Annotated in this window: 52 protein-coding genes (2 of these 52 running past the window's edge); 12 read left to right on the forward strand and 40 right to left on the reverse strand. The window is 55.3% G+C overall.

From position 1 onward, the window contains the following. The 4 genes from H8K27_RS03855 to H8K27_RS03870 form a co-directional block, all read left to right on the forward strand. Positions 1-1,141: the 3' portion of a TolC family outer membrane protein gene (locus H8K27_RS03855; protein WP_186861856.1), read on the forward strand. It extends 182 nt beyond the left edge of the window; only the last 1,141 of its 1,323 coding nucleotides appear in the window; the start codon falls outside the window, past its left edge; the stop codon is at positions 1,139-1,141. Between the two features lie 248 nt (positions 1,142-1,389). Beyond that, positions 1,390-2,625, forward strand: coding sequence for an efflux RND transporter periplasmic adaptor subunit (locus H8K27_RS03860; protein ID WP_186861857.1), 1,236 nt, complete (start codon positions 1,390-1,392; stop codon positions 2,623-2,625). Then, positions 2,622-3,854, forward strand: a complete 1,233-nt coding sequence (locus H8K27_RS03865; protein ID WP_186861858.1) for an ABC transporter permease — start codon at positions 2,622-2,624, stop codon at positions 3,852-3,854. The genes H8K27_RS03860 and H8K27_RS03865 overlap by 4 nt, the downstream gene beginning before the upstream one ends. Beyond that, the gene (locus H8K27_RS03870) at positions 3,847-4,533 is read left to right on the forward strand and encodes an ABC transporter ATP-binding protein (RefSeq protein WP_186861859.1); all 687 of its coding nucleotides are present in this window, start codon (positions 3,847-3,849) and stop codon (positions 4,531-4,533) included. Before H8K27_RS03865 ends, H8K27_RS03870 begins: the two co-directional genes overlap by 8 nt. A 16-nt stretch (positions 4,534-4,549) precedes the next feature. On the opposite strand, the gene H8K27_RS03875 is transcribed toward H8K27_RS03870, so the two are convergent. The 6 genes from H8K27_RS03875 to H8K27_RS03900 form a co-directional block, all read right to left on the reverse strand. Then, positions 4,550-5,368: a metal-dependent hydrolase gene (locus H8K27_RS03875; protein ID WP_186861860.1), complete on the reverse strand. Its 819-nt coding sequence runs from the start codon at positions 5,366-5,368 to the stop codon at positions 4,550-4,552. 163 nt (positions 5,369-5,531) lie between these two features. Beyond that, positions 5,532-6,374 (reverse strand): AraC family transcriptional regulator, encoded by an 843-nt coding sequence (locus tag H8K27_RS03880; RefSeq protein WP_186861861.1) that lies wholly within the window; start codon positions 6,372-6,374, stop codon positions 5,532-5,534. Positions 6,375-6,422: 48 nt separating this feature from the next. Beyond that, positions 6,423-6,734 (reverse strand): hypothetical protein, encoded by a 312-nt coding sequence (locus H8K27_RS03885; protein ID WP_186861862.1) that lies wholly within the window; start codon positions 6,732-6,734, stop codon positions 6,423-6,425. A gap of 69 nt (positions 6,735-6,803) precedes the next feature. Continuing rightward, positions 6,804-7,400 carry a phosphorylase family protein gene (locus H8K27_RS03890; protein ID WP_186861863.1) on the reverse strand — a complete coding sequence of 199 codons (597 nt, stop codon included), beginning with the start codon at positions 7,398-7,400 and terminating at the stop codon, positions 6,804-6,806. A gap of 126 nt (positions 7,401-7,526) precedes the next feature. Then, the gene (locus H8K27_RS03895) at positions 7,527-8,768 is read right to left on the reverse strand and encodes a DUF1501 domain-containing protein (RefSeq protein ID WP_186861864.1); all 1,242 of its coding nucleotides are present in this window, start codon (positions 8,766-8,768) and stop codon (positions 7,527-7,529) included. Positions 8,769-8,787: 19 nt separating this feature from the next. Next, the gene (locus tag H8K27_RS03900; protein ID WP_186861865.1) at positions 8,788-10,392 is read right to left on the reverse strand and encodes a DUF1800 domain-containing protein; all 1,605 of its coding nucleotides are present in this window, start codon (positions 10,390-10,392) and stop codon (positions 8,788-8,790) included. Positions 10,393-10,630: 238 nt separating this feature from the next. Between H8K27_RS03900 and H8K27_RS03905 the strand changes: the two genes are divergently transcribed. Further along, a complete protein-coding gene (locus tag H8K27_RS03905; protein ID WP_186861866.1) occupies positions 10,631-11,098 on the forward strand; it encodes a hypothetical protein in 468 nt (155 codons plus the stop codon). A gap of 230 nt (positions 11,099-11,328) precedes the next feature. Here the strand turns inward: H8K27_RS03905 and H8K27_RS03910 are convergent, their stop codons facing one another. From H8K27_RS03910 to rfbB, 17 genes are all read right to left on the reverse strand, one after another. Next, the gene (locus tag H8K27_RS03910; protein WP_230418857.1) at positions 11,329-11,985 is read right to left on the reverse strand and encodes a c-type cytochrome; all 657 of its coding nucleotides are present in this window, start codon (positions 11,983-11,985) and stop codon (positions 11,329-11,331) included. 1 nt (position 11,986) lies between these two features. Beyond that, positions 11,987-13,309 (reverse strand): cytochrome C, encoded by a 1,323-nt coding sequence (locus H8K27_RS03915; protein ID WP_230418858.1) that lies wholly within the window; start codon positions 13,307-13,309, stop codon positions 11,987-11,989. Positions 13,310-13,724: 415 nt separating this feature from the next. Next, entirely contained in the window at positions 13,725-16,217 is a 2,493-nt protein-coding gene (locus H8K27_RS03920; RefSeq protein ID WP_186861867.1) for an adenosylcobalamin-dependent ribonucleoside-diphosphate reductase, read from the reverse strand. Between the two features lie 67 nt (positions 16,218-16,284). After that, complete coding sequence (locus H8K27_RS03925; RefSeq protein WP_186861868.1) at positions 16,285-16,434, reverse strand: hypothetical protein; 150 nt, start codon at positions 16,432-16,434, stop codon at positions 16,285-16,287. Positions 16,435-16,494: 60 nt separating this feature from the next. After that, positions 16,495-17,787 (reverse strand): lipid IV(A) 3-deoxy-D-manno-octulosonic acid transferase, encoded by a 1,293-nt coding sequence (gene waaA / locus H8K27_RS03930; RefSeq protein ID WP_186861869.1) that lies wholly within the window; start codon positions 17,785-17,787, stop codon positions 16,495-16,497. Between the two features lie 3 nt (positions 17,788-17,790). Beyond that, complete coding sequence (locus tag H8K27_RS03935; protein WP_186861870.1) at positions 17,791-18,696, reverse strand: DMT family transporter; 906 nt, start codon at positions 18,694-18,696, stop codon at positions 17,791-17,793. A gap of 109 nt (positions 18,697-18,805) precedes the next feature. Continuing rightward, the gene (locus tag H8K27_RS03940; protein ID WP_186861871.1) at positions 18,806-19,792 is read right to left on the reverse strand and encodes a glycosyltransferase family 2 protein; all 987 of its coding nucleotides are present in this window, start codon (positions 19,790-19,792) and stop codon (positions 18,806-18,808) included. 91 nt (positions 19,793-19,883) lie between these two features. Continuing rightward, on the reverse strand, positions 19,884-20,930 hold the full coding sequence (gene waaC, locus H8K27_RS03945) for a lipopolysaccharide heptosyltransferase I (protein WP_186861872.1): 1,047 nt from the start codon (positions 20,928-20,930) through the stop codon (positions 19,884-19,886). After that, positions 20,911-22,287, reverse strand: a complete 1,377-nt coding sequence (locus tag H8K27_RS03950; protein WP_186861873.1) for a phosphomannomutase/phosphoglucomutase — start codon at positions 22,285-22,287, stop codon at positions 20,911-20,913. The genes waaC and H8K27_RS03950 overlap by 20 nt, the downstream gene beginning before the upstream one ends. Before the next feature lie 27 nt (positions 22,288-22,314). After that, entirely contained in the window at positions 22,315-24,243 is a 1,929-nt protein-coding gene (locus H8K27_RS03955) for a polysaccharide biosynthesis protein (RefSeq protein WP_329604334.1), read from the reverse strand. Positions 24,244-24,255: 12 nt separating this feature from the next. Continuing rightward, positions 24,256-24,816 carry a sugar transferase gene (locus tag H8K27_RS03960; RefSeq protein WP_186862023.1) on the reverse strand — a complete coding sequence of 187 codons (561 nt, stop codon included), beginning with the start codon at positions 24,814-24,816 and terminating at the stop codon, positions 24,256-24,258. Further along, a complete protein-coding gene (locus H8K27_RS03965; RefSeq protein WP_186861874.1) occupies positions 24,813-25,772 on the reverse strand; it encodes a UDP-glucose 4-epimerase family protein in 960 nt (319 codons plus the stop codon). The genes H8K27_RS03960 and H8K27_RS03965 overlap by 4 nt, the downstream gene beginning before the upstream one ends. A 19-nt stretch (positions 25,773-25,791) precedes the next feature. After that, positions 25,792-26,577, reverse strand: coding sequence for a glycosyltransferase family protein (locus tag H8K27_RS03970; protein ID WP_186861875.1), 786 nt, complete (start codon positions 26,575-26,577; stop codon positions 25,792-25,794). Between the two features lie 207 nt (positions 26,578-26,784). Beyond that, a complete protein-coding gene (rfbD, locus tag H8K27_RS03975) occupies positions 26,785-27,690 on the reverse strand; it encodes a dTDP-4-dehydrorhamnose reductase (RefSeq protein WP_186861876.1) in 906 nt (301 codons plus the stop codon). Further along, a complete protein-coding gene (rfbC, locus tag H8K27_RS03980) occupies positions 27,687-28,232 on the reverse strand; it encodes a dTDP-4-dehydrorhamnose 3,5-epimerase (protein WP_186861877.1) in 546 nt (181 codons plus the stop codon). The genes rfbD and rfbC overlap by 4 nt, the downstream gene beginning before the upstream one ends. Before the next feature lie 2 nt (positions 28,233-28,234). After that, complete coding sequence (rfbA, locus tag H8K27_RS03985) at positions 28,235-29,131, reverse strand: glucose-1-phosphate thymidylyltransferase RfbA (RefSeq protein WP_186861878.1); 897 nt, start codon at positions 29,129-29,131, stop codon at positions 28,235-28,237. Further along, the gene (gene rfbB / locus H8K27_RS03990) at positions 29,128-30,195 is read right to left on the reverse strand and encodes a dTDP-glucose 4,6-dehydratase (protein WP_186861879.1); all 1,068 of its coding nucleotides are present in this window, start codon (positions 30,193-30,195) and stop codon (positions 29,128-29,130) included. Before rfbB ends, rfbA begins: the two co-directional genes overlap by 4 nt. A 603-nt stretch (positions 30,196-30,798) precedes the next feature. On the opposite strand from rfbB, the gene grpE reads away from it, so the two are divergent. The 5 genes from grpE to can all read left to right on the forward strand — a co-directional run bounded on the left by grpE (position 30,799) and on the right by can (position 36,361). Continuing rightward, on the forward strand, positions 30,799-31,389 hold the full coding sequence (gene grpE / locus H8K27_RS03995; protein ID WP_186861880.1) for a nucleotide exchange factor GrpE: 591 nt from the start codon (positions 30,799-30,801) through the stop codon (positions 31,387-31,389). Positions 31,390-31,556: 167 nt separating this feature from the next. Then, the gene (gene dnaK, locus H8K27_RS04000) at positions 31,557-33,491 is read left to right on the forward strand and encodes a molecular chaperone DnaK (RefSeq protein WP_176804032.1); all 1,935 of its coding nucleotides are present in this window, start codon (positions 31,557-31,559) and stop codon (positions 33,489-33,491) included. A 121-nt stretch (positions 33,492-33,612) separates the two neighbouring features. Continuing rightward, positions 33,613-34,731, forward strand: a complete 1,119-nt coding sequence (dnaJ, locus tag H8K27_RS04005; RefSeq protein WP_176804031.1) for a molecular chaperone DnaJ — start codon at positions 33,613-33,615, stop codon at positions 34,729-34,731. 228 nt (positions 34,732-34,959) lie between these two features. Then, on the forward strand, positions 34,960-35,568 hold the full coding sequence (locus H8K27_RS04010; RefSeq protein WP_186861881.1) for a chalcone isomerase family protein: 609 nt from the start codon (positions 34,960-34,962) through the stop codon (positions 35,566-35,568). A gap of 124 nt (positions 35,569-35,692) precedes the next feature. Next, a complete protein-coding gene (gene can, locus H8K27_RS04015; protein ID WP_186862024.1) occupies positions 35,693-36,361 on the forward strand; it encodes a carbonate dehydratase in 669 nt (222 codons plus the stop codon). A gap of 9 nt (positions 36,362-36,370) precedes the next feature. Here the strand turns inward: can and H8K27_RS04020 are convergent, their stop codons facing one another. The 17 genes from H8K27_RS04020 to H8K27_RS04100 all read right to left on the reverse strand — a co-directional run bounded on the left by H8K27_RS04020 (position 36,371) and on the right by H8K27_RS04100 (position 55,009). Then, positions 36,371-38,521 (reverse strand): NHL repeat-containing protein, encoded by a 2,151-nt coding sequence (locus tag H8K27_RS04020; RefSeq protein ID WP_186861882.1) that lies wholly within the window; start codon positions 38,519-38,521, stop codon positions 36,371-36,373. Positions 38,522-38,624: 103 nt separating this feature from the next. Next, on the reverse strand, positions 38,625-39,320 hold the full coding sequence (gene kdpE / locus H8K27_RS04025; protein ID WP_186861883.1) for a two-component system response regulator KdpE: 696 nt from the start codon (positions 39,318-39,320) through the stop codon (positions 38,625-38,627). After that, the gene (locus H8K27_RS04030; RefSeq protein ID WP_186861884.1) at positions 39,317-42,031 is read right to left on the reverse strand and encodes a DUF4118 domain-containing protein; all 2,715 of its coding nucleotides are present in this window, start codon (positions 42,029-42,031) and stop codon (positions 39,317-39,319) included. Before H8K27_RS04030 ends, kdpE begins: the two co-directional genes overlap by 4 nt. Positions 42,032-42,034: 3 nt before the next feature. Continuing rightward, positions 42,035-42,607, reverse strand: a complete 573-nt coding sequence (gene kdpC, locus H8K27_RS04035) for a potassium-transporting ATPase subunit KdpC (protein WP_186861885.1) — start codon at positions 42,605-42,607, stop codon at positions 42,035-42,037. A gap of 13 nt (positions 42,608-42,620) precedes the next feature. After that, positions 42,621-44,702, reverse strand: a complete 2,082-nt coding sequence (gene kdpB, locus H8K27_RS04040) for a potassium-transporting ATPase subunit KdpB (protein ID WP_186861886.1) — start codon at positions 44,700-44,702, stop codon at positions 42,621-42,623. A gap of 11 nt (positions 44,703-44,713) precedes the next feature. Next, positions 44,714-46,531 (reverse strand): potassium-transporting ATPase subunit KdpA, encoded by a 1,818-nt coding sequence (gene kdpA / locus H8K27_RS04045; protein ID WP_186861887.1) that lies wholly within the window; start codon positions 46,529-46,531, stop codon positions 44,714-44,716. Position 46,532: 1 nt separating this feature from the next. Continuing rightward, on the reverse strand, positions 46,533-46,622 hold the full coding sequence (gene kdpF / locus H8K27_RS04050) for a K(+)-transporting ATPase subunit F (protein WP_186861888.1): 90 nt from the start codon (positions 46,620-46,622) through the stop codon (positions 46,533-46,535). 353 nt (positions 46,623-46,975) lie between these two features. Next, positions 46,976-47,764 (reverse strand): TorF family putative porin, encoded by a 789-nt coding sequence (locus tag H8K27_RS04055; RefSeq protein WP_186861889.1) that lies wholly within the window; start codon positions 47,762-47,764, stop codon positions 46,976-46,978. Positions 47,765-47,956: 192 nt separating this feature from the next. Then, positions 47,957-48,619, reverse strand: a complete 663-nt coding sequence (locus H8K27_RS04060) for an ABC transporter ATP-binding protein (protein WP_186861890.1) — start codon at positions 48,617-48,619, stop codon at positions 47,957-47,959. Further along, positions 48,616-49,323, reverse strand: a complete 708-nt coding sequence (locus tag H8K27_RS04065; RefSeq protein ID WP_186861891.1) for an ABC transporter permease — start codon at positions 49,321-49,323, stop codon at positions 48,616-48,618. The genes H8K27_RS04060 and H8K27_RS04065 overlap by 4 nt, the downstream gene beginning before the upstream one ends. Positions 49,324-49,339: 16 nt before the next feature. Then, positions 49,340-50,152 (reverse strand): 3-methyl-2-oxobutanoate hydroxymethyltransferase, encoded by an 813-nt coding sequence (panB, locus tag H8K27_RS04070; RefSeq protein ID WP_186861892.1) that lies wholly within the window; start codon positions 50,150-50,152, stop codon positions 49,340-49,342. Between the two features lie 130 nt (positions 50,153-50,282). Then, positions 50,283-50,630 carry a DMT family protein gene (locus H8K27_RS04075; RefSeq protein WP_186861893.1) on the reverse strand — a complete coding sequence of 116 codons (348 nt, stop codon included), beginning with the start codon at positions 50,628-50,630 and terminating at the stop codon, positions 50,283-50,285. An 82-nt stretch (positions 50,631-50,712) separates the two neighbouring features. Next, complete coding sequence (folK, locus tag H8K27_RS04080; RefSeq protein WP_186861894.1) at positions 50,713-51,198, reverse strand: 2-amino-4-hydroxy-6-hydroxymethyldihydropteridine diphosphokinase; 486 nt, start codon at positions 51,196-51,198, stop codon at positions 50,713-50,715. Continuing rightward, a complete protein-coding gene (gene pcnB, locus H8K27_RS04085) occupies positions 51,195-52,562 on the reverse strand; it encodes a polynucleotide adenylyltransferase PcnB (protein ID WP_186861895.1) in 1,368 nt (455 codons plus the stop codon). The genes folK and pcnB overlap by 4 nt, the downstream gene beginning before the upstream one ends. Continuing rightward, the gene (locus H8K27_RS04090) at positions 52,559-53,236 is read right to left on the reverse strand and encodes a histidinol-phosphatase (protein WP_186861896.1); all 678 of its coding nucleotides are present in this window, start codon (positions 53,234-53,236) and stop codon (positions 52,559-52,561) included. Before H8K27_RS04090 ends, pcnB begins: the two co-directional genes overlap by 4 nt. A gap of 16 nt (positions 53,237-53,252) precedes the next feature. Continuing rightward, positions 53,253-53,927: a DnaA regulatory inactivator Hda gene (gene hda, locus H8K27_RS04095; protein WP_186861897.1), complete on the reverse strand. Its 675-nt coding sequence runs from the start codon at positions 53,925-53,927 to the stop codon at positions 53,253-53,255. Further along, positions 53,924-55,009, reverse strand: coding sequence for an AI-2E family transporter (locus H8K27_RS04100; RefSeq protein WP_186861898.1), 1,086 nt, complete (start codon positions 55,007-55,009; stop codon positions 53,924-53,926). The genes hda and H8K27_RS04100 overlap by 4 nt, the downstream gene beginning before the upstream one ends. Positions 55,010-55,198: 189 nt before the next feature. On the opposite strand from H8K27_RS04100, the gene purM reads away from it, so the two are divergent. Further along, entirely contained in the window at positions 55,199-56,242 is a 1,044-nt protein-coding gene (gene purM / locus H8K27_RS04105) for a phosphoribosylformylglycinamidine cyclo-ligase (RefSeq protein ID WP_186861899.1), read from the forward strand. 302 nt (positions 56,243-56,544) lie between these two features. Then, positions 56,545-57,671, forward strand: partial view of a S41 family peptidase gene (locus tag H8K27_RS04110; protein WP_186861900.1) — the 5' portion only. The gene runs 322 nt beyond the window's last position; 1,127 of the gene's 1,449 nt are visible here — the first part of the coding sequence; the start codon lies at positions 56,545-56,547; the stop codon falls past the right edge of the window.

Here is a 57,671-nt window from a genome sequence, read left to right on the forward strand (position 1 = left end):
GACCATCGGTCTCAGCGGCAGCGATACCCGCACCCGGACTGATTCGCAACCGGATATGCCATTTGCTGACCGCAGCTATACCGGCACCAATAACACCTGGACGCTGGCGCTGTCCCAGCCTTTATTCCGCTGGGCTAACTGGCAGCAGTATGAGCAGGGAAAATTATCAGTCATGGCCAGCGAAGCGCAATTCGCACAGGCACGGCAGGATCTGATCGTGCGGGTCGGCCAGGCCTATTTTGATGTGCTCGCCGCACAGGACACGCTGACTACCCTGCAAGCGCAAAAAGTGGCGATTTCTGAGCAGCTGGCGTCCGCCAAACGGAATTTTGAAGTCGGCACCTCGACCATCACAGATACGCATGAAGCCCAGTCGCGCTACGATCTGGCGATTGCGCAGGAGTTTGCGGCCCAGAGCGATTTGCAGGTCAAGCGCTCGGCATTGCAGCAGATTATCGGTAAGGAGGCCGGTGATCTGGCCACATTGAAGTCCGGTGTGAAACTGAGTTCGCCGCAGCCGGCATCGGTGAACGAATGGGTTGCTTCCGCTGAAAAACAGAATTTCAATGTCGTGGCTTCGGATGTGGCTGCTGAGATCGCCAAGCGCGATATCGAGCGAAACCGTGCAGGTCATTATCCGACTGTGGATCTGGTGGCTTCGACAGGACGCACTTCTCTGGGCGGTGCTTCCGCTACCGGAACCGGTGTGGTGAAACCGACGACGATCGGCGTGCAGTGGAGCATCCCGCTGTTTGCCGGTTTTGCTGTCGACAGCAAAGTGAAAGAAGCCGTTGCCCTGCACGAAAAGGCGCGCAATGATCTGGAGGCCAACCGTCGCAGCGCGGCACTCGGCGCACGTCAGGCATATACCGGCGTGACCAGCGGTCTGGCACAGGTGAAGGCTTATGAGGCGGCTGAAATTTCCAGTCAGTCTGCACTCGATTCCAACAAACTGGGTTATCAGGTCGGCGTACGTATCAATATCGACGTGCTCAATGCGCAGCAGCAGCTGTACACCACACGTCAGAATCTGGCAAAAGCGCGGTACGACACGATCATGAATGGTTTGCGTCTGAAGTCTGCCGCCGGCACGCTGAAAGACAGCGATCTGACAGAAGTCAATGAACTGTTGCAGCATTAATTTGCGCTCATTCTGCATCCTGCAATGCGTTACAAAAGCCCGTTTTACAGCGGGCTTTTTCTTTGCCCGGTTTGTCTTACATCAATTCAGTGAATGGCAGGCAGGAGATCATGCACGGTAGTGTTTCCATGAGGCCGTCTTTCAGAATTCATGATCTGCAGGTATGATTTCTGCTGACTATTTCCACTGATTCTGGTCAACAGCGGATGGACGCCGATTCATATGAATAAACATCTCCGGGAGTCGATATGGTCTTGAGCAGGATCCTGCATGAACGATGGTTGAAAATCGTGCTGGCATTGCTGATTGTCGCTGCCGGTGCGGCATATCTGGTGGCTCCTGCGTTATTAGGGAGCAGCGCCCGTGCATTTCAGGTCGGACGCAGTGACTTGTTGCAGACCGTGGTGGCGAGCGGCCGTGTTGAAACACCTGCACGGGTTGATATCGGTGTACAAGTCACGGGACGGGTGCTGGCGGTGCCGGTGAAAGAGGGGCAAAACGTGAAAGCGGGCGACCTGCTGTTTGAGCTGGAGTCTTCCGATGAACGGGCTGCGGTGGCGCTGGCAGAGGCTGCGGTGCAGCAGGCCGAAGTGAAGCTGAAACAGATGCGTGAATTGTCTGCGCCGCTGGCAGAACAAAATCTGGTGCAGGCGCAGGCCAATCTGGCCAACGTGGAAAAACAATACGCGCGCACCAGGGATCTGGTGGCTCAGGGTTTCGTTGGCAAGGCGCAGCTGGATGACGCGCAACGCAACCTTGATGTGGCGCACAGCCAGTTAAAAACGGCACAGTTTCAGCTAAAGTCGGCACGGCCGGCAGGCAGTGATTTTCAGGTTGCCCAGACTGCCTTGCAGCAGGCGCAGGCCAATCTGGCACAGGCGCAGGCAAAGCTGGGTCACACCAGAGTCTATGCAGTGGCTGACGGCACATTGATTTCGCGCGATATCGAACGTGGTGATACCGTGCAGCCGGGGAAAATACTGATGGTGCTCTCCCCGGTGGGAGTGATACAGCTGGTGGTACAGATCGACGAAAAAAATTTACGTTTCATCCACCTGGGACAAGCTGCACAGGCAGTGACGGATGCTTATCCGGGTCAGAAATTTCCGGCGCAGGTTGCGTATATCAATCCGGGAATCGATGCCCAGCGCGGCTCGGTGAATGTGAAACTGAATGTGTTGAAAGTGCCGCCGTTTTTATCGCAGGATATGACCGTTTCGGTGGAAATCGAAGTCGGGCGCAGTAAAAATGCCTTATCGCTTAACGTGGAAGCAGTGCATGACCTGACCACCTTGCAGCCCTGGGTCATGGTGATCGCTGACGGCAAGGCGCGCAAACGGCCTGTCGGCATCGGTATTCGTGGTGATCAGAGCGTGGAGATTACGTCCGGTTTGCAGGCAGGAGACTGGGTGTTGTCCGCAACCGGGCTGACAGTCAGCGAGGGGCAGCGGGTGCGTCCGCAGCTGTCCCGGACGCCGTCATGAAAAACAGCTGGCTGCCCTTCGAGTGGATAGTCGCAACGCGCTTTTTGCGCGAAGGGCGCATGCAGTCGCTGTTCATTATTCTCGGCGTGGCGATTGGTGTCGGTGTGATCGTGTTCATGTCGGCCTTGCTGGTCGGCATGCAGGGCAACCTGTTCCGGCGTGTGCTCAGTTCGCAGCCACACATTACGCTGGAACGTCCTAAACAGCAGGCCACACCGGTGCTGAAAGCAGGGCCGGGCGAACAAATGGCATCGACCATACAAAAGCCCTCGCAGCGGATGAATATGATTGATCAGTGGCAAAAGGTGCGCGATCAGGTGCAGCGCAGACCAGATATCGTTGCCGTGTCACCGACAGCCACCGGACCGGCGCTGGTGATCCGTGGCAGTGCGAATCAGGCAGTGTCGCTGATCGGTATTGTGCCTGAGCAGTACAATAAAATTATTCCCCTGTCCGAGAAAATTGTCGGCGGTGCTTTTCGTGCTACGAATACCGACATGATGATCGGCACCCAGCTGGCGGAAGACATGGGCGTCGGGCTGGGTGACAAGCTGCGCATCACCACCGCGTCCGGTGCCAGCGTGACGCTGAATATTGCCGGTATTTTTGATCTGGGCAGCCGTGGTGCGAATCAGCGCAATGTATATGTCCTGCTCTCCACTGCACAGAATGTGCTGGGCATGGTGGGAGGTGTTTCCAGTATTGACCTGACGGTGCAGGACCCGTATGTGGCGGAAGACATTGCCCAGTCGATCAGCAACAGCACTGGTCTGAACGCCTTAAGCTGGATCGTGACCAACAGCCAGTTTTTTCTGGCGATGCGGGCGCAGACGTATTCGAGTCTCCTGATTCGCCTGTTTGTCGGTCTGTCGGTGGCTGCCGGTATCGCCAGCGTACTGGTAGTGTCGGTAGTGCAGCGGCAGAAGGAAATCGGTATTTTGCGCGCCATGGGCGGCAGCCGTGGTCAGGTCATGCGGGTATTCCTGATACAGGGTGCACTGGTGGGACTGCTGGGTTCGGTGATCGGTTCTTTGCTGGCAATGGGTCTGTTGTCGGCCTGGAAGCTGGTGGCGAAAAATCCGGATGGCACGCCGATGTTTGTGATTGATATGGACATGGGGTTTTTTTTCTGGAGCGCCGTGCTGGCAATGTTGGCGGGTCTGCTGGCGGCTGCGACGCCGGCAATCCGCGCTTCCCGGCTTGATCCTGTGGTGGCGATCCGTGGCTGAATCCGTCCTTTTATTAAATCAGGTCTGCAAATCCTATGCTGCCGGCACGCCTGCCGAGACGCAGGTGCTGTTTGACATTGACCTGACGGTCGCACAGGGCGAATTTGCAGCACTGATCGGCCCTTCCGGTTCCGGCAAGAGCACGCTCCTGAATATCATTGGTCTGCTCGACCGGCCGTCGTCCGGCAGGCTGTTCATGACCGGAAAAGAAACCAGTCAGCTCGATGAAGACAGTCTGACTCAGTTGCGCGGGCACGCGATCGGCTTTGTGTTTCAGTCGCATTATTTGCTGACGGCGTTCACGGCGACTGAAAATGTCATGATGCCGATGCTGATGCAGGCCGGTCGTCCGGATGATGCCATGCGCGAACGGGCGCAGAGTCTGCTCGCGCAGGTGGGGCTGACGAACTGGCAGGATAATCTGGTCGGCAATATGTCCGGCGGTCAGCAGCAGCGGGTGGCGATCGCGCGTGCGCTGGCGCTGAATCCGCCATTGATTCTGGCGGATGAGCCGACCGGAAATCTGGATACCAAATCGACCGATGCGATTTTCGAGCTGATGCGCGAAGTAAACCGGCGGCAGAAAACCACTTTCCTGATGGTCACGCATAACATGGATCTGGCGCGCCGCTGCGACCGCACCATTGAGCTGGTGGATGGCCGCATCGTGACACGCTGATGCCGCTGAACGGGAACTATTCCGGTGTGCCCATCTCGCGGAATACCGCATGTTGCTGATTCAGCCATTGTTGCGTCTGTGCCAGATTGTCCCTGTCCCAGGGATGAAAGCCGGGACGGAAATAGGCCAGATAATGCGGCAGGCTGAAACGGAATAAACCATTTCTTCCAAAACAGTACTTCATGCCTTGCCACCAGGTGCGCGGCTGCCACAGACTGCCATCCCGGTACAGGTTATGCATGGTTTGCAACAGCGTATCGCCGGAAAATAACAAGGTCACATACAAGAACCAGGCGATGCGGCCCGCATAGCCGCCACCGATGGCGTGATACGTGTCGAAGGCAACGGACTTATGTTCTGTTTCCTCTGCAGAATGCCACAGCCACACGGTGCGCAGCGGCTCGGCGGCATCGGCAAGCCATTGCGGTTCCCCCAGGACGGCATCTGAAAAAATAGCTGTGAAATGTTCGTAAGCCATGGTGACTGCCAGATTGCTGCGCACACTCAGCCGGCGTGCGACCCGGATGCGCCACGCTACGAACGGACCTATCCAGTAGCTGAGACCCTGCTTATCCAGCTCGGCATTGTATTGCGCATGCATCTGACGGTGCGTTGCTTCCTGACCGATAAAACCTTTGATCTGGGCGCGCAGATCGTCGTTACGAATCAGCGGCAGGGCAGAGCGCACGCTGTCGATGAAATATTGCTCTCCGAGCGGGAAGCTCATCGACTGGGCATTGAACAGCTGGGTGCGGAAAGCATCTCCGCCCAGCCAGTGACGCGGGAAGCCCTGGCTCAGATCGATGTTGAGGTGACGTATTTTTAAAGTGTTCATACCAGACTCGCTGTGAAGTGATGACAATCTGCCTGCGCAAGGCATCCCCGGCTGGGTTCAGGTGTTTTCTGTGGATAGCCCGCAAGATGCCGTTTGATGCAAGCTTAGCGGCCGGCGAATATCAGGAATGGTATGTTTCTGACAAATTGGTATGGAGCCGACATCAGACCGGTAAAAAAAGATTTTTAAACTCGCTCCGGTTCAGGCGATAGAGCCAGTAGGCAGGGTCGTTACCGGCGATTTTCTGCAATAACAATGCCGGCGAGATACCTGCGAGTTCGGTGAATTCCTTGTACATATGCGCCTGATCGTAATAACCTGAATCCAGCGCGATGCTGGTCAGGTCGCCCCAGCTGGCACGGTGCCCGATAAGGCGCGGCAGGCATTGACCAAAGCGCGCCAGCCGCCGCACATCGCGCAGCGGGACGCCGAAAGCATCCCTGACGCGGCGTTCCAGCTGACGCTGACCGATGCCAAAGTCGAGCGACAATTGCAGCAGCGGGAAAAACATTTTCTGATGCGCAGCCAGAAAACTGGCGCCGATGCTGGTCTTTTTCCGGTGGTCCAGAATCTGCAGCAGCAATTCCTGCAGTCTGGCGACATATCCTTCGGTACTGTCTTCCTGCTCGATATCCTGCAAAAAATGATGGATCTGGCCGGGGTTAAAAATCTGTGCCATATCCACCACTTGTTCCAGCAGACCAGCGGCAGACAGCCCGGTTGCCTGATGCAGCATCCCGGCGCGGAAACAGAACGACAGCGACAGCGTGCCTGGCGCATAACAGACATTGACCGGCGACATAAACGGACCGCGCAGGAAAAAGCGCAGGCTTTCGGTCATCGTGTTATTCGGTTCCCTGACCAGCGCGCGGCCTTTGATCAGCAGCATGACGGACGGGTTCAGACCAGCCGGCAGATGCAGCTCGCAATCATCCAGTTCGATGACCAGAATATGCAACAGCAGATGGGCAAGTTCAGGGCGTGGCGGGAATATCTGATAGCGCATGAATACGGAATGAAAAATAGTCAGCCGCCGGCTGCGTTGACTGCAATGTCAGCTCAGCCATGTTCTGACAGCCAGGCCGATAAAATGACCGATGACCACGATCATGGTAAACGGCACGCATGCCGTGGCCGCCAGGATCAGCAGGCGCCAGCCGACCCACATTCCGGCAGAGAGCAGGGGATAGACCATCCATACGCTGCCTGCATACGTCAGCAGCAGCGACAGGATGAACAGCACTAACAGAAAATCACCCGGCTGATAAGGCGCTGCCAGCATGATCAGGACGCACCAGCAGGACCAGGCGGCTCCTGTCACGAGGATCAGTCGCTGTCCGGAGAGATAAGCGGCGATAGGGGACATGGCAGTCACTCCTGAAAATAAGGGCGGCAGTTTCAGAAAAAACCTGCTGAAAAGAAAAAGGTTTTCAGATTATCCCTGTTTCAATAAATGATCAATCAGGGCATGCAGGCCTTGTGTCATTGCTTCCACGGAGCCCTGCATATCCCATTCGTCATTTCCGGGCTGGACGATATTGGAAACTGAACGCAATTCCAGAAAGGGCTGTTTTTCCTGCAGACAGACATGGAAAAATGCAGCGCCTTCCATATTTTCGATCTCGGCTTCCGCCGTCCGGATAAACGGCGCCATCGCCGCATTGACGGAAATGCTGGCGGCGACCGGAAACAGGCCCGTTGGCAAATCAGGGCAATGCAGTGTGTGACGCCGTTCAAACACCATGTCAAGCGGCAGATGTGCCAGGTGCACAAAGCCGTCGGTATGAAAAAAACCGAGATCGGCTTCGAGTTCGCTGCCGACCAGCACCACGTCGCCGATACGCAGTGCGGCATGCGGATAGACGCCGGCAATTCCTGCCAGAATCAGCATATCGGGGCGATGTGTATGAATCACGCGGGTGGTGGCATAACTGGTCGCCGTCAGGCCGACACCGGAGACGATGCTCATGACATCATCCCGCTGAAACAGGCTGGCTTCGGTTTGCGTTGGGAATAAGACGATTATTTTCATGGGAAGCAGGAGCCGGAAACAAAGAAGATGGCTGCTATTGTAAAAGTTTCCGGCGCTGTTCCGACAATAAAAACACTGTACGCCGCCCGGCAGGCTGCATGCAGTGACGGACTGCTGAAAACCGGTTCAGGTGTTCCGGTATAAATTGAAACGGGAGTGCAGCGACGGTAATTGCGGGAAGACCTGCTGCAGTTGCCGGTCATCCAGCGCCAGATGCTGCTCGCAGACCTGCATCAGCACGCTGCGGAAATCGGTGCTGACGGCCAGATCGCGACCTTCATACAGCTGATCCCTCGCCAGTCCGCGCCAGTCACCGTATACCTTGCCGCCAGCGATGTTGCCGCCCAGCAGCCACATCACATTACCATGTCCATGATCGGTGCCGCCGTTACCATTCTGGCGCACGGTGCGGCCAAATTCGGACATCACGATGATCGTGGTGTCGTCAAACAGCGGGCCGAGCCGCTTGCTCAGATTCGCCAGCCCCAGCCCCAGCGGAGCCAGCCGGTTTGCCAGCTGGCCGGTGCCGGCACCCTGATTGGCATGGGTATCCCAGCCGCCGAGCGCCATGAATACCAGCTGGATATTCGGATCATTGCGCATCAGTGTGGCAACCCGGGTGCTGTCATCCGGAAAGCCGTTCGGCAGCGGTGCCCCGCCATCGGCAATCTGCTGTTCATTTTGCATGGCGGCAGACATCATTTCCTGATGCGCGCTGCGGGCTTCCTGATAAGCCTGGGCATAGCGGGAATTATTCTGGTAAAGCTGGCTGAAAGCGGAGCCGACTTTGGGCTGGTCGAGTACATTGGCGCGGGTTCCGGCTGCGCCGCTGGCGATGTTGGTGGCGATCGCCTGACCGCTCAGAATGCGCGGCATGGTGGCGCCGATGCTGATGGCGCGGGTCGGTGTTGAGTTGCCGGGCAGGCTGGCGAGCAGGCGGTTGAGCCAGCCATCGGGTGTATTTTTCTTGCCGGGCGTGGCCGATTCCATGTAATCCTGCGCATCGAAATGCGAGCGGGTGAAATCCGGTGAACCGCTGGCATGCACAAAGGTCAGTTTTTTCTCATCCCACAAACTGCGCAGATCTGCCAGTGCAGGATGCAGTCCGAAATAACCGTCCAGATCGAGCACGCCGTTCTCCTGTCCCGGTGCCTTGAGCGCAATACCGGGGCGTGCCTGCTGATAATCGCGGTCGGCATACGGTGCCACGACATTCAGGCCATCGACCGCACCGCGCAGCATGATAACGATGACTTTTTTGCCGGATGGAAGGGCAGCGTTGCTGCTGGCGGCCCAGATCGTCGGACTGACTGGCAGCAGCAGGCCGGAGCCCATCATCAGCGTGTGCAGGAAATTTCTTCTTTTCATGTCGTGCTCCTGGCAGAGATCAGTGCTGCATAAAATCCGGGCTGCCGAGCATCAGCGCAGCGCGCAAGGCAGCCGGTTGTTGATGGATGACGTTGAGTGTGACAGGTGTCAGCAGAGGCCCCAGCGCGGTTTGCAGCTGCACCGGGTCAGGGGGCGGCATCAGCTGGCGTGGCGGTGTTTTTTCCATGCTGATTTTCTCCATCTGTTTCTCCGTATTTTTTTCTATGCGTTTCATTCCGGCAGCCTGGCCGTTTTCCAGCGATTGCAACAGCGGCAGATAACCGCCGCCGAGCGCAGTGGCAAAATTGATGCGGCGGCTTAAGGCGTCGGGATTGAGCCAGGCAGTTTCGGTATTTTTATAGCCATCCGGCGTCTGGCTGCCATATAAAGGCATACCCAGCTGCGCCAGCGTGCCAAGCACAGGGCGGATATTCTGCACCGGTGTGCCGGTGGCGCGCAGTGCCGACAGGGTGAACTGATACGGTGTTTTGTACTTGCTGCCGTAGTTCGCGGGTGAGCGGAATTCCGGGCTGTGGAACAAGGTGTCCAGAACGGCGCGGATATCGCCCTGCGTGTCCAGATAACGCTGCGCCAGCCGTTCCACCAGCGCGGTGGGCGGCTGGTCGGCGACAAAGTACTGCGCCAGCTGGAAGCTCAGGTGATGGGCCGTGGCAGGGTGCATGGCCAGCACATCCAGCGCGTGCTCTCCCTCATTGCGGCCGTCGGCGCGGATGGTCTGTCCCAGCCATTGCTTGCTGCCGTCATCATGACGCGCCATGTCGAAGATAAAATTCTGATTCCGCGACACCATGCTGCGCGGATCGAAAGTCCAGCCGGTCAGCATCCTCGCCAGTTCAGTCACATCGTTCTGGGTATAGCCGCCATCGACGCCCAGCGTGTGCAATTCCATCAGTTCCCGCGCATAGTTTTCGTTCAGGCCGGCAGATTTTCCTTTTTGCCCCTGTGCACCGCGCTGCCGTGGATTGGCATGAAAATCGGCAGCGGTGGACAGCCAGTTATCGAGATAAAACAACATTGCGGGATGCCTGGCTGTCGCGCCCAGCAGGTCGCGGAAATGGCCGAATACGTAAGGACGGATGGCATCGCGTTCGTAGCTGGCGATCAGTGCGCGGTCGAACCCCTTGGCTTCGTAGACGTTGAAGTGATTGAACCAGAAATCGACCATGACTTCTTCAAGCTGACGCGGGCTTTCCAGTGCGCGCCAGAGCCGGGCAGCGGCAGTCTGTTCCATGATCGAGCCGACCAGTTCGCGGCGGTGTTTTTTCGACTCCTCGCTGTCATCGCGCGCATCTTTCAGCGCTTTCTGGTATTGGTACAGCACGGTGCCGGGGCTGGCGCTGAGTATCGATAACTGCGCCAGTTTTTGCTGCAGCGTGTCCGGTAATGGAATATTTTCAGGATGCAGCTGCTGCGCAATATAGGCATCTGCCCCCATTTGCTGCAGGCTGGCAATATCGCCGGGACGCGGGCCGAAAGCGAGGCGGTTGAGCAGGTGCGCTGCTTCCTGATCGGTGACTGGCGCAGCGGAGGCCGCCTGCGCCGGGCCGCACAGGGCCAGCCAGACAGGGAATACGAGGAGCACTGCCGAAACAGATGATTTCATATCGGATAACCCAATAATGGAGTGAACAAGGGCGGATGCCGGTCAGGGCATAACGGCGATGGTGCGTAAAAAGCTGACGTCAGACAAGTAACGATAAGTAAATCTGTGTATGTGTTTTGAGCAGACTGCTTAGAATGCAGGTCATCAACAGCAGCTGACCGGAAACAGCGAAGATGGCTGTCTTCTTTTTCGGGCAGTCGCGCGTTCTTATCAGAACCTGTCAGTAATGGAGAGACTCATGAAAAAATTATTACTCATCGCTGCCCTCGCTTCGCCTCTGTGGCTCGGACCACAGGCGCAGGCGCAGGATGTGAACTTATCGCTGCAATTTGGTCAGCCGGGATTCTATGGACAAGTTGATATCGGAAATTTTCCCCGTCCGCAGCTGATGTACGATGAGCCACTGATCATCGAACGGGTCGGCGTGATGCCGCCACCGCTGTATCTGATTGTTCCGCCCGGTCATATCAAGCACTGGGAAAAACACTGCTATCGCTATAATGCCTGTGGTCGTCCGGTCTATTTTGTGAATGAAAACTGGTACAACACGCAGGTGGTGCCGCGTTACCGTGATGATCGTTACCGTGATGAGCGCTATCGCGGCAATGGCGACCATGACGATGACCATGATCATGATCATGGTCGTGGACGTGACAAAGATCAGGATCATGACCGGGGTCATGGCCGGGGTCGTCACGACGACTGAGGTATCTGGCGTTTTGAATATACTGGGGGGAGTATTGTTTACTCCCCCTTTTTTTTATCAGGGCATCAACCTCTTTTTAAGACATACTCCCCGGTTTGAATATCAATGATGACCGGGGCAACAAAGACAATCCAGGATTTCGTACCAGCCGGGAGCGGCCAGCCAGTATCCCGCTCCGTTTGACACAGACGGCATGATGCCGACTGCGTCAGCGGTGTGCAAAGCAGCCTTTATTTTTGTAAAGGCATGGCTTGCAGATAGGCAGCGATATTCTCCATATTTTCCTTGCTGAGGCCGTGGGCAATGTTTTTCATGATGCTGCCTTCGGGACGTTCATCAGTCCGTTGAAATACCATGAGCTGTTTGACCACGTAATCGGCATGCTGTCCCGCGAGGCTGGGAAACTGCCCCATGCCTTCGCCTTTCGCGCCGTGACACGTGGCGCAGGCCGGGGTGCTGCTGGAAACGATGCCGCTTTCAAAAATCTTTTTCCCTTCCTGAAAGGCCACAGTGTCAGCCTGTTTGCCAGCAGCAGGTTTCTGCGCGGAAAAGTAATCGGCCAGGCCGGAAATCTGTTCATCGCTTAAGCGTGCGCTCAGGCCCCACATGTATTCAAATCCTGCCGGATCAGAGCGCCCGTGCGTCTTAAAGGATTTGAGTTGCGCCGTCAGATAGGCCGGAGTTTGTCCTGCCAGATGAGGAAAATTCGGCGATGTCGAGACTCCGGTCACGCCGTGGCAGTTAGCGCAGACCTGCATGGCAATGACGGGGGCTTTGACGTTGCTGTCGTCCAGTGCGCGCGAGCGCTCGGTGGAGCTGCAGGCGCTCAGCGCCACGACAGCCAGCGATGCCAGGGAGAAGTTCAGGCGGGTCAGTGTCGGCATCATGTTAGTAAGCTCCCCATACATACAGGAAAAATGTATTGTTGTCTTTCGGATTCCGGCCAGCACCATCGTAGTTGGACGAAGCACCCTGATAGCGGTTGAATGAGAAATACTGTGCACCGACTCTCACATATTGAACCGGCATCCAGAACACTTCAGGCACCCAGCCGCGGGCATCGGGATTACCGGTATTGGTCGGGTACAGCGTGGCATCGGTTGTGCCGGTGGTGCTGAAGTAACTCAGGCTGGCTCCATATTTGGCGCGGTACACATAGCTGGCCTTGGCACGGAACTGATTCAGCGTGTTACTGCTGTTATTGGCTATGCCGGTCACGTCGCCATTACTGATATTTTCCCGGATATAGCTGATCTGCGCGGTGATGGTATGCGGATCCAGCAAATACTGGTATTGCGCATCGAAACCACGATCGCGGTAATGCGTGACCGGACCGGAAGGATTCAGGTTGTCCGGATAAATGTCGCCATTGAAGGCAAACATGCCGATCATCGCGCTGTGCGGACCCCAGTCGTGATTCAGTGCAACCCGGACATAAGGGTTCACGCCTTTGAGCTGCACCTGATCAACCGACTTGGTACCCTGACTCAGGAAAGACCAGGCGCCATCGGCGCTCTTGTAGCCGGCGACTTCGGCATACAGCAGATTATTCCAGAACGCATACGCTCCGACACCTGCCACCTTGGCGCCGAGTTGCGACACCATCGGCGTGACGTCCGGACCGGTCACGCCAAAGGCGGTGGGCACGTATTGCAACCAGGCGGGTGCTGTATTCCAGGGATCACTGACTGACGGATTATTGCTGAGGGTGAGTCCGACGATAAGATCCTTGTCAGGTGCGATGAAGCGGTCGGCATAACGCAGATCAAAATTGTCCGATGCCCATTTGCCGTCCCATTGGCCGGTGTCGGGATTCTGACTGTTGTAATTGTTGTAGGTTGCCTGCGCAAAAATACCGACGTTGTTGGTGATTTTTCCGGCTAAAAAGACGCTGCCGGTCTGGAACAGCGCCGTGGCGTCTTTGGCAAATGCGGCATCGCTGGTCGGATTGGATGTTTTGGTCGCGCTCAGCACACCCATGGCAGACAAGGGAACCGTGCGCGAACCGATCGTGTAGCCAGTTAGTTTGAACAGGCGACCATAAGTGGTCAGCTCAGGAAATTGTCCGCCGGCATGGCAGGCGACGCAGTTTTGTCCGGTCTGCCGTGCAAAGGCAGGTAAGGCATTCGCCAGTTGCGGCAACACGGCTGTGAGAATCAGAGCGGCGAAAACAATCAGACGCCGGATCCGTTGCTGAAAAAAGTGCACCATACATGACTCCAGTCTGGACAAAAATTGTTCCGGAAAACACAAGTTGCGACAGATCAGGAGCTGCAGTGATAAGAAGGAATGTGCACGTCTGCTGATGATCTTCTTGCTGCATAGTAGGTGCTGATACTCTGTGACGGTTGATGCAGATCAACATAATATGGCTTGTATCACCGTTACCGGATTTTGATGTTGCTTAACAACAGTACAGGCTCTTACAGCGGCTGTACGGTGTGACATGGCTGGATTACAGACAGAAACATCTTGTAACTAACCCGTTCCTGAATGAGACAGACGTTCTCTGGAGTTCTCTGGAAAATGCCAGAAAACACCATAAAAACGCTATAAAAAAGCCACCGTGCCCGGTGGCTGGAATAATCCGGCAGCCTTGGCGCTGCCGGATAGATAAGGCGGCAGATCAGCCGCACGCACCCACATAGCCGCACGAAACGCAGCGGCTGCAACCATCAATTTTTTGCAGGGCATGTGCGCCGCACTCAGGGCATTTTTTGCCGGTCGGCACATAGCTGATCGGTGCGGTTTCTGCTTCATAGGTCAGGTTATCCAGACCGTATTGCTGCATGCGTGACTTGAATTTTTCTGCCAGCACGGTAACCGGAATCTGGTTGCCGGATGCGTCCAGATAACCGCGCTTCATCAGGATGCGTTGCAGGGAATAGCCGATCGCGGCGACTTCCGATTCGTGGAACAGCGGAGCCTGCGAGCCATCGTCTTTGGTGATGGTGCCGCAACGCACAGTACCCTTGTCCCAGACCACTTCACGCATGTCTGCCAGCGCTTTGGCAATCGAGCCGCCGGAGCGCGCCGCCATCGATAACAGGCGCATGCTGGCGGAAATCCATTGCTGGCCATCGTTTTTCTGCCCGGCCGGCATGAAGAATTCAAACGGGCGTTCAATGGTCACGCGTTCCCCGCCGACCAGACCCTGCACATGAATGAAGCTCACCGTCAGATACACGGTTTTCTTGCCTTCATAGGTCATGTATTGCACTTTGGAGGTCACGGATTCCAGGTCGCCGAACGGGCGGCCATCGAATTGCTTGCGCAGCAGATCTTCGTCCGGCAAGGTTTTCGTTTCCGGTGCGGTCTCGGTGGCGGTATTGACCGACAGGACGCTGCCGAGAATATTGTTCGGACGATAGGTCGCCAGCCCCTTGAGGCCGGCACGCCAGGCGTCCATATACAGGTTCTGGAAATCGGCGTAAGGATAATCGGCGGGAACATTGACCGTTTTGGAAATCGACGAATCGATGTAAGGCTGAACTACCTGCAGCATTTTCATGTGGTCGCTGGCCGACATATTCAGCGCCGTCACAAACTGATGCGGCAGTTTACTGTCGTCTGAGACATCGTTACCCATGGCGCGATACAGCCGCCACGCATGATCGGCAACCTCATAGATGCGGGCATCACCGGCAGCCATACGTTTTTTCCGGTTATAGACCCAGGAAAAAGCCGGTTCAATACCATTCGATGCATTGTCGGCAAACGCCAGCGTGATGGTGCCGGTTGGCGCAATCGACAACAGGTGCGAATTGCGCAGGCCGTGTTTGGCAATCGCTTTGCGGATATCTTTCGGCAGCCGCTGTGCAAATACGCCTGCCAGATAACGGGTGCTGTCGAACAGAGGGAAGGCACCTTTTTCTTTCGCCAGTTCGGTCGAGGCAAGGTAGGCGGCATCGCGCATTGCTTCAGAAACCTGGCGCGCAAATTCACGGCCTTCTTCGGAGTCGTAGCGTATGCCCAGCATCACCAGACTGCTGCCCAGACCGAGGAAGCCGAGGCCGACCCGTCGTTTCGACATGGCTTCTGCTTCCTGCTGCGGCAAAGGCCAGGCAGTGGCATTCAGGACGTTATCGAGCATCCGGGTGGCGACCGTGACGACTTCCTGAAAGGCTTCGGTGTCAAAGCTGGCGGCTACCGTGAACGGGTTGCGCACAAAGCGCGTCAGGTTCACTGAGCCGAGGCAGCAGCAGCCGTAATCGGGCAAAGGCTGTTCGGCGCATGGATTGGTGGCTTCAATCTTTTCACAGTAGTACAGATTGTTTTCAGCGTTCATGCGCGACAGGAACAGGATGCCAGGCTCCGCATGATCATAGGTGGATTGCATGACGAGATCCCACAGCTCACGGGCACGCAGGGTCTGATACACCCACATGCCGTCTTCACGCTGATAGGCCCCGGCTGCCTTGCTTTCCTCACTTGGTTCGGCCTTGTGCACCAGACAGAAATCGGTGTCATTGGCAACGGCTTCCATGAATTCATCGGTGACGCCGATGGAGATATTAAAATTGGTCAGCCCGCCCTGGTCTTTGGAGCGGATGAATTCCAGAATATCGGGATGGTCGCCGCGCAGCACGCCCATCTGCGCACCACGCCGGGCACCGGCGGATTCGACCGTTGAGCACGATGCATTGAATACCTGCATGAAGGAAACCGGTCCTGACGCCCGCGAGCGGGTACCGCGCACCAGCGCATCTTTCGGGCGGATGCTGGAGAAATCGTAGCCCACACCGCCACCACGCCGCATCGTTTCTGCGGCATCGGCCAGCGCTGCGTAAATACCTGGCTTGCCATCGGTCGGGTTGGAAACCGAGTCGCCGACTGGCTGTACGAAACAGTTGATCAGGGTGGCGCGCAAATCCATACCTGCTGCAGAGTTAATCCGTCCGGCCGGTACGAAGCCGTTTTTCTGCGCCCATAAGAATTTTTCTTCGTAGTAAGCCTGTACATCAGCCTGCTCAACACTGGCCAACGCCCGGGCGACACGGGTTTGTACATCATTGATGGTGACTTCATCACCTTTGGCATATTTTTCCAGTAATACGTCGAGAGAAATTTCCTGGGGCGCCATGTCGGTTATTCCTAGCATTTTGTCATTTGCATTCATGTTGAGCTTGTCTGTCTGATGGAGTTGCATTGTGTGATGAAGCCGTGATGCCGGAACCGTGATGTCATCAGTGAATCAACATGGCAAGTCTGGGTGCACCGGCGGCTTCAGTATAGTAGGCAATACCGGTTTTGCCTTGATAGTCGTCAAGCAGGGCAATTTCGTTGCCAATACCCTGCAAAGCGTTCCGTTTTGTTGCGATGTGACTTGACTTCATGTGAAAAACGGCAAACCGGCATTTCTGCCGGATGACGCAATGGCGACACAGGTTGTGCTGTCAGCGGGGATTCTGTTTTAAAAAGCCGTCCAGTATTTGCATGGTTCTGGCTGTTGCACCCTGATGCTGCAGGAAAAATCCGTGTGCCTGCCGCCCCATGTGCTGTCTTTGCGGCGCATCGGCCAGCAAGGCGAGCGCCTCCTGCAGCATACTCCTTGCGCCATCTACCCGCAACGCAGCTTCAGCCGCGATTGCCTGATCGGTAATTTCAGAAAAATTGAAGGTATGCAAACCTGTCAGTACTGGCTTACCCATGGCGCAGGCTTCGATCAGATTATGACCACCTAACGGCACCAGGCTTCCGCCGACAAAAGCCACATCGGATGCGGCATAGTACATATACATTTCCCCCATGCTGTCTCCGAGCAAAATCTGCACTTCATTACCGAGTTGCATCGTTGCATCCTGTTCCATGGCGGAGCGGCGTACATACCGGAGATTGCGGCTGCCAAGCAAGGCGGCGATCTGGTCAAAGCGCTGCGGATGACGTGGCGTGATGATCAGCAAGGGTTTTTCTGATAGCAGCGGTAATTGTTCCTGAAATGCATCCAGAATCAGCTCTTCTTCACCATCGCGGGTGCTGGCGCACAGGATGACCTGGCGATTGCCAAAACGCTGGCGCAGCGCAATGCCTTTTTCTTCCATCAGCGGCGGCGGTGTGACATCGAATTTCATGTTGCCGGTGACGACAGCATGGGAAATGCCCAGCTGTTGCAGACGTTGCGCATCCGGATTCGATTGCGCTGCCACGGCGCGGATCGCATGGGCTGCCGGCAGAATCAGCGACGACAGCCGCAACGCTTTGCGTAAAGACTTTTCTGACAGGCGGGCATTGACCAGTGTCACCGGCACCTGATGCACTTCACATTGTGCGATCAGATTCGGCCAGACTTCCGTTTCAATCAATATGCACAACTCCGGATGGAAATGCCGGATGAAGCGACGTATCATCCAGTTGATGTCATAGGGCAGGTATGCCTGGCTCAGGCGGATGCCGACATCGGCAAACAGTTTGCCACCGGTTTCCCGACCGGTTGCGGTCATGTGGGTCAGCAATAACCGGTGTTGCGGGCGGGTTGCCAACAGTGCGCGGATCAGCGGCTCGGCCGCGCGGGTTTCACCGGCAGAGACGGCATGCACCCAGATTGTGGGTATGCTGCCGCTGGCAGGGTAGAAGCCCAGACGTTCAGCGATATGCTGGCGGTAGCCAGGCTCCCGGCGGCCGCGCCACCAGAGTCTGAACAATGCGAAGGGCAGGGAAAGACCCCAGATCAGGGAATAAAGTGCACGCATGAATTAATTGTGTTTGAAATTCACCAGAACGATACCACCGAGTACCAGCAGGGCGCCAACGGCAAAGCGCAGGCTGACCGGATCCTGCATCAGGATGACACCGGCAGCCACGCCAAACAGTGGCGTCAGGAATGAAAAAACCGCCAGCCGCGACGCCAGATAACGGCGCATCAGCCAGAACCATGCGAGATAGCTGGCAAACGCCACAACCACGCTCTGAAAGATCATGCTGCTCCAGGCAATCGTAGTCCAGGCTGCCGGCAGCGACTCACCCTGCAGCGCAACCACTGCCAGCAGGATGACGGCGGCACCGGCCAGCTGATAAAACAGTGTTGTGGTCGGCTCCGCTTCCGACAGGCTGGATTTACGTATTGTGACCGTCGTGGCTGCCCATAATATGGCCGCCAGAATACCGAGACTGTCGCCGATCAGCATGTGCCGGGTATCAGGTTCCGGACCGGTATGACTGAATGCCCCCGAAAAGGCGACAGCAACACCGGCAAACGAGGCAAGAATGCCGCCCCACTGGCTTGCCTGCAACCGTTCTGCCGGAATCAGGAAATGCAGTCCCAGTACCGTGAAAATTGGCGCAGTGTACAGAAAGACCGAGATATGCGAGGCAGACGTGAAATTCAGTCCATAAGAAATCGCCAGAAATTCCCCGGCAAATAATAATCCGGCAACTAAGCCAGGCACGACATGCTGGTCACGCAAAGAGAACGGGATGTTGCGGATGCGGATGAGCAGCAGCACCAGCAGCGCTGCAATCGCGGAACGCAGCCCAAGTTGCAGTGTTGAACCGATGATCGGCGCGGCGAGTTTGACCGCGACTTGTTGCAAGCCCCAGCAGAAGCAAAGCAGGATCATCAGACCGATGGCATTTCCATCGAGACTTTGGCGTGTGGACATGTGATCAATAGGAAATCAGTAGCAGAAATTAAAAGCAGGAGCCGGAAAAAGCAGGAACAAGACCACGCTTAACCACGCAGAAGCAGGACTATACCTCAACTGCGGTGGCTCACGTCTGATGCCGGCTCAGATTCTTGTTCAGCAGGCGCCAGATATGACCGACGCTGGCGGCACGCTGAGACTGGATGCTGCGGCGTTTGCGCCAGGTGTCCGGCAGGCCGAGAATCGCGTCGCGTTTGGCACGCAGGATGACTTTGCCCTGTCCTTCCTTGATGAAATACAGCACACTGGCCAGATTCAGCGCCAGATGCAGCGGCAACAGCAGCCAGAACAGGACTCCCGGCATGTTCTTCACAAATGTCCAGACCAGGTTCCGGTGCCCGTGATAGACCGAGAAATCGCTGCGTTTGCCGGTAATGGCCGAACCGACATGGTGCGCTACCGAATCAGGCACGTACAGGCAGCGGTATCCCAGCAACTGGTAGCGGAATCCCAGATCAATATCTTCGACATAGCAGAAATAGTCTTCATCAAAACCGCCGATATGATCGAACACATCACGCCGGTAAAGACCTGCAGCCGCGCAGGTGGAAAAAATCTCTTTGCTTTCCAGGTAGCAGTCCTGCATGGCTTTACCATGCGCCTCGCGCCAGACCAGGCCGCTGAGATGATACGCGTCGCCGATGCCATCGAGCAGTTTCCCGGTATTCGCATCCATCAGCCGGCTGCCAAAAATCGCGAATTCGGGATGCAGACGGGCAGCATTCATCAATGTTTCCAGCCAGCGCGGCTCGGGAAAAGCGTCCGGATTCAGCAAGGCAATCCAGTCGCTGTCAGGGGAACAGTGTTGTACGGCAAGATTATTGCCCGCGGCAAAACCGAGGTTGCTGCCGGCATGAAGGACCTTCACCTGCGGGAAAAGGCGCTCCACCGCCTGGCCGGAGCCATCTGAGCTGGCATTGTCGACTACGATGATCTCGTCCGGCACCCGCGTTTGCGCGCACAGATCGGCCACGCAGCGGCGCAGCAGGTCACCACCGTTCCAATTGACGATGATAACGCTGACTTTCGGCGCGGAGGGCAGAGCTGCTTGCATCTTAAAATTTTTCTCTTGATGTCTGAAATATCACGGGTCGCCGGTACCGCCAATGCAGTATGTCGGAGCAGGTGTTCATGGCTGACACTTATTATGCAGCAGGCGCAGTGCCGGCAGACAATAAGAATTGTATAGCCTGTCTGACTTCCGCAGGTGTTGCCGGGCTGCTATTATCGCCGAGGTTGATGATTTGAGGGGACCAGTTTCCTTCAGTTTTCCAACGGGGTGATGCGCAGTAAATTTCAATGGTCGGCGTTTCATACGCAGCTGCAATATGGGTCAGACCAGTGTCGACGCCAATAGCCAGCCGGGCCGATTGTGCGAGCAGTGTTGCTGCACGCATGGACAATGCGGGTAGTACCGTGGCATTCGGCATCACAGCCGCCATCGCCTCTGCCTCAGCTTTTTCTTCAGGATTACCCCATGGTAACAAGACCGGTAAACGGTATTCCTGCAGGTAGGCTGCAATCTCTGCCCAGCATGCGCGCGGCCATTTTTTTGCAGCACCCGCGGTGCCGTGAAAAAAGACGGCGTAAGGGCCTGCCGGTTTCCAGAGCCTGTCTTCCGGTAATGTTGCCGGTGGCTGCAATCCGAAATTCGCCGGCGTGTCTACGGTATATCCGGCAGCAGCGGCTGCTACCAGTCTGCCGCGCAGCACGGCATGGGTACGGTTGTCTACGGGAACGCTCTGGTCGTGAAATATCCTGGAAATGCCTTCATAACCTGAGCCTTCGGTGCCGTTGGCGAGCCCTGCCTTTTTACCGCCCGGACTGGATTTGGCCAGACCCATGAGAATGCCTGTTTTGAGCAAGCCCTGAGTGTCGAGGATCAGATCGTAGGTTTCCTGGCGCAATGCGCGGCAGAAATCCGCGATTTCGCGACGTGTTCCGGCACTGGTCAGACTTTTTCGCCAGCGTCGCAAGGCAAACGGGATGATGCGGCGCACACCCGGATGCAACCGCACCAGATTCACATAAGCTTCTTCCGTCACCCAGTCAATTCTGGCGTCCGGGTAATGACGCAGCAGATCATGCACAACCGGCATGTTGTGCAGCACATCCCCCAGAGAGGAAACGCGGATCAGCAGGATATTCACAGCAGATACCCGGATGCGGTCATCAGTAAGGCAATTCTGCATCCGGTTTGACTGCCAGCACCGCCTGTTTCAGCGCTGCCTGAATTCTGGACAGTGCAGCCGGCGTCTCTGCTTCAAAACGCATCACAATCACCGGTGTGGTATTCGATGAACGCGCCAGTCCGAAACCGTCAGGATATTCCACGCGCAGTCCGTCAATGGTAATGACTTCATCGGCTCCGGGGAATTGTGCCGTGGCCTGCATGGCCGCGATGATGCTGAAATTTTCTCCTTCGGTCAGTTTCAGCTGCAGTTCCGGCGTGGAAGCAGATTGTGGCAGGTTGTTGAGTGTCGCTGTCATGTCGCTTGCCCGGCTGAGGATTTCCAGCAGGCGGGCTCCGGCATACAGACCGTCGTCAAAACCGTACCAGCGATCTTTAAAGAAAATATGACCGCTCATCTCTCCGCCCAGCGGGGAACCGGTTTCCTTGAGTTTGGCTTTGACCAGTGAATGGCCGGTTTTCCACATCAGCGGTACTCCGCCGCGCGCTTTGACCCACGGCGCGATATGGCGGGTACATTTCACGTCGTACAGAATCTGCGCGCCGGGATTGCGGGTCAGCACATCTTCAGCAAACAGCATCAGCTGGCGATCAGGGTAAATGATCTGTCCGTCTTTGGTGACCACGCCCAGCCGGTCGCCGTCGCCGTCAAATGCGAGGCCGATTTCCGCATCGGTTGTACGCAGGCATTGAATCAGGTCCTGCAGATTTTCCGGATGTGCCGGGTCCGGGTGGTGATTGGGGAAAGTGCCATCGACTTCGCAGAATAATTCAATCACTTCGCAGCCCATGCCGCGGTATAAATCCGCTGCATATGCACCCGCCACGCCATTGCCGCAATCGACAGCGATCTTTAACGGCCGGGCCAGTCTGACATCGCCGGTAATGCGCTCCAGATAAGCCGTTTTAATGTCATGGGTACGGTAGTTGCCTTTTCCGGTGGCGAACTCTTTTTTCAGGATGGTCTGGTAAAGCGCCTGAATGGCGTCGCCATAGATCGCTGCGCCGGCCAGCACCATTTTGAAACCGTTGTAGTCAGGCGGATTGTGGCTGCCGGTGACCATGATGCCGGAGCTGGCGCCGAGCACATGCGTGCCGAAATACACCATCGGGGTTACGACAACGCCCAGATCAATCACATCCACCCCGGTTGATTGCAAGCCTTTGGCCAGCGCGGCGCATAATTCCGGGCCTGACAGGCGGCCATCGCGGCCAATCACGACGGCTGTTTCTCCCTTTGCTGCCGCGGCGCTGCCGAAGGCTTGTCCGATCTGGTAAGCGACATCGGCGTCCAGGGTTTTGCCGATAATGCCGCGGATATCATAAGCTTTGAAAATGCTGGGTGAGAGTAAAGACATGATGACCTTATGAGAGTGTCGATGAGATTAGTGCAGTAACGGAGCAGCTGGGGTGGAGGGGGCAGCACTGGCTTGCCACAGTAGATCCTCGATGCCGCATTGCGGTTGGTATTCTGCCACTGTTTTCTGTAATAAGGCGCGAATTTGCGCATAATCAAAAGCCCGGCAAGCCTGTTCCAGTTCCTGCAGATTGACCTGCAATTGCTGCCAGGAAATTTCATTTTCCTGTGCCCGCATGATCAGCGGATGGGTCGTGCCTTCCACGTTATCGCCAATCAGTAATTCCTCATACAGTTTTTCGCCGGGACGCAGGCCGACATGCTGGATTTCGATGGTGCCATCCGGTGTCTGTTCGCACTTCACTTCCAGCCCGCTCAGGTGCACCATGCGCCGTGCCAGATCGATAATGCGCACTGGTTCTCCCATGTCGAGCACAAAGACATCACCGCCTTCGCCCATCGCACCGGCTTGCAGCACCAGTTGCGCCGCTTCCGGGATCGTCATGAAATAGCGCGTGATTTCAGGATGAGTCAGCGTGATCGGGCCGCCTGCCATGATCTGTTTGCGAAACAGCGGGACGACAGAACCCGACGAGCCGAGGACATTTCCAAAGCGCACCATGCAGAAGCGGGTTGTGCGCTGCGTGCGCGAAAACGCCTGCAGGATCAGTTCTGCCATTCGTTTGGTGGTACCCATCACATTGGTCGGACGCACGGCTTTGTCGGTGGAGATCAGAACGAAATTGGCAACCTGGTTACGCACGGCGGCTTGTGCAACTGACAGCGTGCCAAAGACATTGTTGCGGATACCTTCGATCGGATTGTGCTCTACCAGAGGGACATGCTTATACGCTGCAGCGTGATACAGCGTTTCGACAGCGCAGGTGCTGAAAATTTTATCGAGCCGGGTTTCATCCAGCACGGAGCCGAGAAACGGCAGAATCTCGATATCGAGTTTCAGCTGGGCGCGCAGACTTTGCAGTTCCTGTTCCATGGCGTACAGCGCGTATTCCGACATTTCCAGCAAGATCAGTTTTGCCGGTTTCTGGCGCAGAATCTGGCGGCATAATTCTGAACCGATCGAACCGCCAGCACCGGTCACCATCACGTTTTTTCCGGTAATGCAGATACTCAGAAGCCGGGCATCCGGTGTGACCGGGTCGCGTCCCAGCAAGTCTTCAATTTCCACATCGCGCACATCCTGAACGCGCAGCTCGCCATTCACCAGACTTTGAATGGAAGGGGTCACTTTGATTTTGAGTTTCAGATGCTCCAGCTGATTCAGTATCTGCTTCTGCCGGGTCTTGCTGGCAGACGGCAGGGCGAGCAGAATCTGGTTGATCCCCAGCCGCGGCACCAGTGCATCAATCTCGGCCGGATCATAGACTTTGACGCCGGCAATGGTCGAGCCGTGGCGGTTTTTATTGTCGTCCAGAAAGGCAACACAGTGATGTTCACCACCGGCACGCAATGCCGAAGCCAGCTGCGCACCGGCTTTTCCGGCGCCATAGATACAGACCTGATGAACCGCACTGCCGGTCATATCTGCCCGCAGCAGCCAGCTGCGGGCCAGAAAGCGGCTGGCACTCAGATACAGAATGGAGCCCGTCCAGAAAAATCCGAAGATGGCCCGGGAGATCGGCATGATATGCAGCATCACACTGATAAATGCCAGCAGAAAAACGGCAATACTGGCACCGAACATAATCACACTGATAATTTTCTGGTCGATGAAACGCACCACCGCACGGTACAGACCGATGCGTGTGAATACCGGAATCGAAATCAGCGGGATGGCAAAAATCAGCCAGAAATAATGACGGAATAATTCCATCGTGAAATCATCGTAGCGCAGCCAGATGGCGAGAATAAAGATCAGCGGCAGGCATAGTGCATCCAGACTGGCGGCCAGAATCTGTTTTTGCAGGCGGGGAATATGTATCAGAGATTGGATCACGATATGCTTGCCTCAGTGAGTAATACCGTCGCGGCGGACTACTTTAAAAAAGGTCATCCAGAGTATGCGGAAATCCATCAGCAGTGACTGATGCGCCAGGTAATAGGCATCCATCTCCACTTTGACCGGGATGGGTAATTCATCGCGGCCATTCACCTGTGCCCATCCGGTCAGTCCGGGTGGAATGGTATGGACCTGTTTTTCCGTTCGTAGTGCAATCAGGTCATGCTGATTAAACAGCGCCGGACGCGGCCCGACGAAACTCATATCGCCTTTCAGGATGCTCCAGAGCTGTGGCAATTCATCCAGGCTGGATTTTCGCAGAAAAGAGCCGACTGGCGTCAGGTATTGTTCCGGTTTATCCAGCAAATGCGTCGCCACAGCAGGGGTGTCAATACGCATGCTGCGGAACTTTGGCATACGGAAAATTGCATTGTTTTTGCCGACACGGTCGGACCAGTATACGGCGGGGCCGCGCGAAGTCAGTTTGACCAGCAGTGCTGTGATCAGGATTGGCAGCAGCAGGATGGCGGTTGCGATCAGGGAGAGCAATAAATCGATCAGACGTTTCAGCATAATTCAGGAAAGGAAGCGACGGTAGCGGCCAGACCCTGTTCGACTGAATAGGGGGGCGTCCAGTTAAGCAGGCGATTTGCTTTGCCGATATCAACTTGTAATGACAGGCACAGGCGCTCCGCCATCGCAGTTTTTCCGGCAAATTTCGCGCCAGCCATCAGCCAGGAGGCAGGAACCGGCAGCAGGTGCGCCGGTCTGCGCATGGCATGTGCACAGATTTGCAGTAATTCTGTGGTGGATAAATCCCTGCCATCAGATACCAGAAAAATCTGCTGGCGGGCTGCGGGGTGCCGAAGACATACGGTAATCAGGTCGACCAGATTACCGATATACACAAAGCTGCGGCGGTTATTGATGCGGCCAAACGGCAGCGGAATTCCTTTCCTGACCCAGCGCAGCATGTTCAGGAAATTGGCTTTGACACCCGGTCCATAAACCAGCGGCGGCCGGATAATGGTGATGCTCATGCCGGTATCCTGCCCAAGTTGCAGTAATGCCTGTTCTGCTTCCTGTTTTGAGATACCGTAAGGATCATCTGCCTGCGGCGGATCTGTTTCGTTGAACGGATGCCCTGCCGTCGTCAGTTCACCGTTCACTTTGACTGAGCTGATGAAAATAAATTGCCTGACGCCTACCCGGGCTGCCTGTCGCGCCAGTGCCAGAGTGGCTGACACATTCACGGCACGAAACAGTGACATTGGATCAGTCGCTGTTTCGTGCATCACGTGCACTCTGGCCGCGCAGTGAATCACGGCATCGGCCTGATGCAGCCAGGATGACCAGTCGGTATTTTCTGTCATGCCATCAATTTGCGGATTGCTCAGCAACGGATGTGTCCATGTCAACGGCCGGCGCGAGGGACAGACGACGGTTTTTCCCTGCTGTATCAAATAATGGGCAACGGCCTGACCCACGAAACCACTGGCGCCGGTGATCAGAAGATGTTTTTCCATAGACGGATTCATGGGCTGATCAATAGGAGCCTGGCACTGGACGCGAATAAACAAAATATTTACGCGACAGGAATTTCAGGAAGCTGCGGATAAACCAGTTGGCATGCGGTGACAGGACGCTGCGGTTTTTATGCGCTGCAAAATGTACCGCTTTCAGATGCGGGTAATAGCGTACTCCTTTTCCCAGCTTCAGATAGGAGCGGTAGCAGATGTCGACATCTTCAAAATACATGAAATAACGGTCATCAAAACCCTGCAGCTGTTCGTAATGTGCAGCATCGAACGCCAGAAATGCGCCGGAGGCCCAGTCGACATGGGTGGTTGCCGGTAAGCGGCTTTTGTCGTATGGCTGGGTCAGTGATTTGACAATCGCCATCCGGAGCGGCGACAGCCAGTCCGGAAACAGCCGCACGTTGGCATCCGGTGTGGTGAATTCATGATCTTTGTACAGATTCAGTGTTGCCAGCGGAAAGGCATCCTGTTGCATGTCGTGAACCAGTTGCCGCAGCACGGCAGGTTCAATGGCGATATCCGGATTCATGACGACAAACACATCTTTCACCTTTAAGCCGACACTGTTCTGAATTTGCCGGAACAGGAAATTGTTATTGGCGCCAAAACCGAGTCCCGGTGAGGCATTGGTATAGGAAATGCCATGCTGCAGGCAATAAGCTTTCAGTCTGGCAGAGGGCTGATTATCCTTGATCCATAGATGCAGGTCGTCCTGCGCGTCCAGCAGCCCGCCCAATTGACTGGAGATCAGCAGATCTTCATGGCCGTGGCTGATGATAGCGACATGAATCATGAGACAAAATCCTGTGTGGTTTTATGATGAAATTATTTTGCCTGAGCATAGGGTGCGGTATGCATACCGCTGACTTGCTGTGAGGCACCGGATCAGGTTATCGCATTGTAAGCGCGGAGAGCTGCATTGTGTGCGTTATCGTCATTCAAACTCTGGTGAACTTCTGCGATCATCTTCGCACCGCCTCAGCGCAGTGCGCTGACGATCTCAGCTCAGGCAGGTCGCCAGTGCCTGTTGCCAGCTTGGTAACGTAATGCCAAACCGCTGACGGATGCTCGTTGTATCCAGGCAGGAATTCACTGGCCGGATTGCCGGTGTCGGATATTCTGTTGCCGGTATACCGTGCAAAGCAGGAGCTGTTTTGCTGAGCAAACCGTGTAGTGCAGCCCGGTGCAGGATTTCACCGGTAAAACCATGCCAACTGGTATGGCCGGTGGTCGTCAGGTTATAAATACCCTGATGCTGTTGCCACCATACCTGCGGGTTACTTGCCTGTGCCAGCTGACCTACGATGGCTGCCGTTGCATCGCTGATGGTTTGGGAAGAGGTCGGTGCGCCCCACTGGTCGTTGACGACACGCAGTTCGTCCCTTTCATTGGCCAGTCTCAGCATGGTCAGCAGGAAATTTTTACCAAAACGGGAATACACCCAGCTGGTGCGGAAGATCAGGTATTGGCAGCCGCTGGTAATGATGGCCTGTTCACCGGCCAGCTTGGTCTTGCCGTACACATTCAGCGGGTTGGTCGTATGGTTTTCCTGATATGCCTGCAAGCCGCCTTCTGCATTACGCAGGCTGCCGTCGAATACATAATCGGTGGAGTAGTGGATCAGGCCAATCCCGAGTTCTCTGGCGGCCGCTGCCAATGCAGACGGTGCCAGGGCATTGACCGCATGAGCGATTTCAGGTTCGCTTTCGGCCTTGTCGACCGCTGTATAGGCAGCGGGATTGATGATCAGATCAGGACGTGTGGCGAATACATAATCACGGATCTGATCGAGACGGCTCAGGTCGAGATCGGCCCGGCCCGGAGTCGTCAGCTGATGCGAGTGACCCAGTTGCTGCTGCAAGGCATGGCCGACCTGTCCGCTGACACCGGTAATCAGAATTTTCATGCAAATACCTCGGCATCAGCCAGCAATTTTCCCTGCTGGTCTTTGGCGGATAAGATGGGAGCGTCCTGAATCGGCCACTGAATGCCGATTGCCGGATCATTCCACTGCAGGCTGCGTTCATATTCTGGTGCCCAGTAATCAGTGGTTTTGTACAGAAACTCTGCCTTGTCGCTGGTCACCACAAAGCCGTGGGCAAAACCGGGAGGTATCCACAGTTGACGCTGGTTTTCCGCTGACAGCACAACACCGGTCCATTGTCCAAAACGCGGTGAACTCTTGCGCAGGTCCACCGCCACATCAAATACCTCGCCAGCCACGACCCGCACCAGTTTGCCCTGTGCCTGCTGAATCTGATAATGCAGGCCGCGTAAAATATTTTTGGCCGACATCGAGTGATTGTCCTGTACGAATGGCAGGTCTACACCGGTCAGCTCGGTAAACTTCCGTGCGTTGAAGCTTTCAAAGAAAAAACCACGCTCATCACCGAATACTTTGGGTTCGATGATCAGGACTTCAGGCAGGCTGGTAGGAATGACTTTCATGCTTAAAACGATTTTTTCTGTAAAAGTTGTAACAAATAACGCCCATATTCATTTTTCTTCAGCGGCTGAGCCAGCTTCTCGAGCTGCTCCGCACTGATGTACTGCCGGCGGAACGCAATTTCTTCCGGACAGGCAATCTTCAGTCCCTGGCGTTTTTCAATCGTCGCCACAAACTGTCCTGCTTCCAGCAGAGACTCATGCGTGCCGGTATCGAGCCAGGCCATACCACGTCCCATCAGCTCCACATTCAGTTGGCCTTGTTTCAGATACACGTTGTTCACATCGGTAATTTCCAGCTCGCCCCGCGCTGATGGCTGAATCTGTGCCGCGATATCACAGACTTGCTGGTCGTAAAAATACAGACCGGTCACCGCATAGTTGGATTTCGGCTGCACCGGCTTCTCTTCAATGCTGATCGCCTGCCGGTTACCATCAAACGCGACTACTCCGTAGCGCTCCGGATCATGCACATGATAAGCAAAGACCGTGGCACCCTGGTCTTGGGTATCGGCATGACGCAACTGCGGCTCAAAATCATGGCCGTAATAAATGTTGTCGCCCAGAATCAGCGCTGAGGGCGCGTTGCCGATGAATTCCCTGCCGATAATAAATGCCTGGGCCAGTCCATCCGGAGATGGCTGGACGGCGTATTGCAGATTGATCCCCCATTGGGAACCGTCGCCCAGCAACTCCGCAAAGCGGGGCGTATCCTGAGGCGTGGAGATGATCAGAATGTCACGCATTCCCGCCAGCATCAGCGAGGTCAGCGGGTAGTAAATCATCGGTTTGTCGTACACCGGCAGCAATTGCTTGGAAATGGCCTGTGTCACCGGATACAGACGGGTGCCGGAGCCGCCCGCCAGAATAATGCCTTTACGGCTGCTCAAAGAAAAACTCATGCCGAATCCTTTGTACGATATTGCAGATCAACCCACTTCATGTAATCCCCGGACTGCACCTGGCCAACCCATGCATCATTGGCCAGATACCATTGCACGGTCTGGCGCAATCCAGTGGCAAACGTTTCTGCAGGCTTCCAGCCCAGCTCCCGCTCAATCTTGCGGGCATCGATCGCATAACGGCGGTCATGGCCCGGGCGGTCCGTGATATGACGGATCTGGTCCCGGTAGCTGCCGCTTGCCTTGGGGGCGAGTTCGTCGAGCAGATCGCAGATTGCATGTACCACACTCAGATTGGTCTGCTCATTCCAGCCGCCGACGTTATAGGTTTCCCCGGTACGCCCGGCTTCCAGCACCCGGCGGATCGCCGCGCAATGATCGGTGACAAACAGCCAGTCGCGCACCTGCTGTCCATCGCCATAGACCGGTAAATCCTTGCCGGCACGGGCATTGGTGATGATCAGCGGAATCAGTTTCTCCGGGAAATGATAGGGGCCATAGTTATTCGAACAATTGGTCGTCAGCACCGGCAGGCCATAGGTGTGGTGATACGCGCGCACCAGATGATCCGATGCCGCCTTGGAGGCGGAGTAGGGGCTGTTCGGCGCATACGGTGTCGTCTCGCTGAATGGCGCATCGTCCGGCCCCAAAGTGCCATATACCTCATCGGTGGACACATGCAGGAAACGGAATCCGGTTCTGGCTTCCCCTTCCAGAGTATTCCAGTAAGCGCGGGCCGCCTCCAGCAGACTGAAGGTGCCATTGACATTGGTCGTCACGAAGGCAGCGGGACCGTGAATCGAACGGTCGACATGACTTTCGGCGGCAAAATGCACGATGGCACGTGGGCGGTGCTGTGCAAACAGGGACTGCAAGGTGGCGGTGTCACAGATATCGCCCTGGACAAACAGATGGCGCGGGTCGTCGCGCAGGCTGTGCAGGTTATTCAGATTGCCGGCGTAGGTGAGTTTGTCGTAGTTCAGAACGGCTTCATCAGATTGTGCGAGCCAGCTTAAGACGAAATTGGCACCGATGAAGCCGGCACCGCCTGTAACAAAAATCATAAACAACCCCTGTCAGAACCGCTTGTTGTAATGGTAAAGCTGCGATTTTACTTGAGATAACAGGGAATACCACGGATTTTGTCAGACTTTCCAGCAGTCAATGACCGGCACGAGGCTCAGAAAAACCTGATCTGGACGGGCGACGAGGATGAAATGCAGATCCAGATCACGGCTGCAATCGTATAGATGAATAATAGTAAAGAGATAATGGTTGTTTTCATTATCTGCTCCTGATCAGTCGGGAAAATGAAGAATACGCCAGCGCCTTTGCCTGCGGGACGGCGTATTGACCTGAGTATGTAAGGTGTGCCAACAGTGCTGATTCCAGCATAGGGTCGCGCGGTGGCCTTGTCCGTAAAAAGTTGTTTGTTTTTTGTTACTGAATGTATGAAATAGGACTTACGCAAAGTTGCTCCGGCAAGGCATGGCGACGAAGACAGTACGAATAGTACGGCTAGGAGCCATAACGCCGCTGGGGCGGTTTTGCGTAAGTCCTATGAAAACAAGTTGCAATCAAAATGTCCGCACCTCACAATCGCGGACTTGAAAAAATGCGGATCATCCCCAATTGCCGCTTCAATATGTTATTGACTGGAGAAACAGATGCAAGAGCAAGAAAATCAACAGACAGAACAGGCTGCGACGGATAATGCAGCGACACAGGCTGCTGCTGAAAAAGATGTTGCCGGAGCAACAGAAACGATTGTTACCGGTGATACACCGCATGAGGTGATTGAAGACAGCGCCAAGCGCATCGCTGAACTGGAAGCGAAAGTTGCGGAGCTGCACGATGCCTTTATGCGTGCCAAAGCCGATGGTGAAAATATCCGCCGTCGCGCTCAGGACGATATTGCCAAGGCACATAAATTCGCAATTGAAGGTTTTGCCGAAGCCATGGTGCCAGTCAAGGACAGTCTCGAAATGGCACTAAAAGTCGAAACGCCATCCGTTGAGTCGCTGAAAGAAGGCGTGGACATTACATTGAAGCAATTAGTTGCCGCTTTTGAAAAAAACCGCCTGCAGGAAGTGAATCCGGCTCAGGGCGACAAGCTCGATCCGATGAAACACCAGGCAATCTCGATGGTACCCGCTGAGCAAGAGTCCAATACCGTGGTATCGGTATTGCAAAAAGGTTACACCATCGCTGATCGCTTGTTGCGTCCGGCGCTGGTGACAGTGGCACAAGGCAAGTAAAAACGTCAAAAAACATAAAAAACGTAAAAAAACACGTAAAAATTCCTTGAAAACCGTGTTTTTTACCTTATATCCGAAACAGACGAGCTGGACAGCCTGATTGCAGTACCATTAGTCTCAGCAGCTCACCAACATCACAAATAAAATCTATATATTGAGGGAACATCATGGGAAAAATGATCGGTATTGATTTGGGTACAACCAATTCTTGCGTTGCAGTCATGGAAGGCGGACAGCCAAAAGTGATTGAAAATGCAGAAGGCGCGCGCACCACGCCTTCTATCATCGCTTATCAGGAAGACGGCGAAATTCTGGTCGGTGCATCGGCCAAGCGTCAGGCTGTCACCAATCCAAAAAACACACTGTTCGCAGTCAAGCGTCTGATTGGCCGTAAATTCGAGGAAAAAGAAGTCCAGAAAGACATCGGCCTGATGCCTTACACCATTTCCAAAGCGGATAACGGCGATGCCTGGGTTTCCGTGCGCGACAAAAAACTGGCGCCGCCACAGATCTCCGCTGAAGTTCTGCGCAAAATGAAAAAAACTGCCGAAGATTATCTCGGCGAGGAAGTGACAGAAGCCGTCATTACCGTACCGGCTTATTTTAACGATGCACAACGTCAGGCAACCAAAGATGCTGGCCGTATCGCTGGTCTGGACGTCAAGCGCATCATTAACGAACCAACCGCTGCGGCGCTGGCTTTCGGTCTGGATAAAAAAGAAAAAGGTGATCGCAAGATTGCCGTCTACGATCTGGGTGGCGGTACCTTTGACGTTTCCATTATTGAGATTGCAGACGTAGATGGTGAAATGCAGTTTGAAGTTTTGTCCACCAACGGCGACACTTTCCTGGGCGGCGAAGACTTCGATCAGCGTGTGATCGACTACATCATCGATGAATTCAAGAAAATCAATGGCCTGGATCTGTCCAAAGATCCTATCGCCTTGCAGCGTATTAAAGCTTCTGCCGAGCGTGCGAAGATTGAATTGTCCAGCTCCCAGCAGACAGAAATCAATGAGCCTTACATCGCGATGGCCAACGGCGCACCAGTGCATCTGAACCTGAAGATCACCCGCGCCAAGCTGGAAGCACTGGTGGAAGAGTTGATCCAGAAGACCATGGAACCATGCCGTCTGGCGATCAAGGATGCCGGTGTCAAGACATCAGATATCGATGACGTGATTCTGGTTGGCGGTATGACCCGTATGCCTAAGGTGCAGGAGCTGGTCAAGGAATTCTTTGGCAAGGAGCCGCGTAAAGACGTTAATCCTGATGAGGCCGTGGCTGTTGGTGCCGCGATCCAGGGTTCCGTATTGTCGGGCGACCGTAAAGACGTGCTGCTGCTGGACGTGACACCGTTGTCCCTCGGTATCGAGACACTGGGTGGTGTGATGACCAAGATGATCCAGAAGAATACGACCATCCCGACCAAGTTCAGCCAAGTATTTTCGACTGCCGATGATAATCAGCCTGCAGTCACGATCAAGGTGTTCCAGGGTGAGCGTGAAATCGCTGCTGGCAACAAAGGACTTGGCGAATTCAACCTCGAAGGCATTCCGCCAGCACCACGCGGGACACCACAGATTGAAGTGACTTTTGATATTGATGCGAATGGTATTTTGCATGTCGGCGCAAAAGATAAGGCAACCGGCAAGGAAAACAAGATCACGATCAAAGCTAACTCCGGTCTGACTGAAGACGAAATTCAGAAGATGGTAAAAGATGCCGAGCTGAACGCAGAAGAAGACAAGCGCGTGAAAGAACTGGCTGAATCCCGTAATCAGGGCGATGCGCTGGTGCATTCCACCAAGAAGGCATTGGCTGAACACGGAGACAAGCTGGACGCTGGTGAAAAAGAAAAGATCGAAGCTGCAATCAAAGAACTGGAAGACGTGCTGAAGTCCGGCGACAAAGCTGAGATCGACACCAAGCTGGGCGCTTTGTCGACGGCATCACAGAAACTGGGTGAAAAAGTGTATGCGGATATGCAGGCTCAGCAGGCTGCTGCAGGCGCAGCAGGTGGTGCCGCCGGTGCTGAAGCCAAACCGCATGACGACGATGTGGTTGATGCCGACTTTAAAGAAGTGAAAGACGGTAAATAAATCTTCAGCCTGACGGGGTGATCCGTCATGATGCGCCGGGTCACTCGCGCTTTGCGATGTCACCCGGCGTTTGCGCTTAGTCTGCCCCAGAGCGGACAATGAATACAAAGGTTAACTAAAGATGGCGAAGCGTGATTTTTATGAAATTCTCGGAGTCGGTAAAAACGCCTCTGAAGACGAAATCAAAAAGGCTTATCGCAAACTGGCGATGAAATATCATCCGGACCGTAATCCGGATAATAAAGTCGCGGAAGACAAGTTTAAGGAAGCCAAAGAAGCTTACGAGATGTTATCCGACAGCCAGAAGCGTGATGCTTACGACCGCTATGGCCATGCCGGCGTCGATCCGAATATGGGCGGCGGCGGTGGCCCGGGTGCAGGTGGTTTCGCCGATGCTTTTGGCGATATTTTCGGAGATATTTTTGGCGGTGGCCGTCGCAATGCCGGCCCACAGGTTTATCGTGGCGCTGATCTGCGTTATAACCTTGAAATTACGCTGGAACAGGCTGCAAACGGATTTGACACCACGATTCGCGTGCCGAGCTGGGATGAGTGCGATACCTGTCATGGTTCCGGCGCCAAACCCGGTACCTCTCCGGTAACCTGTACCACGTGCGGCGGTCATGGTCAGGTGCGCATGCAGCAGGGATTGTTCAGCATCCAGCAGGCTTGTCCGAAATGTCACGGCACCGGCAAAATGATTCCTGAGCCTTGTACCACCTGTTCCGGTGTTGGCCGGATCAAACGGAACAAGACCCTCGAAGTCAAGATTCCTGCCGGGATTGATGATGGCATGCGGATCCGTTCATCCGGTAATGGTGAGCCGGGTGTGAATGGCGGCCCGCCGGGCGATCTGTATGTTGAAATTCATATCAAGCAGCATCCGGTATTCCAGCGCGAAGGCGATGATTTGCATTGCGAGATTCCGATTTCTTTTGTGAAGGCAGCCCTGGGTGGTGAGATCGAAGTGCCGACGCTGAGTGGCAAGGCGTCGTTCACCGTGCCGGAAGGAACCCAATCTGGTAAAACATTCCGTTTGCGCAGCAAAGGCGTCAAAGGAGTGCGTTCCGGTTATGCCGGCGACCTGTTCTGCCATGTTGTGATCGAGACGCCAGTGAAGCTGACCGAAAAGCAAAAAGAGTTGCTGCGTGATTTTGAAAAGCTGACTGTAGAAGGCGGTTCCAAACACAGCCCGCAGAGTAAGAGCTGGATGGATAAGGTCAAGAAGTTCTTTGAATGAGCGCTGGTTCACCGTGAGTAAGCAAAGCCCTGCCATGTGCGGGGCTTTTCTTTTAGCAGATTTACCGGAAAGCGGCGATGCGACCGGATTAGGTGGCGCGCTCGAAAAAACAGACGGATTTTTCAGCCGGAATCGGTTAAGCTAAAGCGCCATGCAAACAATTACATCATGATCATGGGCATCAGACGGCGAACATCGCGCTGATGAAAAATATTCACAGGAGACAATATGCGTTGGAATCGATATAAATGCTGGTTGGCAGGTTTGGGATTGTTGATAGGTACGAGCGCGCAGGCTGCAACCACCGATGTGGCAGGTGTGAAATTCGAGGAGTCCGTGCAGGTGGCCAATACCGATCTGCATCTGAATGGGGCAGGCATCCGCTATAAGGCGATTTTCAAGGTATATGCGGCCGGACTGTATCTGAAAGAGAAAAAAACAACTGTGCCGGACGTGCTGGCATCTGCCGGACCACGCCGCGTTACGATCGTGATGTTACGCGACCTGAGCAATGAAGATTTTGGCCGCGGTTTTATGCAAGGCATCCAGCAGAATACGGATAGGGCAGAAAAAGCAAAACTGACATCCCAGTTCCTGCGCTTTGGTGAGCTGTTTGCATCGGTTCCCGAACTCAAAAAGGGCGATGTTATGACGAATGACTGGATTCCGGGCGTTGGGACGATAGTTTCACTCAATGGCAAGAAAATGGGGGAGCCTTACCCGGATCTGGCTTTCTACAATGCACTGCTGCGCATCTGGCTGGGTGAGAATCCAGTGGATCGTGGCCTGAAAAAAGCCATGCTGGCAGAAACAGAAAGCAGAAACAGCTATCACTGATGGATTTCGCATCATCTTGCACTAGATATTAAACGCAGCAGCCTTCAGGCGCTGCGTTTTCTGTTTATGCAGACTTACTGCATAAAGGTTAGAATCACGCCTGTTTTCATATCAGGAACCGATGATGACTAATCAGAAACGCACTGACTTAACGCCAGAACAGTTGTTTGAAAACAATCGCCAATGGGCACAGTCTATCCGCAATAAGGATGCCGACTTTTTCAAAAAACTGGCCGCACAGCAAACTCCCGAATATTTATGGATAGGTTGTTCAGACAGCCGCGTTCCCGCGAATGAACTGCTGGGGATGCTGCCAGGCGAGTTATTCGTGCACCGGAATATTGCCAATGTGGTTGTGCATTCCGATCTGAACTGTCTCTCAGTTTTGCAGTTTGCGGTCGATGTGCTGGGGGTCAAGCACATCATCATCTGTGGTCATTATGGCTGCTCCGGTGTGCACGCAGCGATGACGGGACGCCGTGTCGGTCTGGCAGACAACTGGCTGCGCCATGTGCAGGATGTGCATCAGAAACATGAACGTTATCTTGGCGAAACGCTGGACATGAAGCAGCGCACGGATCGTTTGTGCGAGCTCAATGTGATCGAGCAGGTCGTCAATCTGTGCCAGACCACGATTATTCAGGATGCCTGGGAGCGCGGACAATCTGTCACGGTGCATGGCTGGGTCTATGGCCTGCAGGATGGATTGCTGAATGCACTGGGCATGACGATCAGTTCTCAGGAAATGCTGGCAGGCCAGCTGGCGGCCAGCCTTGCCAGATACCAGGAATAAGCGGCCAGGCTAGGGAATCCGGATAGCCAGATCGCGGTGGTGGCTGGCACGATTGCCGTGAAAATCTTCCGCCATGATGCGAATGATGTAGTCTCCCGCAGGAAGCGCAGGCAACATCAGCTGCGCTTCTTTGGCATAGCCGTCTTTCACGAGATTATTTAGCTGATACAGAAACCGGGTCGTGGCATTGCCGTGTACGGTGATGCCACTGCCTTCTGCGTAGGCGACTTTGACCGATTCGCTGTCCGGTGGCAGTTGATTGAATTCGATGTTGATAACCGGTTCCGCATACCCGGGCAAAGGCTGTTCGTCAGCCCGCAACAGTTGATAACCCAGCCGGTAAATTCCCAGCCGCCGTCGCGCCAGATTGCTGTCGCTTTGATCATAGGCCTCCACCACCAGTCTGAGCGGCTCTGTGGCAGAGGGCAACAGGATACGTCCCGCCTGTTTTTTGAAAGCCTTGCCGTGCGCACCGTACACCTGAATCTGCTCAATCACTGGCGGCATATTGTCCCTGATGCCGGGAAATGGCAGTGCCAGGGGATTGAACTGACGTCCGTTCAGGCTGTAATTCAGGTGAACGTGATACATGCGGTTGATGCTGCCCAGCAGATCGCCGGTCCGGAAACGGGTACCGCGCGGGATTCTGACTGCATCGGCCTTTCCCTGCTCATCCGATAAAATCTGGAAACGCTGGCTGTCCAGTAACTGGTCCTGGCTGTCGCGGCCGACTTTCATGTGAATGTAGGAAAACTGATCGATCTTCATTCCTTCATTCAACGTGCTATAGCCCCAGGCACTCACCAGTTCCCGGATTTTCTCGTCATGCACTGCGTAGACGCCGCTGCCCAGATTACCCTGAATGTCGATGCCGCTATGAAAATGGTCGCGCGCATCTGCACCAGTCTTACCACGGACTTCACCCATCGTTCCCACGATTTCATGGGCTGCCTGAAATGGTTTCAGCGGCCAGGGCAGGCTCTTTTCAGGGAAAACCGTTTTGATATCGGCAACCGGCGACGGCAGCAGATTTTCCTGCGGATTTTCTGCCGCTGCGGTACTGAGCTGGTAGATCACGCTGATCTGGGAATCTGCCACAATCAGCTCGCCGGCAGCGCTGATGCAGAGCCCGGCAGGAATACCGATGCGCAACGTCTGCTCCGTTGCAGTTGCTAAATCTGCGTCAGAGCCTGTGATATCGCGCAGTTTTCCATCCGGCTGAAGCTGCAAAATTCCCCCATGTCCGGTATCGCCGACATAAATCAGGCCTCCCGGCGCTGCTGCAATCCCGACCGGACGCCGCAATGGTGATTGACGGTCTTCTTTCGCAGACTGATACAGTGTACGGACATCGCCGTTCGCCGAAATTTGACGGATGGCGTGATTGCGCGTATCTGCGATCAGTAGCTCTCCCTGTGCGTTGATGGCGATGCCGCCGGGTGTATCGAATAAGGCATCTGTACCACGCCCATCGCGGTAGCCATGATGCTGGCCGCCTGCCACGGTCGTGACGATGCCGTCGCGGCTGATACGGCGTATCTTGTCGTTATACGTGTCGGCAACGTACACATTTCCCCGGTTATCCACCGCCAGCGCCACCGGGCTCCGGAATTGCGCCTGCCGCGCCGGGCCATCACGGTCGCCCGGTTGTCCGTTGCCTGCCAGCGTGCTGACCTGCCCCTGCGTGGAGATTTTACGGATGGCATGGTTGCCGGTATCTGCCACATACAGATTGCCATCCGTATCAATGGCGATGCCGGACGGTGTATTGAATGCCGCCTGCTGCCGTTCACCGTCGGTGAAGCCTTCCGTGCTGCCGGCAAAGGTGCTGACCTGCCCATCCGGGCTTATTTGGCGGATCAGGTTATTTTGCCCGGCATCGGTCAGATAAAAATTTCCCCGGGTATCCTGCACGATGCCAAACGGATCGTCGAAACGTGCCTGCAAGGCAGCACCATCGCGCTTGCCGGTATTGCCGTCACCCGCCAGGCGACGCACATGCGGTTGCCAGTCATGGGAGGCGACAGAAATTTGTTTTAGCTGACCGCTCTTGCCATCATGGCTGAAATCAGCACGCTGGCTGATCAGGAAAACGATACCGGCAGCCAGGCTGACAGCCAGCAGAATCGCGATGGTGTTTCTGGAAAATAAAGTGATCACAACAGGTACGGTTTATTGAAATTTTAGTCTTGAGCTTATCGTATTTCTGTATAGATCGCTATTGATTTTGAGTGAGTAAAGTGTATATGGGGGCGACTATTATTTAGTGAATTATCAGCCGATAACCTACGCCGGTTTCGGTTAAAAAGTATTTAGGCTGAGCCGGTTCTGCTTCAAGTTTCTGGCGCAAATTCGCCATGTAAATCCGCAAGTAATGACTGCTTTCAGAATGATTCGGTCCCCACACTTCTTTCAGCAATTGCTGATGCGTGAGCACCTTCCCGGCATTACGCGCAAGCACGGACAGCAGGCGATATTCGAGCGGACTCAGATGCACCGGCATACCTGCGCGCGTCACGCTGCGCACGGAAAAATTCACGCAGACATCGCCGAATTCGAAGCTCGCTTCGGACTGCGAATTGGCCGGTTGGCGCCGTCGCAGATGCGCGCGTATCCGGGCGATCAGTTCGGCAGCGCCGAAAGGTTTGCTCAGATAATCGTCGGCGCCGGCATCGAGCGCTGCGACTTTTTCCATTTCCTGGGTTCTGGCTGAGAGAACGATGATCGGCACTTCGCTCCAGCTGCGCACATCGCGTATCACTTCCAGTCCGTTCAGGTCAGGCAGGCCGAGATCCACAATCAGCAGATCCGGTTTGCGGGTCGCGCAGCTGATCAAACCTTGTTTGCCGGTTTCGCTTTCGTACACGAGCATGCCTTCGGCTTCCAGCGCTGCGGTCAGGAAACGGCGTATCTGTTTTTCATCCTCGATCAGGACGATGTGAATTTTGGAGTCGCTCATTCGAGTTCATTTTCTATTGTCGGCGGCAGAGCAGGGGCGTTCCCCAAGGGCAGCGAAAAGCTAAAGCGCGCACCGCCTTCGCTGCGATTCTCAGCCCAGATTTTACCCCCATGCGCGTTGACTATGCTTTCGCAAATTGCCAGGCCTAAACCGACGCCGGGGCTGGCGGCTTCGACAGCGCCGCGGGTGAATTTCTCGAAAATAAGGATGCCGGCCGGCAGGCCGGGACCATCGTCGAGCACGCTGACCTGCACGGCATCGGCCTGCTTTTCGGCTGCGACGACGATTTTACCGAGTCCGTATTTGGCGGCATTTTCCAGCAAATTGCACAGCACCCGCTCCAGCAGAACTGCATCGAAAAACAGTAGAGGCAGATCGGCCGGAATGCGGGTTTCCAGGTTATGCCCCTGCAGAACATGACTGCTTGCGCGCAACGCGCTGCCGACCACTTCTTCCAGCGGTTGCCATTGCTGGTTCAGCGTGACCTTGCCCGACTGCAGCCGCGCCATGTCGAGCAGATTCACTACCAGGCCGCTCATGCGCAGCGCTTCCTCATGAATCGCCAGGCTTAATTCGTGACGCTTGACGTCAGACAAGTCCGCCTGTTCATGCAAGGTGCTGGCAAGCCCGACGATGGCCGTCAGAGGAGTGCGCAGATCGTGCGAAATCGCCGACAGCAGCGAATTGCGCAAACGCTCGGCTTCCATGCTGATCAGTGCATCTTGCGCGACATCGACGTAATGTACGCGCTCCAGCGCGAGCGCGATTTGCGCCGCGAACGTGTCGAGCAGTTGCTGCTGTTCCGGCTGAAAAATCTGCCGCGTATCGTTAGGTGCGATCGCCAAAACGCCGCGCGTGCGCATAGGCGCGCGCAGAGGCAGATACAGCACGGCGTTCGAAGGCAGGGTGTTGGTGCCGAGACCGGCTGCCTGATGATGATCGTATACCCATTGGCCGACGCTGGTGTCGATATCGCTCAGTATGCCCTGCTGGTTCGTATCGGCGATAGGCTGGCGAATTTTTTCGTGGCTGTCCGGCAGTAGCACGGCGACCTTTGCCTGGAATACCGGCGCCAGATGCTCGATGCTGATTTCTATGATTTGCTCGACCATCAACGCGCCCGACAAGGCCTTGCTCATCGTGTACAAGGCATCTGCCCGGCGTTCGCGATAATGCGCGACCTTGGCCTGAAAGCGCAGATTCGCCATCAGGTTGCTGATCGTCAGCGACACCGCCAGCATGATCGCGAATGTGAACAAATACTGGCTGTCGCTGACGTTGAACGAGAAGCGCGGCGGCACGAAAAAATAATCGAAGCTGGCGACGCTGATGAAAGAAGCGAGTATCGAAGCGCCGCGCCCGAAACGGATGGCGACGAATACGACCGCCAGCAAATACAGCATCACCACATTCGCTAGGTCGAAAACGCGCGTCAGGCCAGCGCACAACAGCGTCGCAGCCAGGCAGACTGCAACCGTCCACAGATAGGACGAGAGCGGGGTAGTTTCGCCCGTATCGAGATCAATGTGACTGTTTTCGGCGACACCTTCGCTTTGCCGTGCAGAGCCGTCGAGATCGTGGCCGACCATCACTACGTCGATATCGGTCGTGCGGCTCGCCAGTTCGTCGGCCAGGCTGTTGCGCAGCAGACGCGACCATACCGGGCGCAAGGATTTTCCTATCACCAGTTTCGAGACATTGCGGCTGCGCGCGTAACTGAGCAGTAATGTCGGCAGACTGTCGCCAGCCAGCGTGGTGGTTTCCGCACCGAGTTCCTGTGCGAGTTTCAGTGCCTTGAGTATCGCTTCCTGCTGCCCCGCTTTGAGCTTGCCTTGTTTTGCCGTTTCCACGTAGACCGCGATCCAGTCGGCGCGCAGGCTCGCGGCGAGCCGCGCCGCGCCGCGTACCAGTTTGCTCGCGCTGGCATCGGGGCCTATGCAGACCAGCAGACGCTCTTTCGCCTGCCAGACTTTATTGATGGATTGGTCGGCGCGATAATCGCGCATCTGCACGTCGACCTGATCGGCGGTGCGGCGTAAGGCAAGTTCGCGTAAAGCGATCAGATTTCCTTTGCGGAAGAAATTCTTGGCGGCGCGCTGTGCCTGATGTTCGAGATAGACTTTGCCGTCCTTCAGGCGGCGCAGCAATTCGTCGGGCGGCAGATCAACCAGCGTAATCTCATCGGCCAAGTCGAAAATTTTGTCGGGTACGGTTTCCCACACGCGTATACCGGTGATCTGGCCGACCACATCGTTCAAGGTTTCCAGATGTTGAACGTTGACCGTCGTGTACACATCGATGCCCGCGGCCAGCAATTCTTCCACGTCCTGCCAGCGTTTCGCGTGGCGCGATCCGGCGACGTTGGAATGGGCGAGTTCATCGACCAGGATCAAACCGGGGCGACGTTCCAGCGCGGTATCGAGGTCGAATTCCGCAAGCATTCTGTCTTTATAGCGAATTTTTTGCGACGGCAAGACATCGAGGTCTTGCGTCATCTTGATGGTGTCCTGTCTGCCGTGGGTCTCGACGATGCCGACTACGACGTCGATGCCTTTTTGTTTTTGCGCATGCGCTGCATTGAGCATCGCATAGGTTTTACCTACCCCGGCGCAGGCGCCGAAAAAAATCTTCAAATGTCCACGCTGTTGTTTAGCGTCTTCACGCTGAATTTTATCCAGCAAGGCGTCCGGGTCGGGGCGGTAATCGTTCATGGCTTATTTCTTCAGTTGATCCAATGCGAGGTTAAGTTCCAGCACATTCACACGCGTCTCGCCCAGAATACCGAATTGCGCAGACTCTGTATATTTTTCCAGCAAAGGACGAATCTGCTCTTGCGCGATGCCGCGCACGCGGGCGACACGCTGCAACTGATATTCGGCAGCGGCCGGGCTGATGTGCGGATCGAGGCCGCTGCCGGACGCCGTCACCAGATCGACCGGAATCGCCCGGGTATTGGTCGGGTCGGCCTCGTGCAAAGCCTTGATGCGGTCTTCCAGCGCCGCCTTCAGCGCCGGGTTGGTCGGTCCCTGATTGGCACCGCCGGATGCCAGGCCGTTGTACGAGAAAGTCCCGCTGGCCGAAGGGCGGCTCCAGAAGTATTTGGGATCGCTGAAGGTTTGCCCTATCAGTCTGGAGCCGAGCAGCTTGCCTTCTTGTTGTATCAGGCTGCCGCCGGCCTGGTCGGAAAAAGCGACCTTGCCGACGCCGGTCACCGCCAGCGGATAAACGATGCCCGTGATGGCGCTCAGTACGATGAAAGAGCCGATTAAGGGACGCAGAATTTTCATGACAGGATTCCTTTTAAGCCAGACCGAGTACGGTCAGGATGATATCGATCAGCTTAATGCCGATAAATGGCACAATCAGGCCGCCCAGACCGTACACCAGCAAATTGCGGCGCAACAGGATATCGGCGCCGAGCGGACGATATTTGACGCCTTTTAATGCCAGTGGGATCAGGAACACGATAATCAGCGCATTGAAAATCACTGCCGACATGATGGAGCTGGCCGGGCTGCTCAGATGCATCAGATTCAGCGCGTTCAGTTGCGGATACGTCGTCGCGAACGCGGCCGGGATGATCGCAAAATATTTGGCCACGTCGTTGGCGATACTGAAGGTCGTCAGCGAGCCGCGCGTCATCAGCATTTGTTTGCCAATTTCGACGATTTCGATCAGCTTGGTCGGATTCGAATCGAGATCGACCATGTTGCCGGCTTCTTTTGCTGCCTGCGTGCCGCTGTTCATCGCAACGGCCACGTCTGCCTGCGCGAGCGCCGGCGCATCGTTGGTGCCGTCGCCGGTCATTGCCACCAGTTTGCCTTCTGCCTGGTGCGAACGGATCAGCTTGAGCTTGTCTTCCGGCGTCGCTTCGGCGAGGAAATCGTCGACGCCGGCTTCGGCCGCGATCGCTGCAGCGGTCAAACGGTTGTCGCCGGTAATCATGACGGTTTTGATGCCCATTTTGCGCAACTCTGCAAAACGTTCTTTGATGCCACCTTTGACGATATCTTTCAGCTCGATTACGCCCATCACGCGTTGATCGTCAGCCACCACCAGCGGTGTGCTGCCCTGGCGCGATACCTGGTCGACGATGTCGAGTACCGCTTGCGGAAACTGCTGGCCGCTTTCCGCAAATGCCTTGCGCATTGCATCGACCGAGCCCTTGCGGATTTTGCGCACCACGCCGTCGTGCGTCAGATCGACGCCGCTCATGCGGGTTTGCGCGGTGAACGGGATAAACACGGCGCCCAGCGCATGGATGTCGCGTTCGCGCAGCTTGAATTTATTTTTTGCGAGAATGACGATACTGCGGCCTTCCGGCGTTTCATCGGCCAGCGAAGACAATTGCGCCGCATCGGCGAGCTGCTCTTCGGAAATGCCGGGAGCAGGATAGAAGGAGGACGCCTGACGGTTGCCCAGGGTGATGGTGCCTGTTTTATCGAGCAACAGCACGTCGACGTCGCCGGCAGCTTCGACCGCGCGGCCGGATGTGGCAATCACGTTCGCCTGCATCATACGGCTCATGCCGGCCACGCCAATTGCCGACAGCAAGCCGCCGATGGTGGTCGGAATCAGGCAGACCAGCAAGGCCACCAGGACGGTGATCGTCACCGGCTGGCCAGCGCCGGAGGCTTCGACGCTGAATTGCGAGAACGGCAGCAAAGTGACGGTGGCGAGCAGGAAGACGATCGTCAGTGCGACCAGCAAAATCGTCAGGGCGATTTCGTTCGGCGTTTTTTGACGTTTGGCGCCTTCGACCATCGCGATCATACGGTCGAGGAAGGCTTCGCCGGGATTCACCGTGACCTTGACGATGATCCAGTCGGACAGCACGCGGGTGCCGCCGGTGACGGCGCTGAAGTCGCCGCCGGATTCGCGGATGACCGGTGCGGATTCGCCGGTAATCGCCGATTCGTCGACCGACGCGACGCCTTCGACCACTTCGCCGTCGGCCGGAATCACGTCGTTCGTTTCGACCAGGATGTAGTCGCCTTTACGCAGGCTGGAACCGTTGACCAGAATCTGAGTTGCATTGTGTTTCGGCGTTTGCAGTTTCTTGGCTCTGACGTCTTGCTTGGCGCTGCGCAGCGATTCCGCCTGCGCTTTGCTGCGCCCTTCGGCGAGCGCTTCGGCGAAGTTCGCAAACAAGACGGTAAACCACAGCCACAGGCTGACGGCGAGAATAAAACCGGCCGGCGCTTCACCTTTGCCGGTAAACGCCTGAACGGTCAGGGCCGTCGTCAGTATGCTGCCGACATACACCACAAACATCACCGGATTTTTCATCTGGATTTGCGGTTGCAGTTTGCGGAAAGCATCGACGATAGCCGGTTTTAAAATGCTGGGATTCAGCAGGGATTGATCGATTTTATGGCTCATTTTCTTCTTTCTTATTGGGCGACCATGATCAGGTGTTCGACGATAGGACCCAATGCGAGTGCGGGAATATAGGTAAGTGCGCCGACGATGATGACCGTACCCAGCAACAGGCTGACAAACAGCGGACCATGCGTAGGCAAGGTGCCGGCGGTCGGCGTCAGGCGCTTTTTCGCTGCGAGCGAACCGGCGACTGCAAGAATCGGTACGATGATCCAGAAGCGGCCGAACCACATCGCGATCGCCAGCATCACGTTATAGAACGGAGTGTTGGCCGACAAACCTGAAAATGCACTGCCGTTGTTATTGGTGGCGGAAACGAAGGCGTACAGGATTTCGGTGAAACCGTGCGCGCCGGGGTTGGCAATGCCGGCTTTACCGTCTGCCGCCAGCACCGCGATGGCGGTGCCAGCGAGGACCAGCAATGGGCCGATCAGAATTGAGATGGCGATCATTTTCATCTCGTAGGCTTCGATTTTCTTGCCCAGGTATTCCGGTGTGCGGCCTATCATCAGGCCGGCGATAAACACGGCCAGTATCGCGAAAATCAGCATGCCGTATAAACCCGCGCCGACGCCGCCAAATACGACTTCACCGAGTTTCATCAGGATAAGCGGAACCATGCCACCCAGCGGCGTGAAGGAATCGTGCATGCCGTTGACCGCGCCGCAAGACGCTGCCGTCGTGATCGTTGCAAACAAACCGCTGGCGGCGATGCCGAAGCGCGCTTCCTTGCCTTCCATATTACCGCCGGCCTGAGACACGAGGGTCGCGTCGTTGACCGATTGATCGATGCCGAGCTTGTCGAACATAGGATTGCCTTGCTGTTCGGCGTAAATCGCAAAACCGGCGAATGCGACAAATAAAATCGTCATGACAGCAAAAATCGCCCAGCCCTGGCGCTTATCGCCGATCATTTTTCCGAAAGTGACGCACAGTGCCGCAGGGATCAGGAAAATCGCAATCATTTGCAGGAAGTTCGCAAACGGCGTCGGATTTTCAAACGGGTGCGCAGAGTTCGCATTGAAGAAACCGCCGCCGTTGGTGCCGACCATTTTGATCGCTTCTTGCGAGGCGACCGGCCCCATGGGCAAAGTCTGCGTCGCGGTGCTTTGCGCTTCGACGACAGGCTTACCGGCGGCATCGAGTACCGGCGCACCGGCAGCGTCGACTTTCGGAACGGTGTAATCGAGTTTTTCGACCAGGTCGGCGGTTTTGTAGCCGTCGAAATTCTGGATCACGCCCTGGCTCATCAGGCCGACCGCAAAAATAAATGCGAGCGGCAGCAGGATGTATAAAGTGCCGCGAGTCATATCGATCCAGAAGTTGCCGATACTTTGCACGGTATGCCGCGCAAAACCGCGTATCAATGCCACCGCGACTGCCAGACCGGTTGCCGTGGACAAGAAGTTTTGCACGCTCAGACCCAGCATCTGCGTCAGGTAACTCATCGTGGTTTCCGGCGTGTAGCCTTGCCAGTTCGTGTTGGTGACGAAGCTGACCGCGGTATTGAACGACGAGTCCGGCGATACCGCAGGCAAAGCTTGTGGATTGAGCGGCAATGTCAGTTGCAGACGCTGCAAGGCGTAAATTGCCAGCACGCCGAGCAGATTAAAGGCGATCAGCGCGACGCTATAGGGTTTCCAGGACATTTCTTCGGCGGGATCGATGCCGAAAATTTTATAGCACAGTTTTTCTACCGGCTGGATCAGCCAGGTCAGCGCATTTTTTTCGCCGTTCATCGCCTTGGCGATGTAGATGCCCAGCGGTACCGCCAGTACCGTCAGTACGCCCATGTACAGGGCGATTTGAAAAAAGGCAGAGTGGTTCATATCAGAATGCCTCCGGTTTCAGCAAGGCATAAACAAGGTAAACAAGCAGCAGCACCGCAACTGCGGCGGCGATAATTTGAAACAGGCTCATGCTTTGCCTCCGAGACGGCTGCAACCCTGGATCAGGGCGAATGTGCAGGCTGAAAATACCAGTATGCAGGCTAGGTATAAGAAATCCATGTGAACTCCAAAGAGAATGGCTGAGTCGATACGATAGGTAAATCGGGATAAAGATGTTGTATAGCTTGTCAGACGACGTGTAAAAATTGCGTAAACGTCTTGCGCATGCAGGACGGCGAGCGTTTAACACCGGATAAGAAGTTAAAAACGGGTGCCGGGAAGCGCTCGTGACACCCGCGAGGCCTTTGCGGCACTGGACGAGAAATCGAGGCTGGCCGCTGCACAACGATGCCGTACTTCGCTATCGCAGCGGCCCAGCGCAACTTAGAAAGTCTTGGTGGCGATCAGTACCAGGCTGTTTTTGCCCATGAACTTGCCGTTGGCCGGCGACGCATAAAAGGTTTTGTCCGCATTGGTGCCGACTGCGGCGAGGCTGACGACCGCGCCGCCGAGATTCTTGAATTCCTTGCTGACGCCGACTTTATAATCGCTGTAGGTCGCCGCGCTGGAGTTGATGCCCTGAACTCTTTGGTAGCCTGCATGCAGGTTCAGATTCAGGCCTTCGCTGAGTTCGATATTCGCGCCGAGATCGAGGTAGCCGCTGTTTTTGCTGTCAACGATGCCGAACAAGGTCGTCACTGCGTGTGAATATTTGATGTAAGCGGGGCCGTAGCCGAGCTGACCGTAGATTTCCAGCGTATTGGCATCTTTCAGTCCGACCTGGTCGAGATGGTTATTCAGGTAGACATAGCCGAGTACGCCGATGTCGTAGCTTACATCTTTTGCGATTTCGCCTTTTTTACCGGCGTAAATATCCCATTCGGCCGGAGTGCTGCCGGCACCGGGCGTATCCTTGATCCATTTGATGGTGGACAGCCATGTGCCCACGTACAGACCGGTCGGATTGTTGTTGAAATCGGCGCCGCCTTGCAATGCCGGTTCCAGGCGGGTTTGCGAGATGCCGCGATAGCGATAGTCGCTCGCAAGGCTGGCATTGAAGCTCAATTCATTGTCAGGTTTCGCTTCGGATTTGGCGTCGTCGGCACAGGCATAGGGAGCACCGGAAGCGGCAAAGCTCGTCAGTATGCAAGCGAACAGAATATTTTTCTTCATGAGGATTCCTATGGTTGGTTCGTCGAGATGGCGAATTGAACACATGAAGAATAGTGGTGTTCGTATAAAAATGTTGCAAAGTCAATTGCAGCGTATATAAAAATTACATAAAAATTAAGTGCTGGTCAGATTTGAAAATAAGGAGTAATCCGCGAATTTTTATAGAGCCACAATAGACGTACGGTCGGCTATTCAAACTTCGCTGGAACGTAGTACTAGCTGACCATCCCGCAATTTCAGCCTTTGCACACCGGGCAGGGCGATCAGTTCGCGGTCATGGCAGACCAGCATCACGCTGCTGCCTGCCTGAATCAGCGTCGGAATCAGGGCGATCACCTGCTCACGCGCTTCTCCGTCGAGATTCGAGGTCGGCTCATCCAGCAGCAGCAGGCGTGGCTCCAGCACTTTGGCGCGCGCCAGCGCGACCCGCTGTTTTTCGCCGCCGGACAGGCTGCGCGCCTGCTGGTTTTGCAAGTGACTCACGCCCGCCCAATCCAGCGCGTGCCGGGTTTTTTCCCTGCAGTCCGGATCGCGCCGCAACCGCAATCCATAAGCAATGTTGTCGGCGACGGTGCCGGAAAACATGACCGGATGCTGGTGTACGTAGACGATGGCCCGGCGCAGATGCGATGGATAAGGGTGCAGGCAGACCGGCTGGCCGAGATAATGCGCTTGTTCCATCCCGGCGGCATGATCCAGACCGGCCAGTATCCGCAGCAAGGTACTCTTGCCGCTGCCATTCATCCCGGTCAGTACATAGGCATGCGCCTGCTCCAGACGGAGTTCCTGAATGTCCAGCAATTGCCGGCTGCCGAACGATTTACGCAAACCCTGAATATGCAATAAAGCGCTCATTGCAGTTGCTCCGCATTCCGGGTATCGCCTTGCAACAGCAGCAGCGCGGCATTCATCAGCAATGCCAGCACAATCAGCACCACGCCAAGTGCGATGCCCTGTGCAAATTCGCCTTTGCTGGTTTCCAGCGCGATCGCTGTGGTGATCGTGCGGGTGACGCCGGCAATATTGCCGCCGACCATCATCGCGCAGCCGACTTCGGATAATACGCGGCCAAAACCGCTGATCAGTGCAGCCATCACGCCGAAGCGCACCTCATACAACACTGTGCGCATGACTTGCCAGCGGTTTGCTCCCAGTGTGATCGCTGTTTCGGCCAGACGCGGGTCGGCGGATTGCACGGCGCTCAAGGTAAAGGCGGTCAGCACAGGAAATGCGATCAGCGCCTGGCCGGCGATGATGCCGCTTTGTGTGAACAGCCAGTGCCAGGCGCCGAATAAGCCCTGGCGGCTCAGCAGCAGATACAGCAACAGTCCGATCAGCACCGTCGGCAACGACAGTGCAGCCTGCACCAGCCAGATAGCAATGCGTCTGCCATAAAAAGTATGGCTCGCAATCAGATAGCCGGTCAGGATCGCTGGCGGTGTGGCGACCGCCAGTCCTGCCAGCGAAGTGACCAGTGATATCCGGATAATCGTCCAGAGCGTCGCATCACCGGACAGCAACAGGACGAATGCCGTATGGATGGCAGAGCTGATATCCACTACAGATGCGCTGCGATCAGAAACAATGTTCTGGAGCCGGGAAGGACTGGTCTTTGACTGCCGCCACATAGGCGGAAACAGCGGCGTCGATACTGCTCTGACCATCCATAAAATTTTTCACGAAACGCGCCTTGCGGCCGGGAAAGACTCCCAGCAGATCGTGCATCACCAGCACTTGTCCAGAGCAGTCGACACCGGCGCCGATGCCGATGGTTGGAATCCGCAATGCTTCTGTCACTTCTTTACCGAGTGCCGCCGGAATCGCTTCGAGCACCAGAATGCTGGCACCGGCAGCCTGCACGGCCAGCGCTTCGGCTTTCAGCAGATCGGCTGCTGCAGTGGTTTTCCCCTGCACCTTATAGCCGCCCAGCTGGTGCACCGATTGCGGTGTCAGCCCCAGGTGGGCACACACCGGGATGGCGCGTTCGGTCAGGAACTGAATCGTCGGCGCCAGCCAGTGACCGCCTTCGAGCTTGACCATGTGCGCTCCGGCCTGAATCAGCTGCACGGCATGGTTGAAGGCCGATTCCGGTGTTGCATAGCTGCCGAAAGGCATGTCTGCCACGACCAGCGCTTTCTGGTTGCCGCGCGCTACCGAAGCGGTGTGATAAGCAATATCAGCCACTGTCACAGGCAGGGTTGAAGTGTGTCCCTGACAGACCATGCCGAGCGAATCGCCAATCAGCAGCATTTCAACGCCACAGCGATCCATCAAAGCCGCAAAACTGGCGTCATAACAGGTCAGCATCGTGATTTTCTCGCCCTGCTCGCGCATCGCGGCAAGGCCAGGAATGCTGACGGCCTTACGGTCTTGTAAATATCCAGCCATACTTTTCTCCAAAGGTGATGCTGCCGCACGCTTTTATATAATCAGTTTTGATCGTGTTTTGTGGCAGCGGGTTAGGTCTCCGCCACACCTGTTATTGAATCAAATGAATCAAATCTGCGGTTGAATCCAGTCAGTTTCTGAAAATAAAATAGACTGCCCCGATCAGGCAGATACCTGCCCACAGATAGTCGAGCCTGAACGGTTGTCCCATGTACAACATGGCAAACGGCACAAAGACACTCAGGGTAATGACTTCCTGCAGGATTTTCAGTTGTGCCAGACTGTATGCAGTGTAACCGATACGGTTGGCCGGCACCTGCAGCAGATATTCAAACAGCGCGATTCCCCAGCTGATGAATGCAGCAATCCACCAGGCTTTACCTGCCAGATTTTTCAGATGACCATACCAGGCGATTGTCATGAAGACATTGGACAGGATCAGGAGTCCGGTAGTTTGGGCGATAACTGGGATCTGCATGGGGAGTATCGGTCAAAATGAGCTGATTGTCGTCGATTTTGCTGGGCTTTTAAAAATACTGGGGGGAGTATCTATGCGGACCTTATTGCTCCGCCAGCCGGAAAATGCCCTGTCCGCTGACTGTCGGCAAATACTGCCTGGCCTCCCCGTGACCGGGAATCCGGATGTCCGGTGCGATTTCCAGTAAAGGCAGCAACACGAAGGCCCGCTGCGTCATCCTCGGATGCGGAACGCTCAGCAGTGGCGTCTGTATTGTCTGATCCGCGTACAGCAGCAGATCGAGATCGAGCGTGCGCGGCGCGTTGCGATAAGGGCGTTCGCGGCCATGCGCCAGTTCCAGTGTCTGTAGCGCCGAGAGCAGAGCCTCCGGCGCCATATCGGTTTTCAGCGCAGCCACTGCATTCACATAATCGTCGCCGCCGGCATCGACCGGGGTGCTGCTGTAGAGCGCGGATGATTGCTGCAGGGAAGTGCCCGGCAGCGCTGCCATCTGGCGGATCGCATGACGTACCGTGTCTGCCGCCGCACCGAGGTTGGCGCCGATGCCGATATACGCGATCACCGTCATTCTTGTGTCGCGGCTGCCTTGCGTGGCGCGCGCCGGCGCGGCTTGCGTTTTTTGGCGATTGGCGCGGCGCCGCTATGTTTCGGTTTGCTGTTGATGAGCTGCTCGCGCTGAGCCGCATCGCCGTTGATGAAGGCTGTCCACCAGTCGCCGAGCTCGGCGTCGATTTCACCGGAGGCGCAACGCAGCAGCAGGAAATCGTAACCGGCGCGCAGACGCTGATGTTCCAGCATTTTGTAAGGCGTTTTTCCGGCCCGTTTTTCAAAGCGCGGCTGCATGGCCCAGATGTCGCGCATATCCGATGCGATCTTGCGCTGGATTGCGAGGGCATCGGTCTGTCGCATCAGCACATCATCGGCGGCCAGATGCAAGGCCGGGATCGGGAATTCGCCGGTTGCTTTATAGGCTTCCCATTTTTCCAGTACCTGATGCCACAGCAGTGAAGCAAACAGGAAGCTCGGTGACACCGGTTTACCTTGCTGCACCCGTTCATCGGTATTGGACAGCGCCAGCGCCACAAATTTTTCGCCTAACGGCTGTTCCAGAACGACATCGAGCAAGGGCATGAGGCCATGATGCAGGCCTTCGCTGCGTAATTGCTGCAGGCATGCCATCGCATGTCCGCTGGTCAGCAGTTTCAGCATTTCATCAAATACCCGCGCTGCCGGTACATTGTTGATCAAGGGCGCCATCACCGCGATCGGCGCCCGGGTTGCCGCGTCAATTTTGAATCCCAGCTTGGCGGCAAACCTTACCACCCGCAACATGCGGACCGGATCTTCCCGATACCGTGCTTCCGGCACGCCGATAATCCGCAAGATTTTTTTGCGGATATCCTGCATTCCGCCGTGATAGTCCAGCACGGTCTGGCTGGCCGGATCGTAGTACATCGCGTTCACAGTGAAGTCACGCCGTACAGCATCTTCATGTTGTTCGCCGAAGGTGTTGTCGCGTAATACGCGGCCATGCTCATCCTTCGGGGCTTCGTCATTGGACGGGCCGCGGAAGGTGGTGACTTCCAGCAAATCCTGACCAAACATCACGTGCACGATCTGAAAACGGCGGCCGATGATGAAAGCGCGCCGGAACAGGCGTTTGACCTGCTCTGGTGTGGCATTGGTCGCGATGTCAAAATCTTTGGGCTTGACGCCGGTCAGCAAGTCGCGCACAGCGCCGCCAACGATAAATGCCTGATAGCCATTGTCCTGCAGCGTCTGGGTAACGCGGATGGCATTGGCAGAGACCAGCTGCGGATTGATGCCGTGTTCCTTGGCTTGGAGTACGGTCGGCGCCACTGACTTTCCCGATTTGCCGGAAGCGGCAGTGTTTTTCACGCCCAGAATTTTACGAATCAGTTTCTTAATCATTGTTTTTCAAACAGCTTAATTTGAGGCCATCCGCGCGCCGCAGCATGTGCGCTGAGCTGGGCATTCGGATTGGTGGCAACCGGATGGGTCACCACTTCGAGTAATGGAATATCGTTGTGAGAATCGCTGTAAAAATGGCTGCTGCCAAAATCAGCGAGCTGCTTTTGCTGCTTTGCCAGCCAGTCATGCAGATGGATCACTTTGCCGTGTCCCGAGGTGGGCACGCCGAGCAGTTTACCGGTGATGTTGCGTTCTGCATCCAGCTCAGGTTCTGCCGCGATCAGGTGCGGCACACCGAGCGCTGTCGCAATCGGTGCCGTGACGAAACGGTTGGTCGCTGTGATGATGGCGATCAGATCTTCCTGGTCCTGGTGCTTTTTCAGCAGGTCGTAGGCTGCCGGCAGCAAGGCAGGCTGAATGACTTCCTGCATGAACTGCGTATGCAATTCATCGAGTCTGCTGCGCGGAAAGCGGGCCAGCGTGCCCAGCGCAAATTCCAGATACTCTGCCGGGTCCAGCGTGCCAGCCTGATACTGGGCAAAAAACGCAGCATTGCGCCGCGCGAATTCTTCTGCATCGACCGCTCTGACGCGGCAGAGGAATTGTCCCCATTCATAGTCGGAGTCGATGGGAATCAGTGTGTGATCAAGATCAAATAAAGCGATGTTGCGCATGAATCGGTTTCCAGGTTCAGGATTGCTGCTGCAGCATCAGTTCCCGCAACAGCGGCAGTGTGATCGGACGCTTGGTCACCAGCGAATAATGATCCAGCTGCTCCAGCATGTGCGATAAAGAACTCATGTCACGTCGGTAATGGGTAATCAGATAGGGTAACACGCCGGCAGAAATCTGTATGCCACGCGCATGGGCGGCGCGTTCCAGCGCATCGATTTTGTCTTCGTCGGTCAGTCCGTGCAACTGGTAGATCAGCCCCCAGCCAAAGCGGGTCCGCAGATCGTCCCGCACATTCAGGATCATGGGCGGATGATTGCCGGCTGCCACCAGAAAGCCGCCGTGCGCCCTTGTTTCATTGAACAGATTAAATGCCGCGATCTGATTCAGCGGCGGCAGCTGTTCGCAGTCATCCAGCAGATACAGACTGACATCTTCGTCGTGATCAAATGCATTTTCCGGAGCGCTGGCCGGAATATAACGTGCCGCAGGGTGGTCTGCCAAAGCGTGCAGCAGGTGCGTCTTCCCGGCGCCAGCTTCCCCCCAGATATAGACGGAGCGTTCGCCGTACTGGCTTGGAATCCGTTGCGAAAACAGCCCCAGCAACTGCGCCAGTTCCGCATTTTGTCCGACCACGAACGTTGCCAGCGATGGCAGGATTTGCGCATCAAGATCTAATAAAAGCTGCCTCATGGCTGACGGTAAAAATGACTGTTCAGGTAAGAACGGCGTAAATGTTTGACGGCCACGGAAATGATCGCCGATGTCGGGAGCGCAACCAGAATGCCGATAAAACCAAACAACTGGCCGAATGCCATCAGGGCAAAGATCACGGTCAGCGGATGCAGGCCGATACGTTCGCCGACCAGCCGCGGCGTCAGGAAAAATGATTCCAGCACTTGACCAAAACCATAAATGATGGCGACTGAAATCAGGCCGCTGAAGCCATTGAATTGCAGTATCGCACCGATCAGCGCCAGTACCAGTCCGAGGCCGTAGCCCAGGTAAGGAATAAACACCAGAAAGCCGGTAATGATCCCGACCGGCAATGCCAGATCAAACCGGGCAATGCTGAGCGCAATTGAATAATAGGCCGCCAGCACGATCATGACCAGAATCTGGCCGCGCAGATACTGGGCCAGAATGTCATCGACTTCATCCGCTGCGCTGATGGTGGCATGCAGCCAGCGCCGCGGGATGAAATGCGCCAGCCGGTGAATCAGGGTGTGCCAGTCCAGCAGCAGATAAAACAAGACGATAGGAATCAGCAGCAGATTGGCAAACATGCCCAACAGCGCAGTGCCGCCCACCCGGATCGAAGACAGCACAGCCTTGCCAATCACGTCACCGCTGCCGGCGACATGCTCGGTCAGCAGGGATTTGATGCCAGCGCTGTCAAGACGCACGTTCAGACCGTAATTGGCCATGAGCGGAGAGATAATTTCGTCGAATTTGTCAAACAGTCGCGGAATCTGATCCTGCAGCTGCGGACCTTCTTTTTGCAGAATAGGGACGATGACCAGCACCATCGCCAGCGCTGCGGCAAAAACGATCACAATCAAACATGTCGCTGCGATGGCGCGCGGCAGATGTAGTTTCCTGAAACGCCAGGCGCACAGCTTATCGACCCAGGGATTGAGCACGTAAGCCAGAATAGCCGCCACGACGAATGGCATCAGGACCGGGCCGAGCAGCGACAGCAGCATGAGCAGCGCTAATGCGACGGCGATCCAGAGCATTGATTGTTTTTGTTCAGTCGTCAAAGAAAAAGGCATTTTTTCTCGTTATTCAATATCAGCGTCAGTCGGGGGCGGAAAGCCCGTTAATGTGCATCCATGCTGATTTTGACCGGAATTGTCCAAAAACAGGTTAATCCGCGGTCATTTTGTTAAAATACCGGTTTTGCCGGTGTTTTCTGGCAATTTCTCTATTTTACCGCCTCAAGCCCCCTACTGACGAATATCATGAGCACTTCTACCCCTGTTTCTCTTTCTTATGCCGACGCTGGTGTCGATATGGTTGCTGGCGACGCTTTAGTCGACGCGATCAAACCGTTTGCCAAACGCACCATGCGCGAAGGCGTGATGGCTGGTATCGGCGGTTTCGGTGCCATGTTTGAAGTCAGTAAAAAATTCAAGGAACCGGTACTGGTATCCGGCACTGATGGTGTCGGCACCAAGCTGAAGCTGGCATTTCATCTGAACAAGCACGATACCGTTGGCATCGACCTGGTGGCCATGAGTGTGAACGATATTCTGGTGCAGGGCGCAGAACCTCTGTTTTTCCTCGACTATTTCGCCTGCGGCAAACTGGACGTAGCGGCAGCGACGGATGTGATCAAAGGGATTGCTTACGGTTGCGAGCAGGCTGGCTGCGCACTGATCGGTGGTGAAACAGCGGAGATGCCTTCGATGTATCCTGATGGCGAATATGATCTGGCTGGTTTTGCAGTCGGTGCCGTCGAAAAATCAAAAATTATCGACGGCAGCAAGATCCAGCCGGGCGATGTGATTCTGGGGCTCGCTTCTTCCGGGATTCATTCCAATGGCTTTTCTCTGGTGCGTAAAATTATCGAAGTCACCAACCCTGACCTGCATGCCGATTTTGACGGACGCACTCTGGGCGAAGCGCTGATGGCACCGACCCGTATTTACGTCAAACCTTTGCTGGCGCTGATGGAAAGCATGGAAGTCAAGGGCATGGCACACATTACCGGCGGTGGTCTGGTGGAAAACGTACCACGGGTGCTGGGTGACACGCTGACCGCGGTATTGCATAAAGACGCATGGCAAATGCCGCCTTTATTCAGCTGGTTGCAGCAGCATGGCGGCGTGGCAGATGCTGAAATGCACCGTGTGTTCAACTGCGGTATCGGCATGGTGGTGATCGTGGCACAGGAACAGGCTGATGCAGCAATGGACCAGCTGGCAGCCGCAGGTGAGTCGGTTTATCGTATCGGCTATATCCGTAATCGCGAAGGGAATGAACATCCTACCCAGGTGATCTGAGCACGCCACACCGTATGGCATAACACAGGTTTCTGAAACCGTTTGCCGATGCTGAAAAGCCGGGTGACAATGACTGATACGGTCATTGTCACCCGGTTTTTTTCATCGGTTACTACAATATGTGGTGAAGAGAACACAGTGGATACTGACAATATTGCGATAAATTTTAATTGCTAAAAAATATTTATAAAAAATACTTTGTGAATAGCAATAAGTCATTATTTTTAATCTACAATCATTATTCTTCTTGGGGAGATCCGGCATGGGTCTTGTGAAATTAATATTGTAGTAATTTTATTATAATGAAAAAAATCCTTTCTCTCAGCTTACTCAGTATCAGTATCCTTACCGCTTGCGGCGGCGGTGGCGGCAGCAGCGTTTCGGTCAGCACTCCCGGCGATACCTCGCAGACGGGCAACGTCTTGCCGCCATCTGCCACACTGGCAAATTTGTGCGCCCAGCCAAGAAGTAATACCGCTGACCGTCAGGGCACGGTGGAAAATGAAAAAGCCTATCTGCGTTCTTTTGTTGACGAAACCTACCTCTGGTATAAGGATGTGCCGACACTGATCGCTGCGAACTATGCGACCCCGCAGGCTTATTTCAAGGACCTGAAAACTACCGCGAAAACAGCGTCCGGTTTGCCGGTGGATCAGTTCCACTGGTCACAGACGACAGAGTCATGGAACGCCGCATCTTCCGGCATTTCGCAGGACTATGGAATCCAATGGGCGGCGCAGGCCAGCTCGCCGCCGCGTAACTGGATCGTGGCTGAAGTGGCACCCGGTTCTCCGGCGGCTCAGGCAGGAATCAAGCGCGGCGACAAAATCACTTCCGTTGACGGCGTCGATTTTGTGAATGACGGCACTCAGGCAGGCGTGGCAACCTTGAATGAAGGATTATTTCCCACCGTTCTGGCAGCACATCGCCTCGGTTTTAACGGACAGGCAGGCATCAGCCTGACTCCTGCGCTGATCAACACAGTGACGGTGCAGAATGTCAAAACGATTCCAACAGCCAGCGGAACGGTCGGTTACTTTACCTTCGACACCCATATCGCCAAATCGGAAGCAGAGCTGATTGCGGCAATCAACCAGCTCAAGGCCGCCAATGTCACTGATCTGGTGATTGATCTGCGGTATAACGGCGGTGGTTTGCTGTATATCGCCAGCGAACTGGCATACATGGTTGCCGGTCCTGTGACAACGAATGGCCGGATTTTTGAAAAGCTGACATATAACGACAAGCTGACATCCAAAAACACGACGTATCCTTTTTACTCATCCGGCACCACCAATCAGAACCTGCCATCGCTGGGCCTGAAGCATGTGAGTCTGCTGGTGACGCATGGCACGGCATCCGCCAGCGAATCCATCATCAACAGCCTGCGCGGGGTTGACGTGACAGTGGATCTGATCGGTGACGTGAC

The organism is Cognatundibacterium griseum, from assembly GCF_014284195.1.
Taxonomy (GTDB): Bacteria; Pseudomonadota; Gammaproteobacteria; order Burkholderiales; family Burkholderiaceae_D; genus Undibacterium; species Undibacterium griseum.

Bases quoted from the DNA above. Each gene is read 5' to 3' on its own strand.
- kdpA (WP_186861887.1), bottom strand. From the start codon at position 46,531: ATGAACCACTCTGCCTTTTTTCAAATCGCCCTGTACATGGGCGTACTG.
- H8K27_RS03890 (WP_186861863.1), bottom strand. From the start codon at position 7,400: ATGAAAATAATCGTCTTATTCCCAACGCAAACCGAAGCCAGCCTGTTT.
- H8K27_RS04075 (WP_186861893.1), bottom strand. From the start codon at position 50,630: ATGCAGATCCCAGTTATCGCCCAAACTACCGGACTCCTGATCCTGTCC.
- H8K27_RS03915 (WP_230418858.1), bottom strand. From the start codon at position 13,309: ATGGTGCACTTTTTTCAGCAACGGATCCGGCGTCTGATTGTTTTCGCC.
- H8K27_RS04060 (WP_186861890.1), bottom strand. From the start codon at position 48,619: ATGAGCGCTTTATTGCATATTCAGGGTTTGCGTAAATCGTTCGGCAGC.
- pcnB (WP_186861895.1), bottom strand. From the start codon at position 52,562: ATGATTAAGAAACTGATTCGTAAAATTCTGGGCGTGAAAAACACTGCC.
- H8K27_RS03895 (WP_186861864.1), bottom strand. From the start codon at position 8,768: ATGAAAAGAAGAAATTTCCTGCACACGCTGATGATGGGCTCCGGCCTG.
- rfbA (WP_186861878.1), bottom strand. From the start codon at position 29,131: ATGAGTTTTTCTTTGAGCAGCCGTAAAGGCATTATTCTGGCGGGCGGC.
- rfbC (WP_186861877.1), bottom strand. From the start codon at position 28,232: ATGAAAGTCATTCCTACCAGCCTGCCTGAAGTCCTGATCATCGAACCC.
- H8K27_RS03950 (WP_186861873.1), bottom strand. From the start codon at position 22,287: ATGTCTTTACTCTCACCCAGCATTTTCAAAGCTTATGATATCCGCGGC.
- grpE (WP_186861880.1), top strand. From the start codon at position 30,799: ATGCAAGAGCAAGAAAATCAACAGACAGAACAGGCTGCGACGGATAAT.
- H8K27_RS03920 (WP_186861867.1), bottom strand. From the start codon at position 16,217: ATGAATGCAAATGACAAAATGCTAGGAATAACCGACATGGCGCCCCAG.
- H8K27_RS03875 (WP_186861860.1), bottom strand. From the start codon at position 5,368: ATGAACACTTTAAAAATACGTCACCTCAACATCGATCTGAGCCAGGGC.
- rfbD (WP_186861876.1), bottom strand. From the start codon at position 27,690: ATGAAAATTCTGATTACCGGTGTCAGCGGACAGGTCGGCCATGCCTTG.
- kdpF (WP_186861888.1), bottom strand. From the start codon at position 46,622: ATGAGCCTGTTTCAAATTATCGCCGCCGCAGTTGCGGTGCTGCTGCTT.
- H8K27_RS04090 (WP_186861896.1), bottom strand. From the start codon at position 53,236: ATGCGCAACATCGCTTTATTTGATCTTGATCACACACTGATTCCCATC.
- H8K27_RS03900 (WP_186861865.1), bottom strand. From the start codon at position 10,392: ATGAAATCATCTGTTTCGGCAGTGCTCCTCGTATTCCCTGTCTGGCTG.
- H8K27_RS03925 (WP_186861868.1), bottom strand. From the start codon at position 16,434: ATGAAGTCAAGTCACATCGCAACAAAACGGAACGCTTTGCAGGGTATT.
- hda (WP_186861897.1), bottom strand. From the start codon at position 53,927: ATGAGGCAGCTTTTATTAGATCTTGATGCGCAAATCCTGCCATCGCTG.
- waaA (WP_186861869.1), bottom strand. From the start codon at position 17,787: ATGCGTGCACTTTATTCCCTGATCTGGGGTCTTTCCCTGCCCTTCGCA.
- kdpB (WP_186861886.1), bottom strand. From the start codon at position 44,702: ATGAGCCATAAAATCGATCAATCCCTGCTGAATCCCAGCATTTTAAAA.
- H8K27_RS03970 (WP_186861875.1), bottom strand. From the start codon at position 26,577: ATGATTCATGTCGCTATCATCAGCCACGGCCATGAAGATCTGCTGATC.
- H8K27_RS03935 (WP_186861870.1), bottom strand. From the start codon at position 18,696: ATGTCCACACGCCAAAGTCTCGATGGAAATGCCATCGGTCTGATGATC.
- H8K27_RS03905 (WP_186861866.1), top strand. From the start codon at position 10,631: ATGAAAAAATTATTACTCATCGCTGCCCTCGCTTCGCCTCTGTGGCTC.
- H8K27_RS03860 (WP_186861857.1), top strand. From the start codon at position 1,390: ATGGTCTTGAGCAGGATCCTGCATGAACGATGGTTGAAAATCGTGCTG.
- can (WP_186862024.1), top strand. From the start codon at position 35,693: ATGACTAATCAGAAACGCACTGACTTAACGCCAGAACAGTTGTTTGAA.
- dnaK (WP_176804032.1), top strand. From the start codon at position 31,557: ATGGGAAAAATGATCGGTATTGATTTGGGTACAACCAATTCTTGCGTT.
- H8K27_RS03940 (WP_186861871.1), bottom strand. From the start codon at position 19,792: ATGCAAGCAGCTCTGCCCTCCGCGCCGAAAGTCAGCGTTATCATCGTC.
- H8K27_RS03965 (WP_186861874.1), bottom strand. From the start codon at position 25,772: ATGGAAAAACATCTTCTGATCACCGGCGCCAGTGGTTTCGTGGGTCAG.
- H8K27_RS03910 (WP_230418857.1), bottom strand. From the start codon at position 11,985: ATGATGCCGACACTGACCCGCCTGAACTTCTCCCTGGCATCGCTGGCT.
- kdpC (WP_186861885.1), bottom strand. From the start codon at position 42,607: ATGAAAATTCTGCGTCCCTTAATCGGCTCTTTCATCGTACTGAGCGCC.
- purM (WP_186861899.1), top strand. From the start codon at position 55,199: ATGAGCACTTCTACCCCTGTTTCTCTTTCTTATGCCGACGCTGGTGTC.
- H8K27_RS03880 (WP_186861861.1), bottom strand. From the start codon at position 6,374: ATGCGCTATCAGATATTCCCGCCACGCCCTGAACTTGCCCATCTGCTG.
- H8K27_RS04030 (WP_186861884.1), bottom strand. From the start codon at position 42,031: ATGAACGATTACCGCCCCGACCCGGACGCCTTGCTGGATAAAATTCAG.
- H8K27_RS03885 (WP_186861862.1), bottom strand. From the start codon at position 6,734: ATGTCCCCTATCGCCGCTTATCTCTCCGGACAGCGACTGATCCTCGTG.
- H8K27_RS04010 (WP_186861881.1), top strand. From the start codon at position 34,960: ATGCGTTGGAATCGATATAAATGCTGGTTGGCAGGTTTGGGATTGTTG.
- H8K27_RS03865 (WP_186861858.1), top strand. From the start codon at position 2,622: ATGAAAAACAGCTGGCTGCCCTTCGAGTGGATAGTCGCAACGCGCTTT.
- panB (WP_186861892.1), bottom strand. From the start codon at position 50,152: ATGGCTGGATATTTACAAGACCGTAAGGCCGTCAGCATTCCTGGCCTT.
- rfbB (WP_186861879.1), bottom strand. From the start codon at position 30,195: ATGATTTTTGTTACAGGCGGTGCCGGCTTCATCGGTGCCAATTTCGTC.
- dnaJ (WP_176804031.1), top strand. From the start codon at position 33,613: ATGGCGAAGCGTGATTTTTATGAAATTCTCGGAGTCGGTAAAAACGCC.
- H8K27_RS04055 (WP_186861889.1), bottom strand. From the start codon at position 47,764: ATGAAGAAAAATATTCTGTTCGCTTGCATACTGACGAGCTTTGCCGCT.
- kdpE (WP_186861883.1), bottom strand. From the start codon at position 39,320: ATGAGCGACTCCAAAATTCACATCGTCCTGATCGAGGATGAAAAACAG.
- folK (WP_186861894.1), bottom strand. From the start codon at position 51,198: ATGACGGTGATCGCGTATATCGGCATCGGCGCCAACCTCGGTGCGGCG.
- H8K27_RS04100 (WP_186861898.1), bottom strand. From the start codon at position 55,009: ATGCCTTTTTCTTTGACGACTGAACAAAAACAATCAATGCTCTGGATC.
- waaC (WP_186861872.1), bottom strand. From the start codon at position 20,930: ATGCAGAATTGCCTTACTGATGACCGCATCCGGGTATCTGCTGTGAAT.